The 56687-nt window shown below is 65.6% G+C and carries 51 protein-coding genes and 1 riboswitch (1 of these 52 cut by a window edge); of the genes, 28 read left to right on the top strand and 23 right to left on the bottom strand.

Annotated features, from left to right (window positions below):
• Positions 1 to 119: 119 nt before the first annotated feature.
• From L1965_RS10315 to L1965_RS10295, 5 genes are all read right to left on the bottom strand, one after another.
• Positions 120 to 1649 carry a Ppx/GppA family phosphatase gene (locus L1965_RS10315; RefSeq protein ID WP_439332074.1) on the bottom strand — a complete coding sequence of 510 codons (1530 nt, stop codon included), beginning with the start codon at positions 1647 to 1649 and terminating at the stop codon, positions 120 to 122.
• Between the two features lie 55 nt (positions 1650 to 1704).
• Complete coding sequence (locus L1965_RS10310) at positions 1705 to 3870, bottom strand: RNA degradosome polyphosphate kinase (RefSeq protein ID WP_235756345.1); 2166 nt, start codon at positions 3868 to 3870, stop codon at positions 1705 to 1707.
• A gap of 31 nt (positions 3871 to 3901) precedes the next feature.
• Positions 3902 to 4591, bottom strand: coding sequence for a P-loop NTPase family protein (locus L1965_RS10305; protein ID WP_235756344.1), 690 nt, complete (start codon positions 4589 to 4591; stop codon positions 3902 to 3904).
• A gap of 6 nt (positions 4592 to 4597) precedes the next feature.
• Positions 4598 to 5803 carry an AI-2E family transporter gene (locus tag L1965_RS10300; protein ID WP_235756343.1) on the bottom strand — a complete coding sequence of 402 codons (1206 nt, stop codon included), beginning with the start codon at positions 5801 to 5803 and terminating at the stop codon, positions 4598 to 4600.
• 66 nt (positions 5804 to 5869) lie between these two features.
• Positions 5870 to 7378, bottom strand: a complete 1509-nt coding sequence (locus L1965_RS10295; RefSeq protein WP_235756342.1) for a pentapeptide repeat-containing protein — start codon at positions 7376 to 7378, stop codon at positions 5870 to 5872.
• 124 nt (positions 7379 to 7502) lie between these two features.
• Between L1965_RS10295 and proS the strand changes: the two genes are divergently transcribed.
• The 7 genes from proS (at position 7503) to L1965_RS10260 (ending at position 14681) form a co-directional block, all read left to right on the top strand.
• On the top strand, positions 7503 to 8864 hold the full coding sequence (proS, locus tag L1965_RS10290; protein ID WP_235756341.1) for a proline--tRNA ligase: 1362 nt from the start codon (positions 7503 to 7505) through the stop codon (positions 8862 to 8864).
• Positions 8861 to 9352, top strand: coding sequence for a DUF2937 family protein (locus tag L1965_RS10285; RefSeq protein WP_235756340.1), 492 nt, complete (start codon positions 8861 to 8863; stop codon positions 9350 to 9352). Before proS ends, L1965_RS10285 begins: the two co-directional genes overlap by 4 nt.
• 126 nt (positions 9353 to 9478) lie before the next feature.
• Positions 9479 to 10663, top strand: a complete 1185-nt coding sequence (locus L1965_RS10280; protein ID WP_235756339.1) for an ABC transporter substrate-binding protein — start codon at positions 9479 to 9481, stop codon at positions 10661 to 10663.
• Positions 10664 to 10774: 111 nt separating this feature from the next.
• The gene (locus L1965_RS10275) at positions 10775 to 11572 is read left to right on the top strand and encodes an ABC transporter ATP-binding protein (protein WP_235756338.1); all 798 of its coding nucleotides are present in this window, start codon (positions 10775 to 10777) and stop codon (positions 11570 to 11572) included.
• Positions 11573 to 11640: 68 nt separating this feature from the next.
• Positions 11641 to 12321 carry an ABC transporter ATP-binding protein gene (locus L1965_RS10270; RefSeq protein WP_235756442.1) on the top strand — a complete coding sequence of 227 codons (681 nt, stop codon included), beginning with the start codon at positions 11641 to 11643 and terminating at the stop codon, positions 12319 to 12321.
• A 3-nt stretch (positions 12322 to 12324) separates the two neighbouring features.
• Positions 12325 to 13332, top strand: coding sequence for a branched-chain amino acid ABC transporter permease (locus L1965_RS10265; protein WP_235756337.1), 1008 nt, complete (start codon positions 12325 to 12327; stop codon positions 13330 to 13332).
• A gap of 11 nt (positions 13333 to 13343) precedes the next feature.
• Positions 13344 to 14681, top strand: a complete 1338-nt coding sequence (locus L1965_RS10260) for a branched-chain amino acid ABC transporter permease (protein WP_235756336.1) — start codon at positions 13344 to 13346, stop codon at positions 14679 to 14681.
• Between the two features lie 46 nt (positions 14682 to 14727).
• Here the strand turns inward: L1965_RS10260 and L1965_RS10255 are convergent, their stop codons facing one another.
• Positions 14728 to 15264, bottom strand: coding sequence for a CAP domain-containing protein (locus L1965_RS10255; RefSeq protein WP_235756335.1), 537 nt, complete (start codon positions 15262 to 15264; stop codon positions 14728 to 14730).
• Between the two features lie 130 nt (positions 15265 to 15394).
• On the opposite strand from L1965_RS10255, the gene guaA reads away from it, so the two are divergent.
• The 6 genes from guaA (at position 15395) to rbsD (ending at position 23230) form a co-directional block, all read left to right on the top strand.
• On the top strand, positions 15395 to 16954 hold the full coding sequence (gene guaA / locus L1965_RS10250) for a glutamine-hydrolyzing GMP synthase (protein ID WP_235756334.1): 1560 nt from the start codon (positions 15395 to 15397) through the stop codon (positions 16952 to 16954).
• 57 nt (positions 16955 to 17011) lie between these two features.
• Positions 17012 to 18535, top strand: a complete 1524-nt coding sequence (locus L1965_RS10245; protein WP_235756333.1) for a cryptochrome/photolyase family protein — start codon at positions 17012 to 17014, stop codon at positions 18533 to 18535.
• Positions 18536 to 18710: 175 nt separating this feature from the next.
• The gene (locus L1965_RS10240) at positions 18711 to 19520 is read left to right on the top strand and encodes a GNAT family N-acetyltransferase (RefSeq protein WP_235756332.1); all 810 of its coding nucleotides are present in this window, start codon (positions 18711 to 18713) and stop codon (positions 19518 to 19520) included.
• 111 nt (positions 19521 to 19631) lie between these two features.
• Complete coding sequence (locus tag L1965_RS10235) at positions 19632 to 21449, top strand: M3 family oligoendopeptidase (protein ID WP_235756331.1); 1818 nt, start codon at positions 19632 to 19634, stop codon at positions 21447 to 21449.
• A 207-nt stretch (positions 21450 to 21656) separates the two neighbouring features.
• Positions 21657 to 22850 (top strand): dipeptidase, encoded by a 1194-nt coding sequence (locus tag L1965_RS10230; RefSeq protein WP_439332073.1) that lies wholly within the window; start codon positions 21657 to 21659, stop codon positions 22848 to 22850.
• Positions 22847 to 23230: a D-ribose pyranase gene (gene rbsD / locus L1965_RS10225; RefSeq protein ID WP_235756329.1), complete on the top strand. Its 384-nt coding sequence runs from the start codon at positions 22847 to 22849 to the stop codon at positions 23228 to 23230. Before L1965_RS10230 ends, rbsD begins: the two co-directional genes overlap by 4 nt.
• A gap of 9 nt (positions 23231 to 23239) precedes the next feature.
• On the opposite strand, the gene L1965_RS10220 is transcribed toward rbsD, so the two are convergent.
• A complete protein-coding gene (locus L1965_RS10220; RefSeq protein WP_235756328.1) occupies positions 23240 to 23428 on the bottom strand; it encodes a hypothetical protein in 189 nt (62 codons plus the stop codon).
• 341 nt (positions 23429 to 23769) lie between these two features.
• Here L1965_RS10220 and L1965_RS10215 point away from each other — a divergent pair, with 341 nt between their 5' ends.
• Both L1965_RS10215 and L1965_RS10210 read left to right on the top strand, forming a co-directional pair.
• Positions 23770 to 23952: a hypothetical protein gene (locus tag L1965_RS10215; protein WP_235756327.1), complete on the top strand. Its 183-nt coding sequence runs from the start codon at positions 23770 to 23772 to the stop codon at positions 23950 to 23952.
• A 536-nt stretch (positions 23953 to 24488) separates the two neighbouring features.
• Complete coding sequence (locus L1965_RS10210; RefSeq protein WP_235756326.1) at positions 24489 to 25457, top strand: hypothetical protein; 969 nt, start codon at positions 24489 to 24491, stop codon at positions 25455 to 25457.
• A gap of 52 nt (positions 25458 to 25509) precedes the next feature.
• On the opposite strand, the gene lepA is transcribed toward L1965_RS10210, so the two are convergent.
• From lepA to L1965_RS10195, 3 genes are all read right to left on the bottom strand, one after another.
• On the bottom strand, positions 25510 to 27309 hold the full coding sequence (gene lepA, locus L1965_RS10205) for a translation elongation factor 4 (protein ID WP_235756325.1): 1800 nt from the start codon (positions 27307 to 27309) through the stop codon (positions 25510 to 25512).
• A 159-nt stretch (positions 27310 to 27468) separates the two neighbouring features.
• Entirely contained in the window at positions 27469 to 28377 is a 909-nt protein-coding gene (locus L1965_RS10200) for a DMT family transporter (protein ID WP_235756324.1), read from the bottom strand.
• Entirely contained in the window at positions 28374 to 29069 is a 696-nt protein-coding gene (locus L1965_RS10195) for an HAD family hydrolase (protein ID WP_235756323.1), read from the bottom strand. Before L1965_RS10195 ends, L1965_RS10200 begins: the two co-directional genes overlap by 4 nt.
• A gap of 87 nt (positions 29070 to 29156) precedes the next feature.
• Between L1965_RS10195 and L1965_RS10190 the strand changes: the two genes are divergently transcribed.
• From L1965_RS10190 to L1965_RS10155, 8 genes are all read left to right on the top strand, one after another.
• The gene (locus L1965_RS10190) at positions 29157 to 29342 is read left to right on the top strand and encodes a heavy-metal-associated domain-containing protein (RefSeq protein WP_235756322.1); all 186 of its coding nucleotides are present in this window, start codon (positions 29157 to 29159) and stop codon (positions 29340 to 29342) included.
• 180 nt (positions 29343 to 29522) lie between these two features.
• Positions 29523 to 29825 carry a hypothetical protein gene (locus L1965_RS10185; protein WP_235756321.1) on the top strand — a complete coding sequence of 101 codons (303 nt, stop codon included), beginning with the start codon at positions 29523 to 29525 and terminating at the stop codon, positions 29823 to 29825.
• A gap of 4 nt (positions 29826 to 29829) precedes the next feature.
• Complete coding sequence (locus L1965_RS10180; RefSeq protein WP_235756320.1) at positions 29830 to 30510, top strand: NAD-dependent deacylase; 681 nt, start codon at positions 29830 to 29832, stop codon at positions 30508 to 30510.
• A gap of 77 nt (positions 30511 to 30587) precedes the next feature.
• Complete coding sequence (locus L1965_RS10175) at positions 30588 to 31694, top strand: endonuclease/exonuclease/phosphatase family protein (RefSeq protein ID WP_235756319.1); 1107 nt, start codon at positions 30588 to 30590, stop codon at positions 31692 to 31694.
• A 36-nt stretch (positions 31695 to 31730) separates the two neighbouring features.
• A riboswitch (cobalamin riboswitch) is annotated at positions 31731 to 31921 on the top strand.
• Positions 31922 to 32056: 135 nt separating this feature from the next.
• Positions 32057 to 33877: a TonB-dependent receptor plug domain-containing protein gene (locus tag L1965_RS10170; RefSeq protein ID WP_235756318.1), complete on the top strand. Its 1821-nt coding sequence runs from the start codon at positions 32057 to 32059 to the stop codon at positions 33875 to 33877.
• Positions 33852 to 34667: an ABC transporter substrate-binding protein gene (locus L1965_RS10165; protein ID WP_235756317.1), complete on the top strand. Its 816-nt coding sequence runs from the start codon at positions 33852 to 33854 to the stop codon at positions 34665 to 34667. The genes L1965_RS10170 and L1965_RS10165 overlap by 26 nt, the downstream gene beginning before the upstream one ends.
• Positions 34664 to 35650 carry a FecCD family ABC transporter permease gene (locus tag L1965_RS10160; RefSeq protein ID WP_235756316.1) on the top strand — a complete coding sequence of 329 codons (987 nt, stop codon included), beginning with the start codon at positions 34664 to 34666 and terminating at the stop codon, positions 35648 to 35650. The genes L1965_RS10165 and L1965_RS10160 overlap by 4 nt, the downstream gene beginning before the upstream one ends.
• Positions 35650 to 36384: an ABC transporter ATP-binding protein gene (locus L1965_RS10155; protein ID WP_235756315.1), complete on the top strand. Its 735-nt coding sequence runs from the start codon at positions 35650 to 35652 to the stop codon at positions 36382 to 36384. Before L1965_RS10160 ends, L1965_RS10155 begins: the two co-directional genes overlap by 1 nt.
• Here the strand turns inward: L1965_RS10155 and L1965_RS10150 are convergent.
• The 3 genes from L1965_RS10150 to L1965_RS10140 all read right to left on the bottom strand — a co-directional run bounded on the left by L1965_RS10150 (position 36381) and on the right by L1965_RS10140 (position 38170).
• A complete protein-coding gene (locus tag L1965_RS10150; protein ID WP_235756314.1) occupies positions 36381 to 37049 on the bottom strand; it encodes a rhodanese-like domain-containing protein in 669 nt (222 codons plus the stop codon). The two genes, L1965_RS10155 and L1965_RS10150, sit on opposite strands and share 4 nt — an antisense overlap.
• Before the next feature lie 82 nt (positions 37050 to 37131).
• The gene (parA, locus tag L1965_RS10145; protein WP_235756313.1) at positions 37132 to 37767 is read right to left on the bottom strand and encodes a ParA family partition ATPase; all 636 of its coding nucleotides are present in this window, start codon (positions 37765 to 37767) and stop codon (positions 37132 to 37134) included.
• Between the two features lie 79 nt (positions 37768 to 37846).
• The gene (locus tag L1965_RS10140; protein WP_235756312.1) at positions 37847 to 38170 is read right to left on the bottom strand and encodes an antibiotic biosynthesis monooxygenase family protein; all 324 of its coding nucleotides are present in this window, start codon (positions 38168 to 38170) and stop codon (positions 37847 to 37849) included.
• Positions 38171 to 38304: 134 nt separating this feature from the next.
• Between L1965_RS10140 and L1965_RS10135 the strand changes: the two genes are divergently transcribed.
• The gene (locus L1965_RS10135) at positions 38305 to 39354 is read left to right on the top strand and encodes a dipeptidase (RefSeq protein ID WP_235756311.1); all 1050 of its coding nucleotides are present in this window, start codon (positions 38305 to 38307) and stop codon (positions 39352 to 39354) included.
• Between the two features lie 67 nt (positions 39355 to 39421).
• Here the strand turns inward: L1965_RS10135 and L1965_RS10130 are convergent, their stop codons facing one another.
• Together L1965_RS10130 and hemA are read right to left on the bottom strand one after the other, a co-directional pair.
• The gene (locus L1965_RS10130; protein WP_235756310.1) at positions 39422 to 40702 is read right to left on the bottom strand and encodes a helix-turn-helix domain-containing protein; all 1281 of its coding nucleotides are present in this window, start codon (positions 40700 to 40702) and stop codon (positions 39422 to 39424) included.
• Positions 40703 to 40812: 110 nt separating this feature from the next.
• Positions 40813 to 42042: a 5-aminolevulinate synthase gene (gene hemA / locus L1965_RS10125; RefSeq protein WP_235756309.1), complete on the bottom strand. Its 1230-nt coding sequence runs from the start codon at positions 42040 to 42042 to the stop codon at positions 40813 to 40815.
• 164 nt (positions 42043 to 42206) lie between these two features.
• On the opposite strand from hemA, the gene L1965_RS10120 reads away from it, so the two are divergent.
• On the top strand, positions 42207 to 43592 hold the full coding sequence (locus L1965_RS10120) for a dipeptidase (protein ID WP_235756308.1): 1386 nt from the start codon (positions 42207 to 42209) through the stop codon (positions 43590 to 43592).
• Between the two features lie 242 nt (positions 43593 to 43834).
• Here L1965_RS10120 and L1965_RS10115 read toward each other — a convergent pair whose 3' ends face one another.
• Positions 43835 to 44458, bottom strand: a complete 624-nt coding sequence (locus L1965_RS10115) for a transglycosylase SLT domain-containing protein (protein ID WP_235756307.1) — start codon at positions 44456 to 44458, stop codon at positions 43835 to 43837.
• Between the two features lie 313 nt (positions 44459 to 44771).
• Here L1965_RS10115 and gatB point away from each other — a divergent pair, with 313 nt between their 5' ends.
• Together gatB and L1965_RS10105 are read left to right on the top strand one after the other, a co-directional pair.
• Positions 44772 to 46286, top strand: a complete 1515-nt coding sequence (gatB, locus tag L1965_RS10110) for an Asp-tRNA(Asn)/Glu-tRNA(Gln) amidotransferase subunit GatB (protein ID WP_235756306.1) — start codon at positions 44772 to 44774, stop codon at positions 46284 to 46286.
• 90 nt (positions 46287 to 46376) lie between these two features.
• Positions 46377 to 46796 carry a DUF4177 domain-containing protein gene (locus tag L1965_RS10105; RefSeq protein ID WP_235756305.1) on the top strand — a complete coding sequence of 140 codons (420 nt, stop codon included), beginning with the start codon at positions 46377 to 46379 and terminating at the stop codon, positions 46794 to 46796.
• A gap of 3 nt (positions 46797 to 46799) precedes the next feature.
• On the opposite strand, the gene L1965_RS10100 is transcribed toward L1965_RS10105, so the two are convergent.
• The 4 genes from L1965_RS10100 to recA form a co-directional block, all read right to left on the bottom strand.
• A complete protein-coding gene (locus L1965_RS10100; protein WP_235756304.1) occupies positions 46800 to 47594 on the bottom strand; it encodes a class II glutamine amidotransferase in 795 nt (264 codons plus the stop codon).
• Positions 47595 to 47654: 60 nt separating this feature from the next.
• Positions 47655 to 47954: a DUF1330 domain-containing protein gene (locus tag L1965_RS10095; protein ID WP_235756303.1), complete on the bottom strand. Its 300-nt coding sequence runs from the start codon at positions 47952 to 47954 to the stop codon at positions 47655 to 47657.
• Positions 47951 to 50608 carry an alanine--tRNA ligase gene (gene alaS, locus L1965_RS10090; RefSeq protein WP_235756302.1) on the bottom strand — a complete coding sequence of 886 codons (2658 nt, stop codon included), beginning with the start codon at positions 50606 to 50608 and terminating at the stop codon, positions 47951 to 47953. The genes L1965_RS10095 and alaS overlap by 4 nt, the downstream gene beginning before the upstream one ends.
• A gap of 214 nt (positions 50609 to 50822) precedes the next feature.
• Positions 50823 to 51893 carry a recombinase RecA gene (recA, locus tag L1965_RS10085; protein WP_235756301.1) on the bottom strand — a complete coding sequence of 357 codons (1071 nt, stop codon included), beginning with the start codon at positions 51891 to 51893 and terminating at the stop codon, positions 50823 to 50825.
• 246 nt (positions 51894 to 52139) lie between these two features.
• Here recA and L1965_RS10080 point away from each other — a divergent pair, with 246 nt between their 5' ends.
• The gene (locus L1965_RS10080) at positions 52140 to 52724 is read left to right on the top strand and encodes a sulfotransferase family protein (protein ID WP_235756300.1); all 585 of its coding nucleotides are present in this window, start codon (positions 52140 to 52142) and stop codon (positions 52722 to 52724) included.
• 41 nt (positions 52725 to 52765) lie between these two features.
• Here the strand turns inward: L1965_RS10080 and L1965_RS10075 are convergent, their stop codons facing one another.
• From L1965_RS10075 to L1965_RS10065, 3 genes are all read right to left on the bottom strand, one after another.
• A complete protein-coding gene (locus L1965_RS10075) occupies positions 52766 to 54883 on the bottom strand; it encodes an ATP-binding protein (RefSeq protein WP_235756299.1) in 2118 nt (705 codons plus the stop codon).
• A gap of 116 nt (positions 54884 to 54999) precedes the next feature.
• Positions 55000 to 56148: an RsmB/NOP family class I SAM-dependent RNA methyltransferase gene (locus tag L1965_RS10070; RefSeq protein ID WP_235756298.1), complete on the bottom strand. Its 1149-nt coding sequence runs from the start codon at positions 56146 to 56148 to the stop codon at positions 55000 to 55002.
• 145 nt (positions 56149 to 56293) lie between these two features.
• Positions 56294 to 56687 carry the 3' portion of a GntR family transcriptional regulator gene (locus tag L1965_RS10065; protein WP_235756297.1) on the bottom strand. The gene runs 251 nt beyond the window's last position, so 394 of the gene's 645 nt are visible here — the last part of the coding sequence; its start codon lies beyond the right edge, outside the window; the stop codon is at positions 56294 to 56296.

The raw sequence follows: 56687 nt of genomic DNA, 5'->3' as shown, positions 1-56687 counted from the left end.
TGGAAAGGGCGCCCCTGGGGGCGCCCTTTTCGTGTCCGGGACACAGGAAAACGCGCCAGGACCGCAGGCATTGGCAGACCCGCGACGACCGGCCGGCATGAAGGCCTTGATGTGGGCGATCAGTCGCGGACCAGCGGTTCGACCTGCATCGAACCGCACAGCGACCGGAACCGCGCATGGGCGACCTCGCCCATCAGGCTGCGGCCCATCTTGGTCAGCCGCAGCTCGAGCTTGCCGTTTCGAAGCCGCAGCGCACCCGCGTCCGAGGGGTCGTCGATGGCGAACATCGCGCCGAACCGCATGGCCTTGCCCAGGATCTCGGCTGACTGAATCTCATCGGCGCCCAGCAGCTCGAACACAGGGGCCATCGGTGAATTCGAACGGTTGTTCTTGTAGCGGTGCAGCAGGGCCAGCCCGAGATACACCCGTTCGGAATGGCTGAGCGCTGCCATGTTCGCCCGCGTCACATTGTCGAAACAGGCCTCGGCGCGGTAATCGGGATGGGTTCGCCAGGTCGTGTCGTGCAACAGGCAGGCCGCATGAATCAGCCGGTCGCGTTCGGGCCGGGCGCCGTCGAAGATCGGCAAGATGAACTGGTACAGCTTCTTGCCGAACCCCGGAATCCGCGCCAGCTGACGCTCGGAAAAGCGCGCGGCCTCGATCAGCGGATCGCGACGGCGCAGGCTTTCGGACATGTGCTCGTAGAGCAGCCCCTCGCGGATACCATAGCTGGACACGGCCAGTTCGGCCGGCTTGAAGGTCGAGACCAGTTCCGACAGCACTTGCGACGCCAGCGGGACCAGTTCCATGCGCGAGGCCGAGATGCCGACCCGGCCACGCAACTCGCCCAGATCGTTGCCCGAAATGTAGTCGACGGTCTTGGCGACCGCCTCAGGCGTCATGCGGTATTCGTGCAGGACCGTCATCGGATAGGCACGGCGTTCCATGTCAAGCCGGGCGATGGCGCGCCACGAGCCGCCCACCAGATAGATGCGTTCGTGATCGGTGCCCATCCTGCCGGCAAGATCGGACATGATCTTGCGGATATGCTTTTTCAGCCCGTCCTTGCCGCCATTCACCTGCTGCAGGCGGAACGGTCCCAGAGGCGACGACGCGCGGCGTCCGACCTTGCCGCCGGCGATCTCTGCCAGTTCCATCGAGTTGCCGCCGATATCGCAGACCATGCCCTTGGCTTCGGGCCAGCCCAGCAGCACGCCCTGCGCCGAAAGCCGCGCCTCTTCCTCGCCGTCGATGACCCACATCTTGATGCCGGTTTCACGCTCGACCCGGCTCTGGAAGGCCGGACCATCCTCGGCCTCCCGGACGGCCGCGGTCGCCACGCAGGTCAGCGGTTCGATACCCATGCCCTTTGCCAGGGCGGCAAAGCGCCGCAACGCATCGAATCCGCGTTCGATACCGGCCGGGTTCAGCCGCCCGGTGGTGGCCATCTCGGCGCCCAGCCCGGCCATCACCTTCTCGTTGTAGAAATAGGCAGGGGAACGCGCCGCGCCGTCAAACACCACGAGCCGGATCGAGTTCGACCCGACATCGACAACGCCGACTCGCGACAGGGCCCGCTTGGGAAGTTTCGCGAACATCTTTCCCAGAGGCTCGATCGTCTTGCCGGTCGCTGTCACCACGCCGTTCATTGCAAAGCCTCTTGCTTGCGCGTCGACACGTTAATGACCCGTCTGGCCGCGAGGGTCAATCGGGCGAATGGGTCAGCGCCGGAACATCCCGCGCGCCGGCCGTTCCCCGGCCGGAAAGAGACGGATTTTCCATGAAGAAACGGTGACAGTTGAACAGGTCGTCGCGCCCATCGGGCAGGTATCGCACGAATCGTCCGTCCGGGTGCAGCAGCCAGCTTTGCGCCTCGTCGGCCATGTTGGCGGCCATGATCTGGCTGACGATCTGCGCCTTCACCGTGTCGTTCAGGCATTCGACCAATGTCTCGACCCGCCGCATCAGGTTGCGCCCCATCCAGTCTGCCGAGGAAAAGAACACCCGCGCCTTCTTGGATGGCAGTCCATGTCCGTTCCCGAAACACACGATCCGGGAATGCTCAAGGTAGCGGCCAATGATCGACTTGACGCGAATATTCTCGGACAAGCCCTTGATACCTGGACGTATTCCGCAAATGCCGCGAATCACGAGGCTGATCTTGACCCCGGCCGCGCCGGCGGCATAAAGCGCGTCGATCACGTCTTTCTCGATCAGGGAATTCATCTTGGCCCAGATCGCCGCCGGACGGCCCTGCCGGGCGAATTCCGCCTCGCGCGCGATCAGCGACAGCAACCGCTCCTTCATGTCGATGGGCGAGATTGACAGGTTCTCGAGGCCGTCGGGCTGAACATATCCCGACAGGTAGTTGAACACCTTCGTCGCGTCGCGCCCCAGCGCCGGGTCGCAGGTGAACAGCGACAGGTCGGTATAGATGCGGGCGGTGATCGGATGGTAGTTGCCGGTCCCGTAATGGGTATAGGTCACCAGGTTCTCGCCCTCGCGCCGCACGACGGTGCTGATCTTGGCGTGGGTCTTGTAGTTCACGAAGCCATAGACGACATGCGCGCCCGCCCGTTCCAGCCGACGCGACTGGCGGATATTGGCGGCTTCGTCGAATCGCGCCTTCAGTTCGACCAGCGCGGTCACCGACTTGCCGGCCTCGGCGGCCTCGCACAGCGCCTCGACGATCGGGCTTTCGCGGCTGGTGCGGTACAATGTCTGCTTGATCGCCAGAACGTCAGGGTCGCGGGCCGCCTGCGCCAGAAAGCGCACCACCATGTCGAAGGTCTCGTAGGGATGATGCAGCAGCATGTCCTTTTGCCGGATGGCCGAGAACATGTCACCGCCATGGTCCTGCACGCGTTCGGGGACCCGCGGCGTGAAGCCTGGCCAAAGCAGGTCGCGGCGGTTTTCCAGAACCAGTTCGCGCAGATCGGCAACGCCCAGCAGACCCTCGACCTCGATCACCTCGTCTGCGCTGACCTCCAGTTCCTCCATGATCAGGCGGCGCATCCGGTCGGGGGCGCCGGCGGTGATCTTCAGCCGGATCACGCTGCCGCGGCGGCGACGCTTCAAGGCCGTCTCGAATTCGCGGACCAGATCCTCGGCCTCTTCCTCGACCTCCAGATCGCTGTCGCGCAGCACCCGGAAGGCGCAGTGACCGATGTCGCGATAGCCTGGAAAAAGACTGGACAGATGCATCAGCAGCAGGTCTTCAAGCCGCAGGAACCGCTCGCCACCGGGCAGCCTGACGAAACGCGGAAGCTGTGCGGGAATCGGCAGCAGCGCCTGCATCCGCCTTCCCTTGCCTTCCGGCGCCAGTTCAAGAGCCAGCGAGAACCCGGCATTCGGGATGAACGGAAACGGATGCGCCGGGTCGATCGCAAGGGGTGACAGCACCGGCAACACGCTGTTCTCGAAATAGCGGTGCAGGAAATCCTCTTCGGCCCGCGACAGGCGCGACCGTGACAGGATGACGATCCCGGCCTCCTCCATCTCGCGGCGCAGATTGTTCCAGACGCCCTGCTGCGCGCCCATCAGGCGGCGGGCGTCGGCATTGATCAGGCTGAGCTGCTCGGATGCCGTCAGCCCGTCATCCGAAATGCTGGAATTCCCCTCGCGGACCAGTTCGCGCAGGCCGGCGACACGGACGGTATAGAATTCGTCCAGATTGGCCGCACTGATCGACACGAAACGCAGCCGTTCCAGCAATGGCACGCGGGAATTGCGCGCCTCGTCCAGAACCCGCCAGTTGAAGGACAGCCAGCTGAGTTCGCGGTTGAAGAAGCGGGCGGGTCCCTCGGGAATGCCGCCGGGCAATTCGCGCGGTTCGGGAAACGGGGTGCGAAGGAAATCGGCCTGGGTCATGATCCGTCAGAGGGCTGCAAGGGCGGCGCGATCATGCGTCAGCCCGCGGCAGGTTGTCCAGCAGATCAGCGGCGATCCGGCGGGTCACCGGGCCCTTCTGAGCCATCGCGGCGCGGTCGATGGCGGCCACCAGCCGGCGGGCCTGCCCCAGATCGCGCTCCATGCGGACAACCAGCCAGTCGATCAGCCCGACCGGGACCGCCAGCTGGCGATCCGCGAACAGCTTGACCAGCACCGCCGCCAGCAACCCGTCATCCGGCGGGCCAAGCCTGACCTGCGGCATCGCGTCCATCCGCGACCGCAGATCCGGCAGGACCAGCCCCCAGTCGCGCGGCGCGGTGCGGGCGGTCAGCAGAAGCAGGCAGTCCCGCGGCCCGCACAGATTCCACAGATGGAACAGCGCCTGCTCGGCGCCTGCCGCCCGGCCGGCGCGATCGGCATCCTCGACCACCAGCGCGCCGCCCTCGGCCGCGAGGGCATCGGCGGCCTCGGGGCGCAGCGCCGCGGCCCTGACCCGACGGGCGCCGTTCTCGGCCGCCCAGAAGGCGGCCATATGCGACTTGCCCGCCCCCTCGGGACCGACCAGCAACATCCGCCCCTGCGGCCAGTCCTGCGGGTTGTCCAGCGCGGCCAGGGCGGCGGCGTTGGCGGGCGCGGGCAGGAAATCGGCCCGCGAATGCGCCGGCGGTGTGCTGAGATCAAGGGTCAGCTGGCGGGACACGCGGCGTCAGTCCTTGTGACGCTGCAGGTCGTCCTGCATGGCCTCGACGTCGGCGGCGGCCTTGCGGCGGTCGGCGGCGTGCGCGAGCTTCCGCAGCTCGGCCTCGACGGTGCCGCGCGGCGCGATCTCGACCAGCATGGGGGGCACATGCGCCGCCGGGTCGCCCTGCCCGGTGTAAAGCGCGCTGACACGGTAACGCTCGATGCCGAATCGAGCCAGCACGCCCAGTGCCGCAGCCAGCGGCACCGCCATGACCAGCCCGACAAAGCCGAACAGCGCGCCAAACACCGACAGCGCCAGCAGCAGCCAGACCGGGTGCAGCCCGACATGGCCGCCGACGATCTTGGGTTGCAGGTAATTGCCCTCGACCACCTGCCCGATCGCAAAGATCGCGATGACCGCGCCGATCCACAGCGGATCGCCCCAGAAGCTGAACAGCGCCACCCCGATCGCCGTCAGCCCGCCGATCAGCACGCCGACATAGGGGATGAAGGACAGGATCGCGGCCATGATGCCGATGAAGAACCCGAACGGCAACCCGACCAGCATCAGCGCGATGGAATACCAGGTGCCGAGGATCAGGATCACCAACCCCTGCCCGCGCACGAAGCCCGACAGCGCCGCGTCGATGTCGCCTGCCAGCCGGCGCAGCGTCGGCGCATGTTCGCGCGGCAGCAGCCGGTCGATCTCGGCCACCAGATGGTCCCAGTCCAGCAGCAGGTAGAAGGCCACGACCGGCACGATCACCAGCAGCGCGACGATGCTGATCATCCCGCCAAGCGACCTCATCAGGGTCTGGGCGACATTGCTCCACTGATCGCCCATCGCCTTGCCCAGATCGCTCAGGGCGGTGCCGATGGTGCCGCCTTCGGGCAGGATCTCGGGGAAACGGGCGCTGACAAAGCCGCGCGCCTGTTCGATCATCTGCGGCGCGGTCTCGATCAGGGCGGCGGCCTGACGCACCATGACCGGCACGATCAGCAGGATCACGGCGGCAAAGATCAGCACCGCGCCGATCGAGATGACGACCACGGCCATGGTCCGCGACAGCCCGGCCCGTTCCAGCCGGTCGGCGACCGGGTCCAGCAGATAGGCGACGCCGGCGCCCAGGATGAAGGGCAGCACCGCCTGCCCCAAGAGCCACATCACCACCAGCAGCCCGACCAGCGAGATGCCCCACCAGACGACCTGTTTCTGTCCCGGAACACGCATCGCGAAAGGCCCCTGAAGCTGTTTCCAGACTATGTGGCCGGTCGGGATCGGGGTTGCAAGGTGCGGTCAGCCTGTCTGGTCCGGTGCCGGGCGCGGCGGCGGGCGGTAATTCGCGCGATCGGCCTGCCAGAGGCGCCATTGATCGTCGAACTCCTGAATTCCAAGATTCCAGTCAGGCCAGTGACCGGGCGGCGGGCGCAGATGGTCCGGCAGGATCACGCTGGCATCGCCGAAGGATGATTGGACCTGCTCCCGGGTGACCTCGCTCGCCGAAGACAGATCCACCTCTTTCAGGGCCGCACCATCCCATGCAGAGGCGCCCAAAGAGGTGCAAACGAGCCGCACCATACGAAGGTTCGCCCCTTGCAGCCGCGCCCGCCAAAGCTCCGCCCCTTCCAGCCGTGCCTTCCAAAGGAACGCCCCGTCCAGCCGTGCCCACCAAAGCTCCGCCCCGTCCAGCCGCGCCATACGAAGGTCCGCCCCGTCCAGCCGCGCCCCCAAAAGGTTCGCCCCTTGCAGCCGCGCCCCAACAAGGGTCGCGCCTTCCAGCCGCGCCCCGTTCAGCCTTGACCCCGCCAGACGGAATCGCGACAGGTCGGCGCCTTGCAGGCAGGTGCGGCGCAGATCCGGCCGGTAGCCGCCATAGTCCCACAGTTTGTCGCGCCAGTTTCGCAGATCCCGCTTGAAAGCCTCGATGACATCGGCGCCATGCGCTTGCCCCTCGGGCCGGTCCGGCAGGCGCGTCCAGGGTTCGGCAAAGACCCAGGGGGCCTCGACCACATCATCGCGTCCATGCGCGGCCTCGATCCGCCGCTGCCTGTCGGACCGGCGTTCCAGAATGCTCAGCGCCAGCATGATATCCTCGCGCGGCTTCGGCAGCGACGCGGACCATTCGCGCAGGTTTCCGCCCGCGTACCGGCGCAGGTTTACATAGGCCAGATGGGTCTTGCGCTGGTCGGGCGTGGCGTCGTCGGGCAGCGGATCGAGATCGCGCAGGGGAAAGTCCCTGGCATCCTTCGCCGGGGCGTTGTTGCGGATATAGGCGCAGATGATCTCCATCACCCGGACATGGTCGCGGCCCTGGTCATAGGCGGTCGAATCCTGCGCGATGCGTTCCAGCGACAGCAACCCGCCGATGCGGACCTCCAGATTGGGTTCGGTGGTTTCCTCGACAACGACCTTCAGGTCCTTGTCCTTGATCGGCTGCCCCGCAGCGTCACGCACGATCTTCTTGACGGTCTTCTCGGCGCCCAGCTGCTCGACCGCCTTGGCCAGACGGTCGGTCAGGTGGCCTTCCTTCTGGAATTCCAGCGCGCGGTGGCGGATCACCGTGTTCCAGATCAGGAAGGGCGCCGACAGCAGCGCGACGATCAGCGCGCCGGTGCCAAGCGAACCCTCGCCGCCGCCGATGGTGCGGACCAGCAGAACCATCGCCGCGGCCAGCGCGACCGCGAACAGCAAGGCCAGCACGACCGTGACCAGCCCGCCCAGAGGTCGCGCCACCGACCATTCCGGGGCCTGTCGCAGCCCCAGCCAATCCAGCAGAGTCTTGGGCGGGGGCTTTGGTCGGGACATCGGGGCACTCGCGATCAACTTCGACCCAGTATGGCCGCCGATCCACGCCTGCGGCAAGCGGCGCGTCTTGCCCCCTGCCCGCCGGTGCCCTACACGGGGCGGAAACGCTTTGATGAGGCCGCCCATGCGTCTGTCGCGCTATTTCCTGCCCGTGCTGAAGGAAGACCCCAAGGAGGCGCAGATCGTCAGCCACCGGCTGATGCTGCGTGCCGGCATGATCAAGCAGCAGACGGCGGGGATCTATTCCTGGCTGCCGATGGGCTTCAAGGTGCTGCGTCGCATCGAGCAGATCGTCCACGAGGAACAGGTCCGCGCCGGCCATATCCCGATGCTGATGCCCACGCTGCAACCCGCCGATCTGTGGCGCGAAAGCGGCCGTTATGACGATTACGGCGAGGAAATGCTGCGGGTGAAGGATCGCCACCAGCGCGACCTTCTGTACGGGCCGACCAACGAGGAGATGATCACCGACATCTTCCGCAGCCATGTGAACAGCTACAAGGACCTGCCGCTGACGCTGTACCACATCCAGTGGAAGTTCCGCGACGAGATCCGCCCGCGCTTCGGCGTCATGCGGGGCCGCGAATTCCTGATGAAGGACGGCTACAATTTCGACCTGACCAAGGAGGCGGCTCTGCACGCCTACAACCGGCATCTGGTCAGCTATCTGCGCAGCTATGAGCGGATGGGGCTGCAGGCGATCCCGATGCGCGCCGATGGCGGCCCGATCGGCGGCGATTACACGCATGAATTCCTGGTGCTGGCCGAGACCGGCGAATCCGAGGTCTTTTATGACAGCGCGATCACCGATCTGAGCTTTGGCGACCGGCAGATCGATTATGATGATGTCGCGCAATGCCAATCCGTGCTGGAGGAATTCACCAGCCGCTATGCCCGCACCGACGAAACCCATGACGAGGCGGCCTTCCACCGGATCCCCGAGGAACGCCGCCGCAGCGCGCGCGGCATCGAGGTCGGCCAGATCTTCTATTTCGGCACCAAGTATTCCGAACCGATGGGCGCGACCGTGGTCGGTCCCGACGGCAGCCGGGTGCCCGTTCACATGGGCAGCCACGGGATCGGCGTCTCGCGGTTGCTGGGCGCGATCATCGAGGCCAGCCATGACGATAAGGGCATCATCTGGCCCGAAGGCGTTACGCCCTTCCATGTCGGGATCGTCAACCTCAAGCAGGGCGACGGCTCGACCGACGGCGCCTGCGAGGCAATCTATGCCGAGCTGAAGTCGCGCGGACTGGATCCGCTTTACGATGATCGCGAGGAACGCGCCGGGGCCAAGTTCGCCACCGCCGACCTGATCGGCCTGCCATGGCGGATCACGGTCGGGCCGCGCGGCCTGGCCAGCAACAAGGTCGAGGTGACCAGCCGGCGCAGCGGCGATAGCGTCGAGATGTCGCCCCGCGATGCGGTCGGACGGATATGCGACATCTACCGGCCGATCCTTGGCCTGCCGGCTCCGGGCAGTTGAGCGTCCTGCTGCGACTGGCGTCGGCGGCGCTTCTTGCCACGCTGCTGTCGCAGTTTCCGGCGTTTTCGGACCAGTATGTGCAACGCCTGGGCGGTCAGGTCGATGCGCTGGAAAGGATCGCGGCGGATTTCGACACAAGTGCCGAAAAGGCCGGCCTGTCGCGCGACGAGGCCCTGCGCGACCTGGCCGGCAGCCGGTTTCGCGACGCGCATCAGGCCGATCTGCGCCGCGCCTTCAGGCGGTTGCAGCGCGCGCAGCAGGATTTGACCATGCTGCGACGTGCTGGCCCGGTGGAACGGATGCTTCTGCCCCATCGCCTGCGCGACCCCCAGACCCTGGCGGCCACATGGGGTGATTTTCGGCCCGCGATCCCGGTCACGGTCGCGGGCCTTGCAGGCGCAGCGGTCGGGTTCGGCCTGGGCTGGCTGGTTGCGGCGCTGCCGGGTCTTTTTTTCCGCCGGCGCTCAGAACCCCGAGCCTGGCGCTGATCCGGCCTCGCGATCCCACGAACCTGCCTCAATGGTCAGACATAACGTGGCGTAATGATGCTTTTCTTTTCGGAACCGCGCTTCTAACCTCGCCATCAGGACTCTGTTCCAACTGGGAGACAAACAATGAAAAAGCTACTTCTTGCGACCGCCGCCGGGGCCCTTATCGCGGGCTCGGCCGGCGCCGAAGAAATAAAGATGGGAATTTCGCTCGGGTTCACGGGCCCGCTTGAATCGATGGCGCCTGCCATGCGCGACGGGGCCAAGCTGGCCATGAAGGAGGCCAGCGATTCCGGCCTGCTGCTGGACGGTTCGACCGTGACCGCGGTCGAAGGCGATTCCACCTGCGCAGACGCTGCCGCCGCCACGGCGACCGTCGAGCGCCTGATCACGGCCGAGGGCGTCAAGGGGATCGTCGGCGGCATGTGTTCGGGCGAAACGATCGCCTCGCTGGAAAATGTCGCCAAGCCGAATGGCATCGTCATGATTTCGCCGTCGGCCACGTCGCCGGCGCTGTCGGTGATCGAGGATAACGGGCTGTTCTTCCGCACCTCGCCGTCGGATGCGCGCCAGGGCGAGGTGATGGCCGACATCCTGATGGAGCGTGGGATCGAGTCGGTGGCGGTGACCTACACCAACAACGACTATGGCAAGGGCCTGGCCGACAGTTTCCAGGCCGCATACGAGGCCAAGGGCGGCAATGTGACCGTCAACAGCGCCCATGACGACGGCAAGGCAGACTACTCGGCCGAGGTCGCCGCGCTGGCGGCAGCGGGCGGTGACGCGCTGGTCGTGGCGGGCTATGTGGACCAGGGCGGGTCGGGCGTGGTGCGCGCCTCGCTTGACACCGGTGCCTTCGACACATTCGTGTTCCCCGACGGCATGATCGGCACCGCGCTGCTCGAGAATTTCGGCTCCGAGATCGACGGCAGCTTCGGCCAGAACCCCGCCGCCGAAGGCGAGGGCCGCGAAACCTATCTGAAGATGGCCGAGGAAGCCGGCTTCGACGGAGCGGGCGCGTTCTCGGCCGAGGCCTATGATGCCGCCGCGCTGATGCTGCTGGCGATGGCCGCTTCCGGCAGCAGCGATCCGGGCATCTACAAGGACAAGATCATGGACGTCGCCAACGAGCCCGGCGAAAAGATCATGCCGGGCGACCTGGCCAAGGCGCTTGAGATCATCAACGGCGGCGGTGATGTCGATTACGTCGGCGCGACCTCGGTCGAACTGGTCGGCGCGGGGGAATCCGCTGGCGTGTATCGCGAAGTCGCCTTCAGCAACGGCGAGATGGAAATCGTCGGCTACCGGTGAGCCGAAAGGGTTGCGGGGCCCGGCGCATCGATGCGCCGGGCCTTTTTCCAATGACAAGAGCCGCATTGGCGGCCACACTTCACCCAGATCGTGAAGACGGGGAAAACCAGAATGATAAGGGTCGAGGACCTTCATCGCCATTTCGGCGGGTTTCGGGCTGTCGATGGCGCCAGCCTGAGCATCCGCGACGGCTCCATCACCGGGCTGATCGGACCGAACGGGGCGGGAAAATCCACATTGTTCAACGTCATCGCGGGCGTTCTGCCGCCCACATCAGGGCGTGTCTACATGGACGGCGAGGACATCACCGGACTGCCTCCGCACACGCTGTTCCATCGTGGCCTGCTGCGCACCTTCCAGCTGGCGCATGAGTTCGCCTCGATGACGGTGCGCGAGAATCTGATGATGGTGCCGGGCGGACAGACCGGCGAGACGATCTGGAGCACCTGGTTCAAGCGCGGGCAGATCCAGCGCGAAGAGGCCGAACTGCGCCGATGCGCGGACGAGGTTCTTGAATTCCTCACCATCAGGCATCTGGCCGACGAAAAGGCCGGCAATCTTTCGGGTGGCCAGAAGAAGCTGCTGGAGCTGGGCCGCACGATGATGGTCGATGCGAAGGTGGTGTTTCTGGACGAGGTTGGTGCCGGCGTGAACCGCACGCTTCTTGGAACGATCGGAGACGCCATCATGCGGCTGAACAAGGAGCGCGGCTATACCTTCTGCGTGATCGAGCACGACATGGATTTCATCGCCCGCCTCTGCGACCCGGTGATCGTCATGGCCGAGGGCAAGGTTCTGGCCGAGGGCGCCTCGGACGAGATCATGCAGAACGAGGACGTGATCGAGGCCTATCTGGGCACCGGGCTGAAGAACCGGGTCAAGGCCGGGCAAGCCGAGGTCATCGCATGAGCGAGGCACAGGCAGACACCGCGCCGGCACGCAATGAACCCGCCAGCCACTATCTGGCCGCGACCGACATGCGCGGCGGCTATGGCAAGGTCGATATCCTGCATGACTGCACGCTGACGGTGGACAAGGGCCAGATCGCGGTGATCGTCGGTCCCAACGGCGCCGGCAAATCCACCGCCATGAAGGCCGTGTTCGGAATGCTGAACCTGCGCCAGGGGCGCGTCACGCTGGACGGCGAGGACATCACCGCGCTGTCTCCGCAGGAACGCGTCCGCAAGGGCATGGGCTTCGTGCCCCAGGTCAACAACGTCTTTCCCTCGATGACGGTCCGGGAAAACCTTGAGATGGGGGCGTTCATTCGTGACGAGGACGTCGACGAGACCATGGACCAGGTGTTCGACCTGTTTCCGGTCCTCAAGGACAAGCGCCGCCAGGCGGCGGGCGAATTGTCGGGCGGGCAGCGCCAGCAGGTCGCCGTGGGCCGCGCCTTGATGACGAAGCCGCAGCTTCTGATGCTGGACGAACCGACCGCGGGCGTCAGCCCGATCGTCATGGACGAACTGTTCGACCGCATCATCGAGATCGCGCGCACCGGCATCTCGATCCTGATGGTCGAACAGAACGCCCGCCAGGCGCTGGAAATCGCGGATATCGGCTATGTCCTGGTTCAGGGCGAGAACCGTTACACGGATACCGGGCAGGCCCTGCTGGCCGATCCGGACGTCCGTCGCACCTTCCTGGGGGGCTGAGCCATGGATATCCTGAACGCCGTTGTCGCCATCCTGAACTTCGTGGTGATCCCTGCGGCCGCCTACGGCGCCCAGCTTGCGCTGGGGGCGCTGGGGGTCACGCTGATCTACGGCATCCTGCGGTTTTCGAACTTCGCCCATGGCGACACCATGGCGTTCGGCACGGCGGTCACCATTCTGGCGACCTGGGGCCTGCAGGGGCTGGGCATCTCGATGGGGCCGCTGCCGACCGCGCTGCTGGCGCTGCCGGTCGGCATCGCCGCCACCGCCGCGCTGGCGCTGGTGACCGACCGGGCGGTCTATCGTTTCTACCGGGTGCAGCGGGTCGCGCCGATCATCCTCGTGATGGCTTCGGTCGGGGTAATGTTCCTGATGAACGGCCTGACCCGGCTGCTGATCGGGGTCGATGAACAGCGTTTCGCCGACGGCGCGCGCTTCGTGATCGACGTGCGGACCTTCCGTGAAATGACCGGGCTGACCGAAGGTCTGGCGTTCAAGACCACGCAGGCGCTGACGCTGGTCATCGCCGTGCTGGTCGTCTGGGCGCTGTTCTGGTTTCTCAACCGCACCAAGTCGGGCAAGGCCATGCGCGCCTATTCCGACAACGAGGACCTGGCGTTGCTGTCGGGCATCGACCCGGACAAGGTCGTGCGGATGACCTGGATCATCGCAGCGGGCCTCGCCACCATTGCGGGCGTCCTCTATGGTCTGGACAAGGCTTTCAAGCCGTTCAACTATTTCCAGATCCTGCTGCCGATCTTCGCCGCCGCCATCGTCGGCGGGCTGGGCAATCCGATCGGTGCGATCGCCGGCGGATTCGTCGTGGCCTTTTCCGAGGTCGCGATCACCTATCCGTGGCTCAAGATCGCGGGCTACCTGTTCCCGGCCTGGCAGCCGGAAGGCCTGCTTCAGTTGCTGGGCACCGAATACAAGTTTGCCGTCAGCTTCGTCATTCTGATCGTCGTGCTTCTGTTCAGGCCCACCGGCCTGTTCCGCGGCAAGTCGGTGTAAGGGGGTCTGTCATGTCAACGAACCGTCAGGCCGATCGTGCAAGCCCGTGGCGCGCGCCGATCCTGTTCGCGTTGCTCGCCGTGCTGTTCGTCATGGAAGGCACGATGCGCAACGCGATGTTCTCGGGCAGCTGGAACACCGCGCTCGGCATCCTGAACATGGGCCTGATCTCGGCGATCACGGCCCTGGGCGTCAACATGCAATGGGGCTATGCGGGCCTGTTCAACGTCGGCGTGGTGGGTTTTCTGGCCCTTGGCGGGGTCGCGCCCGTTCTGATCGCCACCCAGCCCGTCCCCGGGGCATGGAGCACTGGCGGGGTCCGCCTGCTGATCGCGCTGGCGGTCGGCCTTGGCACGCTGGCGCTGGCCGCGCAGGCGTGGAAACTCCTGCGCGCCGGACGCGGGCTTGTCGTGCTGATGATCCTGATCACGGGATTCGTCGTCTATCGCTGGCTGTTCGATCCGGCGGTCTTGGCCATCGAGGGCAACAACCCGTCCCGGCACGGCAATATCGGCGGCCTTGGTCTGCCGGTCCTGCTGTCCTGGCTGGTGGGCGGCGCCTTCGCGGCGGCCGCCGCCTGGGCGGTCGGCAAGGTCGCGTTGGGATTGCGGTCGGATTACCTGGCGATCGCGACGCTGGGGATCGGCGAGATCATCGTGGCCGTGCTGAAGAACGAGGACTGGCTGGCGCGGGGCGTCAAGAACGTCACCTCGATCCCGCGCCCGGTCCCCTACGAGATCGACCTCCAGAACAACCCGGAATTCGTGGCCTTCGCCCACAGCTGGGGCTTCAGCGCCGCCGAGGCCTCGGGGATCTGGGTCAAGATCTGCTACATGCTGCTGTTCCTGGTCGTTCTGCTGGCCATCATCCTTCTGGCCGAGCTGGCGCTGAAATCGCCCTGGGGCCGGATGATGCGCGCGATCCGCGACAACGAGACGGCGGCCGAGGCGATGGGCAAGGACGTGACCGCGCGGCATCTGCAGATTTTCGTGCTGGGCTCTGCGGTCATCGGCATCGCCGGGGCGATGATGATCACACAGGACGGGCTGATGGCACCGGTCGGCTACAACCCGCTGCGCTATACCTTCCTGATCTGGGTGATGGTGATCGTCGGCGGGTCCGGCAACAACTGGGGCGCGGTGCTGGGCGCGGTGCTGATCTGGTTCCTGTGGATCAAGGCCGAAGTCTGGGGACCGGCCCTGATCGCGTTCTTGACCGCGCCGCTGCCGGATGGCGGGCTCAAGGCGCATCTGCTGGAGAGCGCGGCCCATATGCGGTTCATCGCCATGGGTCTGGTTCTGCTGCTGGTGCTGCGCTTTGCCCCACGCGGTCTGGTTCCCGAGCAGTAGTCCGGGCACGCGCGCGGCGGCTATGGTTCGGTGACGGCTGCGGCGATCATGCGCAGTCGTCGCCCAGCACCACGCTCCACCACATGCGGCCATCGGCGCCCCGCGCGGCGCCGACGCCAAGATCATCGCTATGCTGACCCAGCAACTCGACCCGCTGCGGCGTCGAGGTCAGCCACGAGGAAACGATCCCGGCCGGCGCCCCGCCCACGGACACCAGTTGCACCAGACCGCAGGCCGGATAGCCGACGGCGCGGGCCCGATCCACCACATTCGAGCCGTTCGAGCCGGCGACCGTCGCCCGCCCCGTCGCCGCCATGTCGCAGGCATGCGATTGCGCGATCCGGTTCAAGCTGGCATCGACGCCCAGAACGGCCTTGCCCTCGGCCACGCGCGCGGCATTCACGGCATCAGCCATCTGCTGCTGCATGGACGCGTCGCCGGTGCAGATGGCCGCCAGCGACTCTTCGGCTGGCGGCACAGGCCCGACCTCGCCAACGGACAGGCTGTCATTCACGGTGGACGGTTCGCAGGCCGCCAGCGCGGCGATGGACAGAAGCATGGCGGCGATCGGTTTGGCAGACATGGCGACCTCTGGCTGAGCGGCTTGAGAAAATTGACAAAATACAACGCGCGCAGGGTGCCGCGAGTTCCAGGCGCGCGCGGCTGTCCGCTTGGCTCTTGCACGCCCGCCCGACCGACCTTAAAGCGCAACCATGACACAGCACCAGCGCCTTCTGATCATCGATTTCGGCTCACAGGTGACGCAGTTGATCGCGCGCCGCCTGCGCGAACTGAACATCTATTGCGAAATCCGCCCGTTCAACGCCGTCACGGACCAGCAGCTGCGTGCCGATCCGCCGCAAGCCATCATCCTGTCCGGAGGCCCCGCCAGCGTCACGGAAGAAGGCAGCCCGCGTGCCCCGCAGGCGGTCTTCGAGATGGGCGTGCCGATCTTCGGCATCTGCTACGGCCAGCAGGTGATGATGCAGCAGCTGGGCGGCCATGTCGAAGCAGGCCACCATGCCGAATATGGTCGCGCCTTCATCGCCCCTGCCCCCGGCCACAAGCAGGACGGCATTTTCGCGGGTCTGTTCGGGACCGGACGCGAGGAAGTCTGGATGAGCCATGGCGACCGCGTGACCCGGATGGCGCCGGGCTTCGAGGTGATCGGCACATCGCCCAACGCACCCATGGCGATGATTGCTGACGAGACACGGCATTTCTACGCGGTGCAGTTCCACCCGGAAGTGCATCACACCCCCAGCGGTCGGCGGATGCTGCAGAATTTCGTCAAGCTTGCCGGCTTTACCGGCGACTGGACGATGGCCAGCTACAAGGACGAGGCGATCCGCAAGATCCGGGAACAGGTCGGCGATCGCCGCGTGATCTGCGGGCTGTCGGGCGGTGTCGACAGCAGTGTGGCCGCCGTGCTGATCCACGAGGCGATCGGCGATCAGCTGACCTGCGTCTTCGTCGATCATGGCCTGCTGCGGCTGAACGAGGCCGAGGAAGTCGTGACGATGTTCCGCGACAACTACAACATTCCGCTGATCCATGCCGACGAATCCGACCTGTTCCTGTCGGCGCTGGACGGGGTCAGCGACCCCGAGGTCAAGCGCAAGACCATCGGCAAGCTGTTCATCGATGTCTTCCAGCGCGAGGCCGCCAGGATCGATGGCGCCGAATTCCTGGCCCAGGGCACACTTTATCCCGACGTCATCGAGAGCGTCAGCTTTTCCGGCGGTCCGTCTGTCACCATCAAGTCGCATCACAATGTCGGCGGATTGCCCGAGAAGATGGGCCTGAAGCTGGTCGAGCCACTGCGCGAGCTGTTCAAGGACGAGGTTCGGGCGCTGGGGCGCGAACTGGGCCTGCCCGAGACATTCATCGGACGCCACCCCTTCCCCGGTCCGGGCCTGGCGATCCGCTGCCCCGGCCAGATCACCCGCGACAAGCTGGAGATCCTGCGCAAGGCCGATGCGGTCTTCATCGACCAGATCCGCCGGCACGGCCTCTATGACGAGATCTGGCAGGCCTTCGTGGCGATCCTGCCGGTCCGCACCGTTGGCGTGATGGGCGACGGCCGCACCTATGACTATGCCTGCGCGCTGCGCGCGGTCACCTCGGTCGATGGCATGACGGCGGATTACTATCCCTTCAGCCACGATTTCCTTGGCGAGACCGCGACGCGGATCATCAACGAGGTCAAGGGCATCAACCGCTGCACCTACGATATCACCTCGAAACCGCCGGGCACGATCGAATGGGAATGACCATCTGAGGGGCACGCGCGAGGCCGCCTTCGCACCCCGTCGTTGCAGGAAGCCGCGATGACCCGACTGATCCTCGTGCTGGGCGACCAGCTGTCGCGCGATGTCGCCTGCTTGCGTGCGGCCCAAGACGGCGATGTGGTGGTGATGGCCGAGGTCATGGACGAGGCCGGCTATGTTCGTCACCATCCCAAGAAGATCGCCTTCCTGTTCGCCGCCATGCGCAAATTCGCCGCAGAGCTGCAAGACGCGGGCTTTCGTGTCGCCTACACGCGGCTGGACGACGCCGGGAACAGCCAGAAGATCGGCGGCGAATTGCTGCGCCGTGCCGCCCAGTTCGAGGCCGACGAGGTCATTGCGACCGAGCCTGGCGAATGGCGGCTGATCGACATGCTGACCTATCTGCCGATCAAGGTCCGCCAGTTGCCCGACGATCGCTTCCTGGCCAGCCATGCCGACTTCGAGGCATGGGCGAAGGACCGCAAGGAACTGCGGATGGAATGGTTCTATCGAGAGATGCGCCGCAAGACCGGGCTGCTGATGGATGGCGACCAGCCCGCGGGTGGCCAATGGAACTACGACCACGACAACCGCAAGCCCGCACAGGCCGACATGCTGCGCCAGCAACCGCCGAGTTTCGACCCCGACGCGGTGACGCAGGAGGTCCTCGACCTGGTCGAGGCGCGGTTCGGGGACAATTTCGGCGATCTGCGCCCCTTCGGCTATGCGACCGACCGCGATGGCGCGCTGAAGGCGCTGCACCATTTCATCCGCCATTCCCTGGACATGTTCGGACCCTATCAGGACGCCATGCTTCAGGACGATCCGCTGCTGCATCACTCGGTGCTGTCGCCCTATCTCAACGCCGGGCTGCTGTTGCCGCGCGAGGTCTGCGAGGCGGCTGCCAGCGCCTATGCCGATGGCAAGGTGCGTCTCAATTCCGCCGAGGGTTTCATCCGCCAGATCATTGGCTGGCGCGAATACATGCGCGGGATCTATTTCCTCGAAGGCCCCGACTACACCAGCCGCAACGCGCTGAACCATCAACGCAAGCTGCCGTGGCTCTATTGGGGCGGAGCGACGAAGATGGCCTGCATGGCGGCCGCCATAGGCCAGACGCGGCGCCTTGCCTATGCCCACCATATCCAGCGGCTGATGGTCACCGGCAATTTCGCGCTGCTGGCCGGAATTGACCCCGCAGAGGTCCACGAGTGGTACCTGTCGGTCTATATCGATGCCTATGAATGGGTCGAGGCGCCGAACACGATCGGGATGAGCCAGTTCGCCGATGGCGGGATCGTCGGCAGCAAGCCCTATGTCAGCTCGGGCAACTATATCAACAAGATGTCCGATTACTGCCGCGGCTGCGACTATTCGGTCAGCGCCAGGACCGGCGAGAAGGCCTGCCCGTTCAACCTGCTCTACTGGGATTTCATGATCCGCCACCGCGACAGGCTCGAGGCCAATCCGAGGATCAGCCGGATCTATGGCAACTGGGACCGGATGGACGAGGACAAGCGAAGGACGATCCGCGCCGAAGCGGCCGATTTCCTGCGACGCATGTCGGAGGGCGAACGGGTCTGACCTTGACGTGTGGCCCGGGACCGCCTGATAGAAGAGACCTGACAAGGAGAGGCGCAGATGATCCGCATCGGCATCGCCGCCCAGACCGCGACCTCTGGCTTCGCCTCATCCCGGGCGACAAAGCCCGTGACACTGCCGCCGCAATTGCGCGGATCGCCCGAGTGAAGGACACCAGATGAGCTGCGCCTGCGGACACCACCATCCCCGTCTTCCCGACAGCCGTGATCCGTCCGGCACGCCGATCGAACTGGCCCGCCCGATGGTCGCGCTGTCTGGCCGGCTGATCTGCGCCGACGCCCGGCAGATGATGGCGGCGCTTTCGCTGCTGCCCGATCACGTCGAGCTGAGCCGCGCCGAGCCGGGCAATCTGCGCTTTGACCTGTGGCAGGACGAGGATCCGCTGATCTGGCATCTGGCCGAACTGTTTCGCGACGCCGAGGCCTTCGCCGCCCACCAGCACCGCACGGCCGACAGCGCCTGGGGGCGTGATGGCGGCGATCTGGGGCGCGACCTGGAACAACGCGAGGTCATGCCGGCGATCCGGGCCGAGCAGCGCGGCGACCGCGACGCCATCGATCGCCTGCTGCGCGAGACCTTCGACGGCAAGGACGAGGCGCGCCTTGTCCGTGGCTTGCGCGATCAGGGCGACCTGACGCTGTCGCTGGTGGCCGAGGCGGCGGGGACCATCCTGGGCCAGGTGGCGCTGTCACCGCTGACGGGCGAGCGTCCCGCCCTGGCACTGGCCCCGCTTGCGGTCGCCGCCGGGGCACGGGGGCTTGGCATCGGCACGGCACTGGTCCGCGAGGCGATCGCACGGGCCGAGGGCACCCCTGTCGTGGTGCTTGGCGATCCCGGCTATTACGCACGGTTCGGTTTCGAACCGGCAGAGCTGGCCTCACCCTATGCCGGCCCGCATCTGCTTGTCCTTGGCCAGCTTCCGCGTGGCGCCGCCATCGGACATGCCCCTGCCTTCGCCGCACTCTGATCGTCGTCCGCGACGGCCTTCGATACGGCACAGGCACGATCCACCGCCCGAGGGTTGCGAACCGGTCGGCAGCGGTCCACATCTAGTCCAAATCAGCAAAGGACCACGAACATGGCAGGACACCCGACCTTCGACGCCGCCGAGCGGGTCAAGAGCAGCCCCTTTGGCGATCTTCCGGAATGGGATCTGAGCGATCTCTATGCGTCGCCCGATGCGCCCGAACTGGTCTCGGACATCGAACGGCTGGACGTCATGGTGAAGGACTTCGCCGCACGCTACCAGGGCAAACTGGCCGATCTGGACCCGGCCGGGATGCTGGCCTGCATCGAAACCTATCAGCAGATCGACATCATCGCCGGGCGGATCATGTCCTATGCGGGCTTGCGCTATTACCAGAACACCGTCGATCCGGCCCGCGCCAAGATGCTGGGCGACCTGCAGGGGCGGATCACCGACATCACCACGCCGCTGGTGTTCTTCAGCCTCGAATTCAACCGCATCCCCGACGCCAGCTACGAGTCTGTCTTCGGCGCGGATGGCGGACCGGCGCGCTACAAGCCGGTCTTCGACCGGATGCGCGCGATGCGGCCGCATCAGCTCTCGGACGAGCTGGAACAGTTCCTGCACGACAATTCGGTCGTCGGGGCCGCGGCCTGGAACCGCCTCTTCGACGAGACCAGCGCCGCGCTGAGCTTCGATGTCGATGGTCAGGCGATGGGGCTGGAGGAAACACTGAACCTGCTGACCGATCACGACCGGACCCGGCGCGAGACGGCCGCCCATGCGCTGGCACGCGTCTTCGGCCAGAACGTCAAGCTGTTTGCGCGCATCCACAACACGCTGGCCAAGGAAAAGGCGATCGAGGACAAGTGGCGCAAGATGCCCACGCCGCAATACGGCCGCCACCTGTCCAACCATGTCGAGCCCGAGGTGGTCGAGGCGCTGCGAAACGCCGTCACGGCCGCCTATCCGCGCCTGTCGCATCGCTATTACGCGCTGAAGGCGCGCTGGCTGGGTCTGGACAAATTGCAGGTCTGGGACCGCAATGCGCCGCTGCCAACCGATGCGCCCAGAACCATCGGCTGGGGCGAAGCCCGCGCCACGGTGCTGGATGCCTATGCCGGATTTTCTCCCAGGCTGGCCGAGCTTGCCGAGCCGTTCTTCGATCGCGGCTGGATCGACGCGGCCGTGACGCCCGGCAAGGCGCCCGGCGCCTTCGCCCACCCCACCGTCACCACCGTGCATCCCTATGTCCTGCTGAACTACCTGGGCAAGCCGCGTGACGTGATGACGCTGGCGCACGAGCTGGGCCACGGCGTCCATCAGCGGCTGGCCGCCGACCAGGGCGAATTGCTGGCGGCCACGCCGCTGACCCTGGCCGAGACCGCTTCGGTCTTCGGAGAGATGCTGACCTTCCGCGCTCTGCTGGCAAAGACCGGCGATCCCGCGCAGAAAAAGGCCCTGCTCGCCGGCAAGGTCGAGGACATGATCAACACGGTCGTCCGTCAGATCGCCTTCTACGATTTCGAATGCAAGCTGCATGCGGCACGCGCCGAGGGCGAACTGACCCCCGACGACATCAACGCGTTGTGGATGAGCGTGCAGGCCGAAAGCCTTGGACCGGTGTTCGAATTCATGCCCGGCTACGAGACGTTCTGGACCTATGTTCCGCATTTCGTACACTCGCCATTCTACGTCTATGCCTATGCTTTCGGCGACGGGCTGGTGAACGCGCTCTATGCGGCCTACGAGGACGGGCTGCCGGACTTCCAGTCGAAATATTTCGAGATGCTGGCGGCGGGCGGCGCGAAGCACCACAAGGATCTGCTGGCGCCCTTCGGCCTCGATGCGTCGGACCCTGCCTTCTGGGACAAGGGACTGTCGATGATCGAAGGCTTCATCGACGAGCTGGAAGCGCTGGAGCCATGACCGGACCGGGCCGGCAGAGCATCACGAGGTCGTTGCGCACGGGCATGCCGCCGGGCCATTCCATGATGGACCGGGCCGGTCATCGCGCCGGGCTGACGAACGCCCTGGCGATGTCCGGCGGTCCGGGGCATGGATCTTTCCGCAGGAAAGATGGCATGTTTGTCATCAGGCTGTCGCGTGGCGGGTCCATGCCCGAGAACAACGGAGATGCGGATGCTGAGACGGTTCCTTGTGTCGGCTGTGGTCCTTATCGTCGTCGCAACGACGGCGTTCCTCGTGCTTGCGCCGGGCTATGTCGAGCGCAGCCTGAACCCGCTGCGAATGCCCGATGAAGGCTGGCCGGTCAGCGCCGAGGCAGAGGCATTGCACAGCAACCTGGTGATCGGCGATCTGCATGCCGATCCCTTGCTGTGGGATCGTGACCTGCTCAAGCGTGCTGACCGGGGCCATACGGATGTCCCGCGCCTGCTGGAAGGCAATGTCGCGGTGCAGGTCTTCACCACCGTCACCAAAAGCCCGCGCGGCCAGAATTATGACGGCAACAGCGCCGAGGCTGCCGACAACATCACCCCGCTGTTCGTCGGGCAACTGCGGCCGGTGCGGTCGTGGTTTTCGCTGAAGGAGCGCGCGCTGGTGCAGGGCGAGGCGCTGCGCGACATGGCTGCGCGCGCGCCCGACCGACTGCGGCTGATCCGCACGCGCGCGGATCTGGCCGCGCTGCTGGCCGACCGCGCATCGGGTCAGCAGGTGCTGGGCGCCATCCTGGGCAGCGAGGGCGGCCACCCGCTGGAAGGCGATCTGGCCAATCTGGACGTTCTTTACGATGCCGGTTTCCGGTTGATGGGGCTGACGCATTTCTTCGACAACGAACTGGGCGGCAGCCTGCATGGCGAGGGCGGATCCGGGGCCGGACTGTCCGATTTCGGCCGACAGGTGGTGCAGGGGATGATCGCGCGGGGCATGGTGATCGATCTGGCCCATGCCTCGCCGCAAATGGTGCGCGACGTGCTGGCGATCGAGGGCGCGCGGCCAATCCTGTCGCATACCGGGATCCACGGCCATTGCGACAGCCAACGCAATCTGGACGACGTGCTGATGGCGCAGATCGCGGCAAAGGGCGGCCTGATCGGCATCGGTTACTGGTCGGACGTGGTCTGCGGTGCCACGCCGTCCGACATCGCCGGTTCGATCCGCGCGGCGGTCGCGCTGGCGGGAGAGGATCACGTGTCGCTGGGGTCGGATTATGACGGATCGGTGGATGCGCCGTTCGACGCGGCGCATCTGGCGGCGCTGACGCAGGCCTTGATGGATGCAGGGCTGGACGACGCGCAGATCGCCAAGATCATGGGCGGCAACATGATGCGCTATCTGGCCAAGACCTTGCCGGAGGGACGGGAATGAAGCGCGGCAAGCTGCTGCATGCCGAATTGTCGGGGCTGGTCGCCGCGCTGGGTCATGGCGACCTGCTGGTGATCGGCGATGCCGGGCTGCCGGTTCCGGCTGGCGTGCGCTGCATCGACCTGGCGGTGACGGGCGGCGTGCCGGGGATGTTCGATGTGCTCGACGCGGTGCTGGCCGAGATGGTGGTGGAGCGCGCGGCCTTTGCCCGCGAGGCTTCAGCCGATCTGGCGCATCAGCTGCGACAGCGCGACATCGGGCGGACCGAAACCATATCGCACAATGATTTCAAAGCGATGACACGCGACGCGCGGGCGGTGGTGCGGACCGGCGAGTTCACCCCCTATGCCAATATCGGCCTGTGGTCCGGGGTGGCGTTCTGATCCGTCAGCCTAGCTTTCCCGGTTCGTGATGCGGCGCGCGACCAGCCAGGACACGGGGAAGGCCGCGATGGCGCCGATGCCCGCGCCGGTCAGGATCGGCCACATGCCGACATGGCCCAGAACCAGCACGACGATCACGCCCATTCCGGCCAAGGTGGCTATCGAGATCGACAGAAGAAGCATGAAAAGTCGCGGCATGTGACGCCTCCTTGCGTTCGGATGGGGCGATTATATGCGGCGGGACGGCCCTGTATTTGATCCGTGTCAAACCGCGCAACGGCCGCGCGCGTTGCTGGGCGGCACCGCGCAACGGGTCCAGCGGGCAATGCGCCGAAAACCCAGCAATTGCAGGATTTTGTGGCGCACCGGGCGGACACGGGACAGGCACCGGATGTGCACAGGCTGTACACCGCTTGCGGGCGTTGCGCGGCGCGGTCCGCCTTCGCGGCGCGCAAACCGACATCCATGCCCTGTGCGGAACAATCGGCCCGCGCCCGCATTGAGTCCCCAGAAGCGATTTTCGCAACCCGGAGAACGACATGAAGAACCCGATGATGAGCGCGTGGCTGTCGGCCGCAAACAGCGTGGTCGGCGTGGCGCGGGGCCAGATGATGGCCGAGTTCAGCAGGACCCAGACCCAGATGATGCAGGAATGGCAACGCGCCTGGATGGCGGCATGGGTCGGCATGTGGCTGCCCGGCGGCGCCTCGAAACACCACTGACACCCGGATGATGCGGGTCCCTGCGCTGCTTGGCCTGATGCTGCTGCCGCTGCCGGCGGCGGCCTTAACGGCCCAGAACGGCATGACGGTCCGCCTGGCCGGCGCATCACTGATCGCGGTCGACCACCAGCACCGTCGCGCCGACACGGACTACTGGTACGCAGCAGCCGATTTCGCCCAGCGTGCGCTGGACCTGCCGGGCCAGACCCGGCTGTGGCGGGCCAGCCCCACGCCGCGCGGGTCCGGCGAGGGCATCCTGTTCACGCTGGACGAGGCGCAAAAGGCCGAGGGCGCGGGCCTGTCGCAATTCGGCGCGGGGCCGAGGGTGGCTCCATCCCGGTCGGCATGGTGGTGGGCAATCATTGCCAACCCAGAAACTACTTTGGGCGGATGGAAACCAGACTGCGACCACGAACTTAGTGTGGAAAAGACGGCGTGCACGCGTCTGCCCGACGCCGACACCAAAAACCTCTATTTGTATCTTGCTTTACGTTTTACTGGTCGGTATCCGGGTCGGATTAGCTATGGGAAGACCGATGCAGGACATAGTAAACGCAGGTGGATCACCGCAGAATGGGGTCCTATCAATCGACGATTTGCCGCGCAATACGCTGCAATCGATAATTCAACGACTCAACCAGAAGAGTCAAAGAACTACTAAGATCTTCAGCGCGGACTACGATTTAAACATCAACAGTTTAAAGCAGGTCAGCGATAAAATCCATCAGGAGTTTAATGGTCGCGATATTTTGTTTTTATCGGCCACCGTCAGTTTATCGTTAAGCAACGGGGCCCGACATGACTTCGCCAGTTGGGAAGAATTTGATAGCTTCGATACCAGTCAGGCCGCCCGTACAAAAGCAATCGCAATCGAAGTCACGGCAGACATCCTCGATTCTGACCGTACTCCACAGCGATTCAAGACTCAAATTAGCATCCAAAACACACCCCGCGCTTTTGGTCTAACTTTTGGTCCAATAAGCTTTCAGCGAATTGAAGATTTCGGGATTCCTCCCGTCCCGATTCATGCTACCGTGGAGTACAGCGACTTTATTGTCGGGAAAAATTTGATTGGTACAATTGATGGATGGGAGGATGCGCTAAAAAAGCGTGATCCCACATTCTTTCAGAAACTTAGCAGGCAATCTGAAAGGATCCGGAATTCCCTAACCTTCATCACCACCCTATCGGCGATTTACCTATGTGCGACCCTTCCTGACATCTTCAGTGCGAGCTTATATACGTCTTTAATCGCGTCTGCAGGAATCATATACGTCGGACACAACCTTGGATTATTTTTTGCCAAAAAAGTGGAGGAAAATATAGATAGATCTTCGACCTTTTCGAATATTACACTGACCGATGGCGACAGGAACCATAATGAAAAAGTAGAGAAAAGGAATAGATCAGCATTTAGGAAAGCCCTCGGTTTCCTCTCTTTCTGCGTCTTGCAAGTCGCACTTAGCGTAGTAGCTAACCCTGTTTGGGAGTACTTAAGTAGCTAACCCTGTTTGGGAGTACTTAAAATGAGTGGTGCAGGGTAATGGACAACCATCCTCACCCATCCATCTTCAAAGCCTGAATGAACGCCGTCTGCGGGATCTCGACCTTGCCGAACTGGCGCATCTTCTTCTTGCCGGCCTTCTGCTTTTCCAGCAGCTTCTTCTTGCGCGTGGCATCGCCGCCATAGCATTTGGCGGTCACGTCCTTGCGCATCGCCGACAGGGTTTCGCGCGCGATCACGCGCGAACCGATGGCGGCCTGGATCGGGATCTTGAACATGTGGCGCGGGATCAGTTCCTTCAGCTTTTCGACCATCAGCCGGCCGCGGGCCTCGGCGCGGTCGCGATGGACCATCATCGACAGCGCGTCGACGGGCTCGTCATTCACCAGGATCGACATCTTGACCAGGAAATCCTCGCGGTATTCGCTGATCTGGTAGTCGAAGCTGGCATAGCCCTTGGTCACCGATTTCAGCCGGTCGTAGAAGTCGAAGACCACCTCGGCCAGCGGCAGGTCATAGACCGCCATCGCCCGCGCGCCGGCATAGGTCAGGTCCAGCTGGATGCCGCGCCGGTCCTGGCACAGTTTCAGCACGTCGCCCAGATATTCGTCGGGGACCATGATCGTGGCCCTGATGCGCGGCTCTTCGATGTGATCGACCAGGGTCAGGTCGGGCATGTCGGCGGGGTTGTGCAGTTCGCGCATCTCGCCGTCGCGCATATGCAGGCGAAACACCACGCTGGGGGCGGTGGTGATCAGGTCCAGGTCGTATTCGCGTTCCAGCCGGTCGCGGACCACCTCGAGATGCAGAAGCCCCAGGAAGCCGCAGCGGAAGCCGAAGCCGAGGGCGGCCGAGGTCTCCATCTCGTAGCTGAAGGAGGCGTCGTTCAGGGCCAGCTTCTCGATCGCGTCGCGCAGGGCGTCGAAGTCGTTGGCGTCGACCGGGAACAATCCGCAGAAGACGACGGGCTGCGCGGGCTTGAAGCCGGGCAGCGCCTTGGGGGCCGGCCTCTTCTCATGCGTGATCGTGTCGCCGACGCGGGTGTCGCGGACCTGCTTGATCGAGGCGGTGAAGACGCCGATCTCGCCCGGCCCCAGCTCGGCGATGTCCTTCATGGCGGGGGTCAGGACGGCCAGCTTGTCGAGGCGGTAGGTGGCGCCGGTCTGCATCATCTTGACCTGGTCGCCCGGCCGGATCACGCCGTCCATGACACGCACCATCACGACGACGCCCAGATAGGCGTCATACCAGCTGTCCACCAGCATCGCCTTGAGCGGCGCCTCGGCGTCGCCGGTGGGTGCGGGCAGCCGCGTCACGATCGCCTCGAGCACGTCGGGAATGCCCAGGCCGGTCTTGGCGCTGATCGGTATGGCCTGGCTGGCATCGATGCCGATCACGTCCTCGATCTGCGCCTTGACGCGGTCGGGCTCGGCGGCGGGCAGGTCGATCTTGTTGAGGACCGGCACGATCTCGTGGTCTGCGTCGATGGCCTGATAGACATTGGCCAGGGTCTGGGCCTCGACGCCCTGGGTCGCATCCACGACCAGCAGCGAGCCCTCGACCGCGCGCATCGAGCGGCTGACCTCGTAGGCGAAATCGACATGGCCGGGCGTGTCGATGAGGTTCAGCACATAGGTCTGGCCGTCCTTCGCCGGATAGCTGATCCGGACGGTGTTGGCCTTGATCGTGATGCCCCGCTCGCGCTCGATATCCATGCTGTCCAGCATCTGGGCCTTCATGTCGCGCTCGGCGACAGTGCCCGTCAGCTGGATCAGCCGGTCGGCAAGGGTGGATTTTCCGTGGTCGATATGGGCCACGATCGAGAAATTGCGGATGAGGGACAGCTGGGTCATGGCGCGGCTATACAAGGCCGCACAGCGCCCGAAAAGAGGGTATCGCGCGTCGGTTCGCGGTCGCGCGCCGCGGGGCGCGAAGCCCCGCTGCGTCGCGGGCCCCTCGACGGGGTCCGCGACGCAGGCCGCCGGTGCGGGGGCAGGATCTGGCGCAGGCCTTCACCCCGGCCGGGTCAGGCTGCTGGCCGGGTCGCGCTGCGGCCGGCGTCCCAGTCGCGCCTCGCGCCACATCGTGTATCCGCCCGCCGCCGCGATCACCGCCGCCCCCGCCAGAGTCCAGCCGTCGGGACGCTCGGCGAAGACCAGCACCCCCAGGATGATCGCGAAGATCAGACGGGAATAGCGGAAGGGCGCAATCGCGCTGATCTCGCCAAGCCGGGTGGCGATGACCATGGTCATGTAGCCCAGAAGCCCGAACCCCAGCGACGCGGCCATCATGCCCGCATCACCCGCGCCGGGTACGGTCAGAGTCTGCCCCCCGACCAGCAGCAGCACCGCGCCCGCAAGCGACATCGCCCCGAAGGCCGAGGCGGTCAGCAACCCCGATCCGATCCGCGCCGGCAGTTGCCTCGTGACCAGATCGCGCACCGCCAGCGCCAGAACCGCGACCAGCGCCAGCACCGATCCCGGCTGAAAGGCCTCTGTCCCAGGCCGCACGATCATGATCACGCCCGCGAAGCCGATCACGATCGAGGTCCAGCGCCGCCAGCCGACCGGCTCGCCCAGCACCAGCGCCGCCCCCAGCGTCATCAGCAACGGCAGCGCCTGCAGGATGGCCGATGCGATGCTGAGATCGCCGACGGACAGCGCGGTCAGGAAGCATACCCCGCACACTGCCTCGGAGAGGTTGCGCAGGATCACGCCGCGATGCAGCAGGTCGCGCCGGCGCAGCCCTTCGGGCCCCAGCGCCACCCAGGCCCCGAAGACCAGCATCCCGGCAAAGCCGATCACCAGCAGCAGTTGCCCGATCGAGATGCGCTGCGACAGCAGCTTCAGCAACGCGTCCTCGCAGGCAAACGCGGCCATTCCCAGGGTCATCAGGACCGCGGCGCGGCCATTCCCGGTCATGTCCCGGCCTCCAGACAGGCCAGCAGCTTCGGCAAGTCCGCGATCGTGGCCAGTTGATGCAGCCGTGTGTGGTCGGGCGCATCGGCATGTTCCGCGACCCAGGTCAGGTCATGGGGGATGAAGGCCGCGAAGCCGCCAAGCTCCAGCACCGGCAGCACATCGCTCTTCATCGAGTTTCCCGCCATCAGGAAACGGTCGGGCCGGATTGCGTGCCGGTCCAGCACGCGGGCGTAGGATTCGGGGGTCTTGTCGGCCAGGATCTCGACCGACTCGAAACGCTCGGCCAGCCCCGAGGCCGCGATCTTGCGTTCCTGGTCGATCAGGTCGCCCTTGGTGATCAGGATCAGCCGTCGCCCCGACATGGCGTCCAGCGCCTGCGGCACGCCCGCGATCAGATCGACCGGATGGGCCAGCATTTCCTGTCCCAGATCGAGGATGCGACCGATCGTCCGCCCGTCCACGCGGCCATCGGTCAGCTCGATCGCGGTCTGGACCATCGACAGCATGAAACCCTTGATGCCAAAGCCATAGCGCGCCAGGTTGCGCCGCTCGACCTCGTAGAGCCTGCCGGTGACCGCCTCGGAATCGCAATGATCCGACAGCATCGCCACGAATTCGGATTCGGTCACGCGGAAGAAGGTCTCGTTTTCCCATAACGTGTCGTCGGCATCCAGCCCGATCGCCTCGATCATCGCACCCTCCTGCGGCCACATGTCGCGGCTTGCCCCGGCCAGGGACCGAGACCATGATGAGGTGGCGTTGTCAAACCCGAGAGAGCCATGATCTTCACCGTGCCCGACATGAGCTGCGGCCATTGCACGTCCGCCATCGAAACCGCCATCCGGCAGGCCGGCGGCCATGCGGTTGTTGATCTTTCCGCCAGGACGGTCACCGTCGAAGGGCTGGATCGCGACCGCGCCGCGACCGCGATCCGGGATGCGGGGTTCCAGCCGAAAGCGCCGTGACCGGCACGCGTCGGTCGGCGGCATCGCGACGCGACAAGGCTTCGCTTCGGTCGCGCCGCCCTCGCGACGGGGTGATTGAGCGTGGTTAAGGAATTTGCTATGACTTGATGCTAGGAAGGGCTTCGAGACCGGGAAAACCGGCGCCCCTTCATCTGAGGATAGGACCCGAGGAGACAGTCCATGCTGAATCGTTTCGTGATCGCGGCCGCCGCCGTGATGATCACCGCCCCGCTGGCCATGGCCGGCCCGATCGACAGCGCCTGCGTCAGTTCAGATCGCGCGCGGGGCAATTCGCCCCTGTGCAGCTGCATCCAGCGGGTTGCCGACCAGACCCTGTCGCGGTCGGACCAGCGCCGCGCGGCCGCGTTCTTCCGCGACCCGCATCAGGCTCAGGTCGTGCGCATGTCGAAAAGCGATGCCGACAACAGCTTCTGGGCGCGCTACAAGCGTTTCGCTGGCGCGGCCGAGGCCTATTGCCGCTAAGCGCTTGCGCATCGCGGTTCTGACCGGCGCAGGGATCTCGGCCGAAAGCGGCCTTGCGACCTTTCGCGCCGGCGATGGTCTGTGGGAACGGCATCGGGTCGAGGATGTCGCCACGCCCGAAGCCTTCGCCCGCGATCCGGCGCTGGTCCACCGCTTCTACAACGCCCGCCGCGCGAAGGCCGCCGACGCCCGTCCCAACGCGGCGCACCGGGCCCTCGCGGCGCTGGCCAGTCGCCACGACCTGGTGCTGATCACGCAGAATGTCGATGACCTGCACGAACGCGCCGGCAGTCGCTCCGTCATCCACATCCATGGCAGCCTGACGCGGGCCTTGTGCGCCGCCTGCGCGCATCGGTGGGACGCCCCGGCGGTGATGTCCGCCGGCGACCCCTGCCCGGCCTGCGCCGCGCGGGCCATACGCCCCGACATCGTCTGGTTCGGCGAGATGCCCCATCACATGGAGATCGTGTGGGAGGCCCTGGCCGCGGCGGATCTGTTCGTGGCCATCGGCACCTCGGGCAATGTCTACCCGGCGGCGGGTTTCGCCCAGCACGCCGGCCGCTGCGGTGCCGAATGCATCGAGATGAACATCGACGACTCGGCCAATGCCCGCGACTTCGACCGTCGTATCCTGGGCCCGGCCTCGCAGACCGTGCCCGACTGGGTGGCCTCGCTCGGCGCATGAACGCGGGACATGCGGGTTTCACGCCGCTTTCATGCTAGGATCGGATGATCCTCACGCAACGAACCGAGGGTCCTGCGATGAAGCTTGCCGTCTGGAATCTGGAATGGCTCAACGACATGGTGACCACCGATGGCGATGGCCGGCCGGTGCTGAAGCCGGGCGACGCGCGGGTGCGCGGCCCCAAGCCGCCCTGGCAGAGCGAGAACCCGACCGTCGCCCAGCGCAGCGCCCTGATCGCCGGGGGGCTGGCGGACCTGGACGCCGACCTGATCGTGGTGGTCGAGGGTCCGAACCTGACCGGCGAATTGCAGGCGATCTTCGATGCGCTGGCGCCCGGGGACTGGGTCTGCCATGTCCAGCGATCGCGCTATCAGTCCAGGCCCGGCCCGGACGGCCGCAGGCTGGGATCGGCGCAATGCGTCGGTCTGGCGCTGCGAATCGACCGTGGCGTCTTTGCCGATCCGCCCGTGACCCTGTGGGACAGCGAGGACCCTGCGGCCGGCCGCGTTCATGACGCCTCCGAGCCGTTCTTCCTGGATGTCGAGGAGAACGGCATCTTCGAATGGTTCCGCTATGAGCGCCGCCCGCTCTACGCGGAAATTCACCCTGCATCGGGGCCGCGCTTCCGCCTGATGGGCCTGCATCTGAAATCGAAGGGCATCTTCCAGGCCTACGAATGGTCGAAATGGTGGCAGCTTGCGGATGCCAATCGTCGCCGCCTGCTGGCGCAATGCCGCCATATCCGCACCCATTTCCTTGACCCCTACCTCACCGACCCCGCCACCGCGGGCATCCCGCTTGTCGTCTGTGGCGACATCAATGACGGCCCCGGCTTCGATACGTCCGAGATGCGGTTGCTGGCCTCGGGCGTCGAGACGCTGATGGGCTCGGTCTGGAAGCCGAAGCTGACCCTGGGAAACGCGCTTTACGACAGCCTGCCGCAGAAGGATCAGGACGCGATGGATTTTTCCGATCTCGGCACCACGCGCTTTCCCGATCCGATCTTCAACGACACCCATCACCGCGTCTGGATCGACCATATCCTGTATTCGCGCAACGCCCCGGCCGGCTGGGTCGACGAGGCCATGATCCCGCGCCACACCGCCGACGGCACGGAGTACTGGAAGATCAGCGACCATTTCCCCGTGACGGCCCGTATCGCATTGTCCCCGGCGATCACATGAAGTCCCGATAATCCTTGCGCGAATCCGGCGGCTGCGCTAACCCCGCCCTGCCTCGGTTCCGGATTCGTCCGGTGAAAAGGGAATGCGGTGAGATTCCGCAGCTGCCCCCGCAACTGTCAGCGGCGAGCGAGGCCGGAGAATGCCACTGTCCGCCCCATGCGGATGGGAAGGTCCGGCCGAGCGACGACCCGCAAAGTCAGGAGACCTGCCGAAGGCGATCACCCTGAGGGCATGCGAGGGGCATGCGCGAAACGGATCTTCCGTCGTGGTGGTGCTCGCCGTCCGGCAGGATTTTCCTTCCGGACCCATCCCATCTGCCCCGGGGCCATCTGGTGCACCGGGCGTCCGGAAGGACAGACATCGTGAAACTTCTTGCCATTCTCGCCGCGACAAGCGCGGTCACCGCCCTGCCCGCCATGGCCCAGGACAGCCTCGTGCTGCCTGAAATCACGCTGAGCGCCTATCAGACCGAGGCCGAGCTGGGCCGGACCGGCGCCACCGTCGAGGTCGTCACCCGCGCCGATCTGGACGCCGCCGGAACCACCCGGGTCATCGATTATCTGACGACGCTGCCGGGGATCTCGGCCTCGTCCAATGGCGGGTTCGGCACCCAGACCACCCTGCGGGTCCGGGGCCTGAGCGGTCAGTATGTCAAGGTGCTGGTCGACGGCATCGACGTGAACGATCCCTCCGGCACCCAGATCACCTTTGATCCCGGCGGCCTGATGACCGCCGATGTCGAACGCATCGAGGTGCTGAAAGGTCCGCAATCCGCGCTTTACGGCTCCGAGGCGATCGGCGGCGTGATCTCGATCACCAGCCTGCGACCGGACAGGGATGGCACGGTGCAGTCGGCGGCGCTGGAATATGGCAGCCATGATACCGCCAGCGCCCGCTATGCCATCGCGAACCGCGGCGCGGACCACGATCTTGCGGCGACCGTCTCGCATCTGCGGACCGATGGCTTCTCGGCCGCGGACGAAAATGACGACAACAGCGAAGCGGACGGGGCCGAGGCGACGCGCGTCTCGGTGTCGGGCAGCTATCGGCTGACACCCGACCTGACCATCGGCGGGGCGGCCTTCTGGCAAAAGACCCGCGCCGACTTCGACGAGAGCTTTCCGGTTCTGGGTGACGGAGCTGCGCCGCAGGTCGAGGTCAGCCGCAGCAAGGCCCGCGGTGCGCGCGTCTATGCCGAATACACAGCCGGGACGATCCGGCACAAGCTTTCGGCGCAACGCTATGTCATCGACCGCCGGTTGACCGATGATTTCGGCCTCTACGAGACGCGCGGCGAACGGACCGAGTTCGACTACAAGGGCGATACCAGCGTCAGCGACCGCGTGACGCTGGCCTGGGGCGGCACACACTCGGCCGAGCGTCTGGACCAGACCGGATCAGACGCCGACTTCATCGTCAACAGCGCCTTCGCCGAAGTCAGGGTCGCGGCGACCCGCGATCTGGATATCGCCGTCTCGGCCAGGCACGACCATCATTCCGCCTTTGGAACCGAGAACACCGGACGGATCGCGCTGGCCTATCGGCCGACCGAGGACTGGGTCCTGCGCGGCCAGTTCGGGACGGGCTTTCGTGCCCCCTCGCCGTTCGAACTCTATGCTCCGTTCTTCGGCAATCCCGACCTGCAACCGGAAACCTCGCGCGGGGTCGAGATCGGGGCCGAGCGCAGTTTCGGAAACGGTGCGTTCGCGCGCGTCACGCTGTTCCGGTCCAGGATCACCGATCTGATCGACTATGACTTCACGACAGCGACCTATGCGCAGGTTCCCGGCAGCAGCCGCACCCGCGGGGTCGAGATCGCGGCCGCCGCGCCGCTGACCGACCGGTGGCGGCTGAGCGGAAACCTGACCTATTCCGACAGCGAGGGGCCGGACGGGCAGCCTCTGAACCGGGTCCCCCGCCGTGCGCTGAACCTGCGGCTGGAGGGAGATGCGGGTCCGAAGACGCGTTTCGGCATCGGGTTGGGCCATGTCTCCGGCCTGTCCGACCGCAGCGGCGAGATGCCCAGCTATACGGTCGTGAACGCCAATCTGGAATACGACCTGACCGACCGCGCCATAGGCTATCTGCGGATCGAGAACCTTCTGGACGAGGAATACCAGGTCGTTCGCGGCTATGGCACCTCGGACAGGGCGGTCTATGCGGGGATCCGTGCCGGTTTCTGACCAGATACGAGGCGGGCTGGCGGCGATCCTGCTGGCCAGCCTTGCCGCACCTGCGGGCGCGGGGCCGCAGCGGGTGGTGTCGATGAATCTGTGCACCGACCAGATCGCGATGCTGCTGGCCGCGCCGGGACAGCTGATCTCGGTCAGCGACCTGGCGCGCGATCCGCGCATGTCGCCGATGGCCGAGCAGGCGGCGGCCTATCCGGTCAATCACGGCCGGGCCGAAGAGATCTATCTGATGAGGCCCGATCTGGTGATCGCAGGGCAATATGCCCCCGGGCCGACGGTGGCGATGTTGCGGCGGCTGGGGCTGCGGGTCGAAGTGCTGCCACCCGCCGAAAGCATCGACGCGATCCGCGGCGAGATCGCGCATATGGGAAGGCTGCTGGGGCGGCAGCGGGCGGCAGAGGCGCTGCTGGCACGGTTCGACCAGGGACTTGGCGCCGCGCGCCATGATCGCGACCGGGGGCGCGCGGCGCTGTATTACGCCAACGGCTTCACGTCGGGCCGCGACACGCTTGCGGGCGCGATCATCGAGGCGGCGGGATATGACAATATCGCGGCGGATTACGGCATCACCGACACCACCGCGCTGCCACTGGAACTGCTGGTCATGTCACGACCGGACCGGCTGATCACTGGCGCCAGATGGCCGGGCCGTTCGCGCAGCGAGGCGATCCTGGATCACCCGGCGCTGGCCAGCGTCGCACCGCGCACCGCCGGGGTCACCGACCGCGACTGGATCTGCGGCACGCCCTTCATCCTGCGGGCGATCGAGGCGCTGGAATGAGGCCGGTCCTCATCGTTCTGACGGTGCTGGCGGCGGCGCTGTTCGCAGCGTCGCTGCTGACGGGTCCGGCGGGAATCGGGACGGTGGACGGACTGCGCGCGCTGATCCTGGGCGGCGAGGGTCCGATGCCGATCGTCATGCGCGAGATCCGGCTGCCGCGCGCCATACTGGGGCTCGCCGTGGGCGCGGGGCTGGGGCTGACCGGGGCGGCGATGCAGGGCTATCTGCGCAATCCGCTGGCGGAACCGGGACTGATCGGCGTGTCGGGCATGGCCGCGCTGGGGGCGGTGATCGCGATCCAGACCGGGCTGTCGGCAACGGCCGCGCTTGCACTGCCGGCCGCCGCGCTGCTCGGCGCCGCGATCGGCGTCGGTCTGCTGGTCATGCTGGCCGGACCCCGCGGCGGGTCGATCACACTGATTCTCGCCGGAATTGCGATCTCGGCGCTGGCCGGGGCCGGCACGGCGCTGGTCCTGAACCTGTCGCCCAACCCCTACGCCGCCAATGAGATCGTGTTCTGGCTGATGGGCTCGCTTGCGGATCGCTCGATGCTGCATCTGTGGCTGGCGCTGCCGCCGATGGCTGTCGGGGCGGCGCTGATCTGGACGACCGGCCGGGCGCTGGATGCGCTGACCCTGGGCGAGGCGGCCGCCTCGGCGATGGGTGTGTCGCCGTCGGGCCTGCGCTGGCGGCTGATCCTCGGGGTCGCCCTGGTCGTGGGCCCGGCGACGGCGGTAGCGGGCGCCATCGGCTTTGTCGGGCTGGTCGTGCCGCACATGCTGCGGCCCTGGGTGCGGGCGCGTCCCGGGGCCCTGCTGCCGGCCTCGGCGCTGGGGGGCGCTGCGCTGCTGCTTGCGGCCGACATCGCCGTGCGGCTGATCCTGCCGGAACGCGACCTGAAACTGGGGGTGCTGACCGCGCTGGTCGGCGCGCCGCTGTTCCTGCACCTGATCTGGAAGACCCGCAGCGGAGGACGGATGTGATGCTGACCCTGCGCGGCCTGTCCGTCACCCGCCGCAACCGGCCGGTGCTGCATGGCGTCAACCTGTCGGTGCGGGCCGGCGAGCTGGTCGGGCTGATCGGACCGAACGGCGCGGGAAAATCGACCTTGATGGAGGCCGCGCTGGGGCTCGTCCCGTGCACCGGCCGTTCCAACCTGGCCGCGATGCCGGCCACGGACCGCGCCCGCGCCGCCGCCTATCTGCCGCAATCGCGCGAGATCGCATGGCCGGTCAGCGTCGAGGATCTGATCGCGCTTGGTCGCATTCCGTGGCCCGGCGGCGGACGAAGCCAGGCCGACCGCGTGGCCATCGATGCGGCCATCGCCCGGATGGGGCTGGAGCCTTTTCGCAAGCGCACCGCGCTGCGCCTGTCGGGCGGAGAACAGAACCGTGCTCTGATCGCCCGGGCGCTGGCGCAGGAAACCCCGTTGCTGATCGCCGACGAGCCGATCGCGGGCCTGGACCCGGCCCAGCAACTTGCCTGTCTGCGTCTGTTCCGGTCATTGGCCGCGGAAGGTCACGGGCTGATCGTTTCGATCCACGATCTGGGACTGGCCGCGCGGTTTTGCACGCGGCTTGTCCTGCTGGCGGACGGCAAGGTGCTGGCGGATGGCGATGCAAGCGTGGTGCTGGCCGACGAGATGCTGCGCCGCGCCTTCGGTATCACCGCCCGGCGCTTCGATACGCCGGACGGTCCGGTCTTCCTGCCGGTCTAGTCGGCCTCGACCGGTGCGGTGTCTGACGCTGCGGCCTCTTCGGTCGTCGCCTCGACCACCGGATTGCCACCCCCCGCGACCGTCAGCCCCAGCAGACGCCAGACCTGCATGCCGCCGCGATAATAGCTGATCCTGTCGGCCGGAAAGCCTGCCGCGATCATCGCGCGGATTGCGGTCGGCGACTGGCCACACCACAAGCCGTTGCAGAACAGGATCACCGGCTCGGCGGCGCTGCAATCGAACTTGCCATCGAAATCGGGCTCGCAGCCAAGCTGCGCAAGTTGCTCGACCGCCTGGGTGTAGGGAATGTTGATCGCGCCCGGGATCGTGCCGGTTGCAAACCAGTCCGGCGTGCGCGAATCGACAACTGTCGCGCTGCCGTTGCCGAGGGCCTCAAGCACCTCCAGCTCGCCAATCGTGGTCACACCCTCGACAGGCGTGTTCGGCTGGATGCAGAACGGTGGGCAATCGCGGCCCGTCAGCGCCCAATCGTCGTCAAGCGTCGCACCCTCGGTCTGGTCGCGCATGATCTGCACGGGACCATCCCGGGTTTCGACGGTCACACTGGGAATCTCGGCGGTGATGCCGACGCGCGGCGCATCCTGCGCCAAGGCAAGATGCGGAACGGCCAGAAATCCGGCCAGAATTGCGGCAGAACGGAACATGCGTGTCTCTCCTCCTCGTGAACTGGCATCGAGCCTAGCACAATCGGGCCCGTCGCCCGAGTTGATATTGCATTTCTCGAATTCAATTCATCGCGGATAGCACCTCGTCGGTCAAGGCCGCCAGTTCATCGCTTGCCGGGCCACTGCGGGCCCGCTCGGCCGCGCCAAATCCCTGACCCAGCGTCTCGGCATAGACGACGCGGTTCGAAATCTGCGTGTCGGCCACGGTCGCACCAAGCTCGACCGCCTTTTCGGCCACCTCGACCGACAACCGGGTATGGGGGCGCACCCTGTTCAGGACCACCAGCACCTGCGCCTTCTCGCGCCGCGCCAGATCCAGCACACCCTCGGTCGCCCACAGGTCGACATGGCTTGTGGCCACGGGCACAAGCACCAGATCCGCGACCCGCAACGCGGGGCGCAGATCGCTGTCGATCTTGGGCGGTGTATCGACGATCACGAAATCGAAGCGTTTCTTCAGCTTTTCGGATTCGTAGCTGGCCCCCCAGGCCGACGAGGTCGAGAAATCCAAAGTCTCATCCTCGCCGCGGGCCTGAATGCGTTCGATGAACCACCGGCCCATACTGCCCTGGGGATCGGTATCGACCAACGCGACGGTATGCCCGCGCCGGTTCAGCATCACGGCCAGATTGACCGCCAGCGTGGTCTTGCCGGAACCGCCCTTCTGCTGGGCCACCGTGATGATCCTGCCCGCCATGCCGCTCTCCCTTACCGTGAATTCAGGGCAGGCTAGCGCCCCGTTCCGGTGAATGCACGGAGTATTTGCGGGCGCAGCATCAGGCGCGGAAAACCGATTGCAGTTCGTACATCACCGGTTCGAAACTCTTGCACATCGCGTGGATCTCGCGGTTGCGGCGGCGCATCTCGTCGGTTCGCAACATGGCCTGATAGTCCTTGCGGTCGCGCCATTGCGAGTAGGTGGCGATCCGGGTCTGCGCGTCGTTCAGATGGATCGCGACCGAGATGAATCCGGCCTGGCGGCGGATCACCTTGTCCCAGGCATCGGTCAGCAGGTCCAGCACGTCATGGGCGCTGCCGGGCGTGACCTCAAAGGTGCAGATGACGGTCTGGCCGTCGAAATCGGAACGGATATCGGGCATGGATGGCCTCTTTCTGGCGATGCTGCGTTCCCAGACTAGGCGCAAATCGCGATCACGCAAAGCCACAAGCCGCAGCCATTGCCGCCACCCGCGTCAGCGTGCATGGTCAGGCGCGGACAAGAACGGAGCCTGCCATGATCCCGGTTTTCGATGGCCATAACGATTTCCTTCAGCGCGTCGTGGCTGCCGGAGCGGGCGGAACCCGGATATGGCTCGAGGGCGATGGAACCGGGCATCTGGACCTGCCGCGCGCCAGGGCGGGGGGGCTGATCGGCGGTTTCTTCGCGATCTGGATCCCCTCGCCGGCAGGGCCGAACGATGCCGAGGCCGTGACGCTGATGCAGAACCCGCCCTTCGCGCTGCCGCTGCCCGACGCGATCGGCCCCGAGACCGCGCTGCCTCATGCATTCCGGCAGGCCGCGGCGCTGAAGGCGCTGGAACGCACCGGCACGCTTGATGTCGTGACCAGCGCAGCCGGTCTGCGCGACAGCGTGGCGGCCGGCCGAATCGCCGCGATCATGCATATGGAAGGGGCCGAGGCGATCCGCGACGTGGATGCGCTTCATCTGTGGCATGCGGCCGGCTTGCGGTCGCTGGGGCCGGTCTGGTCGCGGCCTACGGCCTATGCCGAGGGTGTACCCTTCGCGTTTCCCGCCGGCCCCGATATCGGCGGCGGGCTGACCGACGCCGGACGCGACCTGATCCGCCTATGCAACCGGCTGCGGATCATGCTGGACCTGTCACATCTGAACGAGGCCGGGTTCGACGACGTCGCGCGGCTGTCGGACGCACCGCTGGTCGCCAGCCACAGCTGCGTTCACGCGATCTGCCCCAGTTCGCGCAACCTGACCGACCGCCAGTTGCAGGCCATCGCCGACAGCGGCGGGCTGGTCGGTCTGAACTTTGCCTCCAGCTTTCTTCGTCCCGATGGCAGGCGGCTGCCGCTGGAGGGTTTCGATACGATGCTGCGTCATCTGGATCATCTGCTGGCGATCCTCGGCGAGGATGGCGTCGCGTTGGGATCGGATTTCGACGGCGCGCTGATGCCGCGCGACCTGCCCGACGCCGCAGCCCTGCCAGATCTGCTGAACGCCATGAAGATCCACGGCTACGGCGATGATCTGACCCGGAAAATTGCAAGCGAGAACTGGATCGTCCTGCTGCAGCGGGTCTGGGGCGGCTGATGCGGGGAATGCCCAGGCCCGACGCAGGCTTGCGGCGCCCGCGCATCAAAAGCCGAAGAGGTGCCGTCTAGTTGCCTGCCGGCTGGTCCGGGGCGACCGAAGCGGGACCAGCCTGCGCCATCGCGACCATCTGTGCCAGCTCCGGGTCGGCGCTCAGATCCGCAAGCGCAAAGCGTTCGGTCAGGCTGCCGGGCGACAATTCGATGTTCTTCACGACCTGTGGACCGGGCGCGGCCGGACCATAGGTCTGACCGTTGACCGCGAAATAGACCGCGCCGGAATTGCCGGTCCGCAGTTTGGGCGGCTCTTCCAGCTTGGGCAGGGTGAAACGCTCGCCTGCATCCATGATCTTTTCCAGAAGCACCGTACCGTCGATCGATGTCACGCGGACCCATGCGGGCCGCGCGGCCAACAACTCCATCTGCGGCGCATCCTCGGCCAGGGTCCGCACCGCTGCCGGAGCTTCCGCGCCTTCGGGCAGCTGAGGTCCATAATGCGTTGCGGTCGGATCCGACGCGGCAACCGAAGCCGTCTCGACAGCAGCGGTCATGTCATCGACCGTCGCAGTCGGACTCTGGGCCGGCATGGACAGGCCGGGATCAATCGCGGCGATCGGCCCGTCTCGCGCGGTCAGAACCGGCGCCTCGAGGATCTGCGGGCGGTAAAGCCGGTCCAGCGCCTCGGGCTGGGGCAGGTTCTTCGCCAGGTCGGCGGTATCGGTCATGTCCAGCGCAGGCTCGGACATCCCTGCCCCCTCGACCGGATCGAGCGCCGTCACGACACCCGGCACATCCTCGCCCGGGGCCAGGGTGACGCGCTGCACCTCTTGCAGGACCGACCAGCCGCCATAGGCCAGCCCGGAGACAACGGCGACGAGAACCAGAATCGAGCCGATCGCCCTTGGTTCGAAATCCGCCCAGAAGCTTTCCTGCTGGGGAATGAACAATGCGCGCGGATTGGCCAGCGCCTCGGCCGGATCAGAGGGTCGGCGAACCGGCTTGGGGCCCGAAGCCGCTGCGGCCATGCCATGCGTCGGCTGGAAACCGGATTCCACGCAGAAGCGACGGAACGTCCAGTCCGGGTCCATGCCCAGATAACGGGCATACGACCGCACATACCCGGCGATGAAGCTGGGTGTATCGAAGGCGGTGATGTCGCAATTCTCGATGGCGGCAACATAGGAGGCCCGGATCCGCAATTCGCGTTGGACGTCCAGAAGGGATTTACCCAACGTAGCCCGCTCACCCCGCATGATGTCGCCGAGGCGCGTGTCGTCGTCGAGGAAATGTTGCACTTCCTCCACCTGCACATTCTCCTCTGCCGGGTAATCAGCCCGCAGCCTGCTCATTCCGTTCTGCCCCATCTGCCCGCTAGCGGCACCGCCCGAATCGGACGTTACTTTTATATGATTAACGTGAGCTTATCACGGCCACGAGAGCAGTTCACCCGCCGATTTTCTCAGGCACTCAATTCGGCACGATTAAGCGCGCAGTGCGACCAAAGCGCATCCATCGCCCGCACCAGATGATCGATCTGCTTGGGGTCATGGACCGGCGAAGGCGTGAAGCGCAGCCGTTCCGTGCCCCGCGGCACGGTCGGGAAATTGATCGGCTGGACATAGATGCCATAGTCGCGCAGCAGCATGTCGGACAGTTCCTTGCAATGCACGGGATGGCCGACATGGACCGGTACGATATGGCTTCCGTGATCGATGATCGGCATCCCCAGCGATTTCAGCCGCATCTTCAGGATTCGCGCATGCAGTTGCTGGCAATCGCGCAGACGCTGACCGCCCTCGCCCTTCAGGAAGCTGATCGAGGCCGCCGCGCCGGCTGCCACGGCGGGCGGCAGCGAGGTCGTGAAGATGAACCCGGGCGCATAAGACCGGATGGCATCGCACATCCTGGCGGTCGCAGCGATATAGCCGCCAAACACCCCGAACGCCTTGCCAAGCGTGCCGTTGACGATGTCGATCCGATCCATCAGGCCGTCCCGCTCGGCGACGCCGCCGCCGCGCGGCCCGTACATGCCAACCGCGTGAACCTCGTCGAGATAGGTCAGGGCGCCGAATTCCTCGGCCAGATCGCAGATCGGCCCGATCGGCCCGAAATCGCCATCCATCGAATAGATCGATTCGAAAGCGATCAGCTTGGGCGCGGCCGGGTCATCGGCAGCCAGCAATTCGCGCAGATGGGCCAGATCATTGTGGCGAAAGATCCGCTTGGCGCCGCCGTTGCGCTTGATTCCCTCGATCATCGAGGCGTGGTTCAGCGCATCCGAATAGATGATGAGCCCGGGAAACAGCTTGGGCAGCGTCGAAAGCGTGGCGTCGTTCGCGATATAGGCACTGGAAAACACCAGCGCCGCGTCCTTGCCGTGCAGATCGGCCAGTTCGGCCTCGAGCCGCTTGTGATGGACGGTGGTGCCGGAAATGTTGCGCGTTCCGCCCGAACCGGCACCGGCAGCGTCCAGCGCGTCGTGCATGGCGGCCAGCACCGCCGGATGCTGTCCCATGCCAAGATAGTCGTTTCCGCACCAGACGGTGATTTCCTGTTTCTCGCCATCGGGACGCGTCCACAGCGCCTGCGGAAACCGACCCTTGGCACGCTCTATGTCGATGAAGGTGCGATAGCGACCTTCCACGTGAAGACGTCCAATGGCCTGATCCAGTGCGGCATCATAGTTCATTGCGGGCGTTCCCTTGCGTAGCTGGCTGGGTGCGATCATTGTCCGATCACGCGCGGCGGGTCCTTGATACAAGTCAAATCCTGAAAATGACAGATCAAAAATGTCGCAGCGGCGCCAGGGTCGTTACATGAATTCAACGCAATCAGCCAGGAAGGACGCAGGAAATGACAGCTTTGGCAGGCTTGCCGCACGTGCTGGAACAGCTGGACAATGACCGCGAGGCGGCGCTTGCAAGGCTGCTGGACTTCTTGCGGATCCCGTCGATCTCGACCGATCCGGCGCATCGCGGCGATGTTCGTGCGGCAGCAGCATGGCTGTCGAACGCGCTGCAAGAGCTTGGTTTCGAAAGTCGGGTCCACGACACGCCGGGTCATCCGATGGTGGTCGCCCGCTCGCAGCCGGGCGGCACACGGACGCTGCTGTTCTACGGCCATTACGACGTCCAGCCGGTGGACCCGCTGGAGTTGTGGCACCGCCCGCCCTTCGACCCGGTCATCGAGCAGACCGCAGACGGAGCGGTGATCCGCGGCCGCGGCGCGTCCGACGACAAGGGCCAGCTGATGACCTTCATCGAGGCGTTCCGGGCCTGGAAGGCGGTTCATGGCACGTTGCCGCCGGACCTGATCCTGCTGTTCGAGGGCGAGGAGGAATCCGGCTCGCCGTCGTTGCGGCCGTTCCTGACGGCGCATGCTGACGCGTTGCGCGCATCGCTGGCATTGATCTGCGACACCGGCATGTATTCCGACGGCCGGCCGGCCATCACCACCCAGCTTCGCGGACTTGTCGGCGAAGAGGTGGTGGTGCGCGGCGCGGATCGCGACCTGCATTCGGGCAGCTTTGGCGGCCTGGCCGCCAACCCGGTCATGGTCCTGGCGCAGGCCCTTGGCGCGCTGAAGGACGCGCGGGGCCAGGTCACCTTGCCGGGATTTTACGACGGCGTCGAGGAACTGGATCCGGCGCTGCGCCGCGACTGGGACGCGCTTGGCTTCGACGCAGCGAGGTTCCTGGGGCGCGTCGGCCTTGAGACGCCGATCGGTGAAACGGGCCGGACCCCGCTGGAAATGGTCTGGGCCAGGCCGACCGCCGAGATCAACGGTATCGCGGGGGGCTATGCGGGGCAGGGCTTCAAGACGGTCCTGCCGGCCGAGGCACGCGCCAAGGTCAGCTTTCGGTTGACCGGGCAGCAGGATCCGCAGGCGATCCGCGCCGCCTTCCGCGACCATGTGCGGCGCTTCGTGCCGGCGGATTGCCGGGTGGACTTCCAGGAACATGGCGCCAGCCCGGCCAGCGTCATGGATATCTCGGACCCGGCCTTTGCGGCCGCGAGGCAGGCATTGACCGAGGAATGGGGGCGCGACGCGGCTTTCATCGGGGCCGGCGGCTCGATCCCGGTCGCCGGCGACTTCCAGCAGTTGCTGGGCATGGATTCTATGCTGATCGGCTTCGGACGTGACGACGACCGCATTCATTCGCCAAACGAGAAATACGATGTCCAAAGCTTCGAGAAGGGTGCGCGGTCCTGGGCACGCATCCTGGCCGCGCTGCGCTAGACCGGGGCGGCCGGGCAGATCGACAAAAAAAGCCGCCGCGCAGCGGAAAAAACCGGCGGCGTTTACGCGATGTTAAGACACGCCTGCGATGTTCAGGGACTGGTCACGGCACGATGCGCCGATGACCGGAAAAGCGGGACGCTTCGATTCCCTGTGTGGTCCCCCCACGCCGGAATCGGAGCGTCCTTTGCCATTATGCTGCGTCGACGCGCCGACCGCCGCGCATCGCGCGGCGTTCCCGGTCAGCTGCTGACGGTGCAATAGCTCTGGCTGCTGGTCCAGGCGGCAATATCGGCCCGCTTCGACGAGCTGCGCATCGGCGCCCAGTCACGCGCGACACCCCGCCAGCTGCCGCTGCCATTCCCAACGACGGCATTGTCCCGCGCGACCTGGCGCGACATGATTCGCACCGCGCAGGACATGTTGTCCGAACCGTCGGTGATGTTGCCGTTGCAATCGTAGCTGCGCCACGTTGCCGGCGCGATCTGCATCAGTCCCAGCCATTTTCCGCCGCCGCCGCTGGCCTGCGGATTGTAGGTGCTTTCGTGCTTGGCCAGCGCCGACAGCAGCCCGGCCCAGAACGCCTTGCGCCCGGTATTGGTCAGTTCGGCATAATTCGGGCAGAAGCTGTGGATGTCGTGCGGCACATTCGAAAGCACCGTGACGCCTTCGCGATCCAGCGCCGCCAGCGTTGCCTTGGTCCAGGCCTCGGACCCGCTGCGGTCGTCCCAGCGCATCGGCGGCGACGCGGCCAGTTGCATCTGCTCGGCCTGCGCAGCGTCCTTCGTCTCGGATTGCGGATCAAGGGTGGATTGGCATCCGGCCAGTGCGGCCAGGGCGACAAAGGATAGCAGCGCGGTGCGCATCGCAGCCTCATCAAAAGTTTCTCTAACGCTCGCTTAGCGGGGCACCAGAAACGCGCAAGCATTGCGTTCAGGCGTCGGCAGGATCGCGCCAGCGGGTGCCGAGGATGCTCGGAAACCTGCCGATCGGACCTTTGATGACGACAATTCGAGACATTATCCCGTCAATGTCAGCGATGCGGATGGTTCCGTGACCGGACCCCTGCGACCGCGACGCGCGCCGGATCGCGCATGTCGGCCCGCACGGCCCCGTGACAACCGCAGCCGGCTGGCCTAGAACCACCGCCAGACCGCCACCCGCAAGCGAGGCACCGCGATGCTTGACCATCTCTCGTTCACCGCCCCAGAACCCAGAATCATTGCCGGCGCCAAGGGCGATTGGGAGCTGGTGATCGGACTCGAGGTTCACGCCCAGGTCGCATCAAAGGCAAAGCTGTTTTCGGGGGCCTCGACGACGTTCGGGGCCGAGCCGAACAGCAACGTGGCCTTCGTGGACGCGGCCATGCCGGGCATGCTGCCGGTCATCAACGAATTCTGCGTGGCGCAGGCCGTGCGGACCGGGCTGGGCCTGAAGGCGGCGATCAACCTGGTCAGCGCCTTCGACCGCAAGAATTATTTTTATCCAGACCTGCCGCAGGGTTACCAGATCAGCCAACTCTACCACCCGATCGTGGGCGAGGGCGAGGTGATCGTGGACATGGCTCCCGGCGTCGCTCGCCGCGTCCGGATCGAACGCATCCACATCGAACAGGACGCCGGCAAGTCGATCCACGACATGGACCCCAACATGTCGTTCGTCGACCTGAACCGCACCGGCGTGGCCCTGATGGAGATCGTCAGCCGCCCGGATCTCCGCGGCCCCGAGGAAGCCGCCGCCTATGTCGCCAAGTTGCGCCAGATCATGCGCTATCTGGGCACCTGCGACGGCAACATGCAGAACGGAAACCTGCGCGCCGACGTCAATGTCTCGGTTTGCCCGCCCGGCGCCTATGAGCGCTATCAGGAGACGCAGGATTTCGGCCATCTGGGCACGCGTTGCGAGATCAAGAACATGAACTCGCTGCGATTCATCCAGCAGGCGATCGAATACGAGGCCCGTCGCCAGATCGGGATTCTGGAAGACGGCGGCGCGATCGTCCAGGAAACCCGCCTCTACGACCCCGACAAGGGAGAGACGCGGTCGATGCGCTCAAAGGAAGAGGCCCATGACTATCGCTACTTCCCCGATCCCGACCTGCCTCCATTGGAGATCGACCAGCCCTGGGTCGATGCGATCGCCAACGACATGCCCGAACTGCCGGACGAAAAGAAGGCCCGCTTCGTGCGCGACCTGGGTCTGTCGGAATATGATGCCGGCGTGCTGACCGCCGATGTCGAGAACGCAAATTATTTCGAGACCGTTGCCCAGGGCCGCGACGGAAAGCAGGCCGCGAACTGGGTCATCAACGAATTGTTCGGACGCCTGAACAAGCAGGGCCTGACGGTCGAGGCCTCGCCCATATCCGCGGCACAGCTTGGCGGCGTGATAGACCTGATCGCAGCGGGCGACATCTCGGGCAAGATCGCCAAGGACCTGTTCGAGATCCTGTGGACCGAAGGCGGCGATCCGGCCGAGATCGTCGAGACGCGCGGCATGAGGCAGGTCACCGACATGGGCGCGATCGAACGGGCGGTCGACGAGATCATCGCCGCCAACCCGGGTCAGGTTGAAAAGGCCCGACGGAACCCCAAGCTTGCAGGCTGGTTCGTCGGACAGGTTCTGAAGGCCACCGGCGGCAAGGCCAATCCCGCCGCCGTCAACCAGCTTGTCGCGCAAAAGCTGGGCAGCTGAGCGCGACGCTTTCCCGCAAGAGGCGTTGCGTGCCACGATCATCCGTCGGGCGATCCGGCCGACCACATTGCCAACATCCAGGATACGCCCATGGCCTATGAGTATTCCGTCATTCCGGCACCCAACCGCGGCCACAAGGCCAGGGATGCGAAGACGCCGACCGATCGCTATGCGCTTGCGATCACGGCGGAACTGAATCGCATGGCCGCCGATGGCTGGGAATATCTGCGCGCAGACGTTCTTCCAAGCGAGGAGCGCAGCGGCCTGACCGGGCGCGCCACCGTCTACCATAACCTGCTGGTCTTCCGCCGTCCGACCCGTGCCGCCAATCAGCAGGCCGCCAAGCCTGCCAGCCAGGCGCAGCCGGAAGACCCCGTCGCCGCCGCGCCCGGACGGCCCGACCATGCCGATCCGCCAAACGCCACGCAGCCCGAGATACCGCCCCAAAGCGGCGAACCGGTCGCCGACGCAGTGCCGCCCGCCGCGCGAACCACCCAGGCCGAAAAATAGGGCTCAGGCCGCGCGGGCGGCATTGACGGGTGTGAAGTCGCTGATCGCGACCTCGCCGGCCGAAAAGCTGCAGAAACTGCCCTGCGGAACCTCTTGCCAGTCTCCCTCGTCAGTTTCCAGCGGTTCGGACACGACCGCCCGCCCCTGTCGGCTGTCCGACCAGCGATGAAACAGCGTCGGGGCCTGGTCGTCGCTGGCATAGCGCAGCGCATAAAGCGTGCGGCCGTCGGAGAAGGCACAGGTCGCACGCACATGGGGCGTGCTGCCGCGCCGCAGCGCCAGTTCGGCCATCCGGCCGACCGCTCGCGTCATCGCGCCCTTCGGGTCGTCGGCCAGGCCCTCGCCCAGGGCGATCAGGAACAGCGCCTCGCTGTCCGTGGCCCCCATGCGATGAGAATAGAAGGCGTCGGGGATCAGCAACTCGGCATCCCGGCGGAACCCGTCATAGCCGCCGAACTGGCCGTTATGCATGAAAGACCAGCTTCCCACCACGAAGGGATGGCAGTTGTTGCGGCTGGTCGCGGTCCCGGTCGAGGCGCGCACATGGGCCATGAAAAGCCCCGACCTGACCTGACAGACAAGACTGCGAAGATTGGGATCGGACCACGCGGGCATGACGTCGCGATAGAGCCCCGGCTCAGGGCGCTCGCCATACCAGGCAAGTCCGAAGCCGTCCGCATTCACCGGCGTCTGACAGCGCGTCGCGCCCTGACTTTGGCGGATCAGCGAATGCGCCGGCCGGCTGACGATCTCTTCGAGAAAGATCGGCTTGCCCATATAGGCGGCCCAACGACACATCCCCTGCCCCTCATCGATTTCGATTTTCTGGAATTAGCATGAAAACGTAAAGAATTCACTCTATTCCACAGCAGGCGGGGCTTCCTCGACGATCACGAGATCGCGTTCGGATGCGCCCTTGGCATGCGCCAGCGCCGCCTGGTATTCACGGCTTTCGTAGCACGCAACGGCGGCGTCGAGGCTTGGAAAGCGCGCAACGACATTGCGCGACCGGTCATTTCCCTCCAATTGCCGATAGCGCCCGCCCCGCGCAAGGAACACACCGCCATGTGCGGCAATGACAGGCCCCGCCATGCTGGCGTAGCGGCCATAGGCCTCGGCGTCCGTTACACGGACATGGGCGATCCACAGCGCGCTCAAAGGGAATCTCCGATCAGTTTCTCGACCTCGGCGAAGGCGGCTTCGGCCGCCTCCAGGCTGGGCGCCCCGCCCTGGGCACGGTCGGGACGGCCGCCACCGCCCTTGCCGCCAAGCGCCGCGGTTGCCGCCTGAACCAGCGACACCGCGCTGATCTGGCCGGTCAGGTCCGCCGTCACGCCCGCGGCGACGGTCGCCTTGCCGTCCGCTTCCGCCAGAACCAGCACGGCCCCGCTGCCCAGCTGCGCCTTCATCTCGTCCACCAGCGGACCAAGCTCCTTGCCGCCCACGCCCTCGACCTTGCGGCCGATGAACCTGACGCCGCCAATGTCCTTCGCCTCGGTCGCGCCGCCGCCGCCCATCGCCAGCTGCCGCTTGAGTTGCGCCACCTCGTTGGCCAGCGCCTTGCGTTCATCCGCGAGCGCCCGGACCCGGTTCACCACGTCACCGGCCTGGGCCTTCAGCACGCCCGCGATCTCGCCCAGTTGCCGGTCCGCGTCACGCAGATGCGCCAACGCTGCCTGTCCGGTCAGCGCCTCGATGCGGCGCACCCCCGCACTGGAGGCGCTGTCCCCCAGCAAGGCGAACGCGCCAATATCCCCGGTCCGCGCGACATGGGTGCCACCGCATAGTTCCAGAGAGTAGGTCTGGCCGTCGGTGCCCTTGCCGGAATTGCCCTGGTGGCCCATGGACACCACGCGCACCTCGTCGCCGTATTTCTCGCCGAACAGCGCCTGCGCGCCAAGCCCGCGCGCGTCGTCGGGCGTCATGATCCGCGTTTCGACGCGCGAGTTCTGGCGAATGAACTCATTCACCTCGGCCTCGATCCGGGCGGCCTCTTCGGCCGTGACCGCGTGATTGTGACTGAAGTCGAAACGCAGCCGATCAGGAGCGTTCAGGCTGCCCCGCTGCGCGACATGCTCGCCCAGGGTGCGCCGCAACGCCTCGTGCAGCAGATGGGTCGCCGAATGGTTTGCCCGGATCATGTCGCGCCGGTCCCGGTCCACGGACAATTGTGCGCCCTGCCCGCGCGCGATGGTCCCCGTCGTGACTTCGGCCACATGCACGAAAACGCCTGCAATCTTCCTGGTATCCGTCACGCGCGCCGCGCCGCTTTCCGTCCGGATCAGCCCTGTATCGCCGACCTGCCCGCCAGCCTCGGCATAGAACGGCGTCTGGTTCACCACGATCTGCACCGTGTCGCCTTTCTTCGCCTCGTCCGCCTCGGCGCCATCGGTCACCAGAGCGACGATCTGCCCCTCGGCCTCGACGGAATCGTAGCCGAGAAACTCGGTCGCACCGTGCTTTTCCGCCAGATCATACCAGATCGCGGCGTCCTTGGTCTCGCCGCTTCCGGCCCAGGCCGCGCGGGCCTTGGCCTTCTGCTCTGCCATCGCCGCATCGAAACCGGCGGTATCGACCGTCCGGCCCTGCTCGCGCAGCGCGTCCTGCGTGAGGTCCAGCGGAAAGCCGTAGGTGTCGTAAAGCTTGAAGGCCGCCTCGCCCGGCAAATTAGCACCTTCGGGCAGCCTGGCCAGTTCCTCGTCCAGAAGGCGCAGACCGCGGTCCAGGGTCTGGCGGAAGCGCGTCTCTTCGCTGCGCAGGGTTTCCTCGATCAAGGGCTGCGCGCGGTTCAGTTCAGGATAGGCCGCGCCCATCTGCTGGACCAGCGACGGCACCAGCCGGTGCATCACCGGATCGTGCGCGCCCAGCATGTGCGCGTGCCGCATCGCGCGGCGCATGATCCGCCGCAGCACATAGCCACGCCCCTCGTTCGAGGGCATCACGCCGTCCGAGATCAGGAAACTGGTGGAACGCAGGTGGTCGGCAATTACCCGGTGATGGACCTTGCCCGGCCCATCCGGATCGCTGCTGGTGGCATGCGCGCTGGCCTCGATGAGGCTGCGCATCAGGTCGGTGTCGTAATTGTCGTGCTTGCCCTGCAACAGCGCGCCGATCCGTTCCAGTCCCATGCCGGTATCGATCGACTGCATGTCCAGGGCGCGCATGCTGCCGTCCTCGAACTGCTCATTCTGCATGAAGACGAGGTTCCAGATCTCGATGAAGCGGTCGCCGTCCTCTTCGGCCGAGCCCGGAGGTCCGCCCCAGATCTGATCTCCATGGTCAAAGAAAATCTCGGTGCAGGGGCCACAGGGACCCGTCGGGCCCATCTGCCAGAAATTGTCGCTTGTCGGGATCCGGATGATCTTGTGGTCGGGCAGGCCCGCGACCTTCTTCCATATCTCGGCGGCCTCGTCATCGGTATGGTATATGGTGACCAGCAGCCTGTCCCGGGGAATGCCGAAATCCCGCGTCAGCAATTCCCAGGCAAAGCCGATCGCGTCGGACTTGAAGTAATCACCGAAGCTGAAATTCCCCAGCATCTCGAAGAAGGTATGGTGACGCGCCGTATAGCCGACATTGTCCAGGTCGTTGTGCTTTCCGCCCGCCCGGACGCATTTCTGCGCTGTCGTCGCGCGGTTGTAGTCGCGCGTCTCGATGCCCGTGAACAGGTTCTTGAACTGAACCATGCCGGAATTGGTGAACATCAGCGTCGGGTCGTTGCGCGGCACCAGCGGGCTGCTGTCGACCACGCGGTGACCGTTCCTCTCGAAATAGCCGAGAAAGGTGGATCGGATGTCGTTCAGACTGGGCATGAGAGATGGCCTTCATCGCAAAGCGGTCGCGTCTACTCCGGCCGTCGACCGGGCTGGATTCCCGTCTAGCCCCCGCCGCTTCTGCTGTCCAGCGATCCGGATCGCCCGCCAGACGGCGCTGATCGCCGCATGCCGGCCGCGAAATGCCTGTCCCGGAATGCAGCGCGCAGGGGTGGAGACCCCCGCGCGTCGCCGGACTGGCCTGGTCTGCGGATCAGTCCTCGGTCAGTGCATCCTCTTCCCCGCCCGCGACACCGAAATCCAGCCCGTGGCTGGCCCGGATCCTGTCCTCGATGGAGTAGGCCATCTCGGGATGATCGCGCAGATACTGCTTGGCGTTCTCGCGCCCCTGCCCGATCCGCTCGTCGCCATAGGAATACCAGGCACCCGATTTCTCGACCACGCCGGCCTTGACGCCCAGATCGACCAGTTCGCCCATCTTGCTGATGCCTTCGCCATACATGATGTCAAACTCGACCTGACGGAAGGGCGGTGCCACCTTGTTCTTCACGACCTTGACGCGGGTCGAGTTGCCCACGACCTCATCGCGATCCTTGATGGACCCGATCCGGCGGATGTCGAGACGCACCGACGCATAAAATTTCAGCGCGTTGCCGCCCGAAGTGGTTTCGGGGTTGCCGAACATCACGCCGATCTTCATGCGGATCTGGTTGATGAAGATCACCATGCAGTTGCTGCGCCCGATGCTGGCGGTCAGCTTTCGCATCGCCTGGCTCATCAACCGGGCCTGCGCGCCCACTTGGTGGTCGCCCATATCGCCCTCGATCTCGGCCTTCGGGGTCAACGCGGCGACCGAATCGATCACCACCATGCTGACCGCGCCCGACCGGACCAGCGTATCGACGATCTCCAACGCCTGTTCGCCGGTGTCCGGCTGAGAAATCAGCAACTCGTCAAGATTCACGCCCAGCTTGCGGGCGTATTGCGGGTCCAGCGCATGCTCGGCATCGACAAATGCGCAGACCCCGCCCTTCTTCTGCTCTTCGGCCACGGCATGCAGCGTCAGCGTGGTCTTCCCGCTGCTTTCGGGTCCATAGATCTCGATGATGCGGCCCTTGGGCAGGCCGCCGATCCCCAGCGCAATGTCCAGACCCAGCGACCCGGTCGAGGTTGCCTCGATCTCGGTGACCGGGTTGTCCTTGCCCAGCTTCATGATCGAGCCCTTGCCGAATTGCCGCTCGATCTGCGCCAGCGCGCTGTCCAGCGCCTTCTGCTTTTCCGCGCTTCGCTTGTCGTTCATGTCGAAAATGCTCGCCTGTGCCATGTCATCCTCACCGTTATTTCATAGCCTTCGGAGCGGGGCAATCAGTTGGGCCGAAGGGAATGTTCACTTCTTGTTCCCATCCATGAATGCGCGATCCGCAGCGGGTTTTCAAGCGGAAACCGCCTGAAGCCGAGAGCCTCGGCGCGGCATCATCAACGCAGATCCGTTAACAAAGCGTTTACAAGCCCCTCCGGTCCCGATATCGGGGCCCGCGGCGCGGCAGGAAAGCGACGGGACGGCCCCACCATGCTCATTTTCTGGGATCACAGACTGGTATTTCTGGCGACACCGAAGGCCGGATCGACCGCGATCGAGGTGGCGCTCGAGTCTCTGGCGTCGGCGGCGATCCAGCGGCCGGAAGGGCTGAAACACACCGATATCGCGACCTACAGACGCCATGTCGGACCATGGCTCAAGGCGCTGAATGGCGGCGATTTCCTGACCGTGGCTCTGATGCGCGAACCCGTCGACTGGCTGCGCAGCTGGTACCGCTTCAAGCAGCGCGACGACGATGACGATCCGCTTCACCGCATGGAAGGGCTGAGCTTCACCCGCTTCGCCCGCCAATATGCCGCCCCCGGCGGGCCGGAGGAGTTGATGATCGGCACACAGTCGGGCTTCCTTACCGATGGGCCGGCACGCGTCGATCGGATCTTTCGATACGAGGAGATCGGCGCCTTCGTCGAGTTCCTTGAAGATCACCTGAACTGTGCGATCGAGTTGCCGCGGATCAACGTGCCCCCTTCTGTCGATGTGGCGCTGGACGCCGAGGACGAGGCAAGTCTGCGCGAAGGAATGCGCGCCGACCTGGCGCTCTACGAAACGCTGTAACGACCTTGCACAGCGTGGGGCGCCCGTTTCCTTACCGGGTTTCAGTGCAGCGTCGGCCCGCCTCCTCCGCCCGACAGGTGACGCTCGACGCTCTGGGTCAGTTCGGCCAGGGTAAACGGCTTGGCAAGGAAAAGCGAGTTCGGCACCGGCGCGTGCCCCTCTCCGAAGATGTCCTCGGTATAGCCCGACATGAAGATCACACGGGTTCCGGGGCGGTCCTTAAGCGCGGTCCGCACCCAGCTGGGCCCGTCCATTCCCGGCATGACGACATCGGTCACGAACACGTCGATCTTCAGCCGGCTGTCGGAAAGCAGGTCCAGTGCCTGCTCTGCACTGTCGGCCTCGTGGACCTCATAGCCCTTGAGCCTTAGCGCACGCGCCGCGAATGCCCGGACCGGCGCCTCGTCCTCGACCAGCAGAACAGTGGCACGCCGGTCGCTCGGCGTGATGGTTTCGGCGACGATGGGTACCGGGGACACGACCGGCGCCGCATGGGCATGGGCCGGGAAATACAGCGAGAAGCAGGTTCCCTGCCCCGGAACGCTGTCGCAGAATATATAGCCCCCCGTCTGCTTGACGATCCCGTAGGCGGTCGAGAGTCCAAGTCCGGTACCCTCGCCGGTGCGCTTGGTGGTGAAGAACGGCTCGAATATCTTGGACTGATTCTCGGGTGAGATGCCGCAGCCCTCGTCGCTGACCCGGACCCGAACATAGTCGCCCGCCGGCAGCGCCACGCGGTCGCGGGCGAGCGGCTCCTGCAGGTGAATGTTTTCGGTCTCTATCCCGATTTCGCCGCCCTCTGGCATGGCGTCGCGTGCGTTCACGACCAGGTTCATGATCACTTGCTCCAGTTGGCGCTTGTCGGCCCTGATCGGCCGCAGCGCGGGATCGTGGTTGATCGTCAGTCCGACCCGCTCACCCACCAGCCGGTTCAGCAGATGGGTCAGGTCGGCCAGCGTGTCGCGCAGATCCAGCGTTTCCAGTTTCAGGGTCTGCTTGCGCGAAAAGGCGAGCAACTGGCCGACCAGTGCCGCGGCACGATTGGCGTTCTGGCTGATCTGGTCGAGATCGGCGTAATCGGGATGGCCCTTGTCGTGCCGCAGCATCAGCAGGTCGCAATGCCCGCTGATCGCTGTCAGGAGGTTGTTGAAATCATGTGCGACACCGCCGGCCAACTGACCGATCGCCTGCATCTTCTGGCTTTGCACGAACTTCGCCTCGAGCGTCTTGAGCGCGCTGGCGTCGTGAAGCACCGCGATCAGCCCGGTTTGCTGCGCGGGGTCGGCGGCCAGCGAGACCTGAAAATGCTTGTCGCGTGTCGCATCGGCGGCAAGACCCTCGCCAGCCCGAAGTCGCAGCATTTCGCCCCGTCCGTCCGAGCGGCGGGCGCACACATCCGCGATCCAGTCCCCTAGCGGACGCCCTGGCCCCTCCAGCAGGCTTCCCAAATGGACGGACGCTGCCTCGGGCGGAAGGCGTCCCGGCACCAGGCGTCTGGCAGCAGCGTTGGCCCGACGCACATGGCCGTCGGGCGCCAGTCGCAGCAGCGCCACCGGCATCACTTCGAAATCGTCGGGTTCCTCGTCATCGTCCAGCGCCATTGCGATGGCCATGTCGGCACTGTCAGCCTGCGCGCCGGGACGGTGATAGGACCAGACCTGAAGCGGAGCATCCGAGGCGCAGCTGAGCGCAAGCGCGTCACCGTCGGGCAACTCCAGCTCGGCACAGCCGGTCCGCATGGCATGGTCGGCCAGATCGGCAAGGTCGCGCTCGGCGTCGGCACGCAGCCGGACCAGAAGCGACAGGATGTTCTGGCCGGTGATGTTGTTGAAGTCAGTGATGGCCGCAGCATTCTGGAACAGCACCAACCCGTCCGCGTCGCAAATCCAGATCGGTTCCGGTGCGGCCATGACCTCAGAGCGTATCGCCGACAAGGCGCGTCTGCCGGCGATCTGGCGCATCCCGTGCGACAGCGAGATCGCGCCGCCCAGCAGATACCAGGCGACCGCGACGGTCGAAAAGACGACGGCGACGCGCCCTGCCCCGCTGCCAGGCAACAGCGTCAGCAGCAACGCACCCAGCACCATCGGAAGCAACAGCAGCGGCAATGCCGCTAGCGCGCTGCGCGGAATGCCAAGCTGATCATCCCAGTGGGTCATGCGAATCGCCTTTCTGCGACCTTCTCTGTCCCGCAATAGCGCCTCTTCGCTTAAGATTGCGTTAATCCTGCCATCAGGTTCGCGCCCTCCGATGATGCGCGGCCGCAAACGGCCTTTCAGGCCCGTCGGCACAGCAGCGCCATGAAGAAGCCGTCGCTGGCATTCAGCGGTGTCCACAACGACCGCGAGACCAGGCTGAACGCATCATGCCGCCCCAGGAAGGCATCGATCTGTCGCGCATTCTCGTCACCGAGGATCGAACAGGTCATGTAGGCCAGATGCCCCCCCGGCGCGACCAGCCCGGCAACCTCATCGAGGATCGCGGCCTGCGTCGTCAGCAAGGACGCCAGCCCGGCGGGGGTCAGCCGCCATTTCGCATCCGGGTTCCGGCGCCATGTGCCAGAGCCCGAACAGGGCACGTCCGCGACGACAAGATCAAAGCGCCCGAACGGCCTTTCGCAGCACTCGACGATCGCGCCCGCCCGTCTCGCGCGTGCGGGAAGGTCCCGCATCCGCGCCGTGTCGGCATCATGCGCCAGGATTCGCAGATGCGGCTGCAGCCCAGCCAGCGCAAGGGCCTTGCCGCCGCCGCCCGCACAATAGTCCAGCACATGATCGCCCGGGCGAAGCGGCAAGGCGGCGCAGGCGAGCTGCGGGGACAGGTCCTGCAACTCGACCAGACCGTCGCGATAGGCCGAGGATTGCGCGACGCGACGCTCTCCACCGGTCACCCTCAGTGCGGTGCGCAACCCCGCATGGGGTTCGACCTCGATCGCATCCCGGGCCAGGGCTTCGGCCGCCTGCAGCGCATCACCGCGTATCGGGTTCGCGCGCAGCCAGACCGGCGCGCGATCGCGCATGGCCTTCGCCACCGCGACGGCGTCACCCGCCAGCGATTCACGCCAGATCGGCCAGATCCAGTCGGGCAGATCCACGACATCGTCGTCCTCGCCTTGCCCTGCCTCGGCGGCCGTCAGCGGTTCGGGTGCATAGCCCAGCCCCGTGAAGAGGTCATTCGGGTCCTGCCCCGCGGCCCGCAGACAGCCGATCATCAACCCTCGGCCATGCGCTGCGCCGCCAAGCGCCGCAAGGCTGTTGCGGCGGCGCAGCGCGTCGAACACGAGGTCGCGCACCGCCGCCCGATCCCCCGATCCGGCAAAGCGGCTGGCCCGCGACCAGCGCAGCAGGGCCTGTTCGGCCGGCTGCCCGTCAAGGACATGGTCAAGGATGGCGATGGCTGCCGAAATGCGGGCCGAAGGAGTCATTGCGGGCGCTGTCTTGAGGGACTTGTGCCAAAGCACCGCTCGCGCGGCGAGGCACGCATGGATCGCGAACCGAACATGGCCATCCTTTTCACGATGTTGCAGCTTTCCGTCAACATGCCCGACATCCCCCGACCCCGGCCTCCGCTCAGGTGGAGGTCAGGTGCCGCAACCCATGCGTGACATCCGCCCGGACAGCAAGCCTGAGCGCAGGTTCATCCCCGGCGCGCAAGGCGGCGAGGATCATCCGATGGTGGCGCGGCGGTTCGTTGCGCCTGACCCGCCCGTACAGCGCCCGCATCGTGGGGCCAAGCTGCAGCCAGATCGTCTCCAGCATCGCCAGCATCGCAGGGGCCTGAGCCCGCAGATAGAGCATCCGGTGAAAATCGAGGTTGCACCGGATGTAGCCGACCGCGTCATGGCGATCGACGGCGTCGGCAATTCGACCATTCATCTGCGCCAGCCGGTCGATCAGCGCGAAATGCGCCCTTGGCAGCGCCCGCGCAGCCAGTTCGGGTTCGATCAGGGCGCGCAGCGCAGCC

Source organism: Paracoccus salsus (assembly GCF_021556615.1).
GTDB classification, from domain to species: Bacteria; Pseudomonadota; Alphaproteobacteria; order Rhodobacterales; family Rhodobacteraceae; genus Paracoccus; species Paracoccus salsus.
Note: the sequence above shows the minus strand (reverse complement) of the source record. Positions and strands in the feature narration are given on the sequence as shown.

What these genes read in the sequence shown, in the direction of transcription:
- L1965_RS10315 (WP_439332074.1), bottom strand. Translation starts at nt 1,649, where the DNA reads ATGAACGGCGTGGTGACAGCGACCGGCAAGACGATCGAGCCTCTGGGA.
- L1965_RS10310 (WP_235756345.1), bottom strand. Translation starts at nt 3,870, where the DNA reads ATGACCCAGGCCGATTTCCTTCGCACCCCGTTTCCCGAACCGCGCGAA.
- L1965_RS10300 (WP_235756343.1), bottom strand. Translation starts at nt 5,803, where the DNA reads ATGCGTGTTCCGGGACAGAAACAGGTCGTCTGGTGGGGCATCTCGCTG.
- L1965_RS10295 (WP_235756342.1), bottom strand. Translation starts at nt 7,378, where the DNA reads ATGTCCCGACCAAAGCCCCCGCCCAAGACTCTGCTGGATTGGCTGGGG.
- proS (WP_235756341.1), top strand. Translation starts at nt 7,503, where the DNA reads ATGCGTCTGTCGCGCTATTTCCTGCCCGTGCTGAAGGAAGACCCCAAG.
- L1965_RS10280 (WP_235756339.1), top strand. Translation starts at nt 9,479, where the DNA reads ATGAAAAAGCTACTTCTTGCGACCGCCGCCGGGGCCCTTATCGCGGGC.
- L1965_RS10275 (WP_235756338.1), top strand. Translation starts at nt 10,775, where the DNA reads ATGATAAGGGTCGAGGACCTTCATCGCCATTTCGGCGGGTTTCGGGCT.
- L1965_RS10270 (WP_235756442.1), top strand. Translation starts at nt 11,641, where the DNA reads ATGCGCGGCGGCTATGGCAAGGTCGATATCCTGCATGACTGCACGCTG.
- L1965_RS10265 (WP_235756337.1), top strand. Translation starts at nt 12,325, where the DNA reads ATGGATATCCTGAACGCCGTTGTCGCCATCCTGAACTTCGTGGTGATC.
- L1965_RS10260 (WP_235756336.1), top strand. Translation starts at nt 13,344, where the DNA reads ATGTCAACGAACCGTCAGGCCGATCGTGCAAGCCCGTGGCGCGCGCCG.
- L1965_RS10255 (WP_235756335.1), bottom strand. Translation starts at nt 15,264, where the DNA reads ATGTCTGCCAAACCGATCGCCGCCATGCTTCTGTCCATCGCCGCGCTG.
- guaA (WP_235756334.1), top strand. Translation starts at nt 15,395, where the DNA reads ATGACACAGCACCAGCGCCTTCTGATCATCGATTTCGGCTCACAGGTG.
- L1965_RS10245 (WP_235756333.1), top strand. Translation starts at nt 17,012, where the DNA reads ATGACCCGACTGATCCTCGTGCTGGGCGACCAGCTGTCGCGCGATGTC.
- L1965_RS10240 (WP_235756332.1), top strand. Translation starts at nt 18,711, where the DNA reads ATGAGCTGCGCCTGCGGACACCACCATCCCCGTCTTCCCGACAGCCGT.
- L1965_RS10235 (WP_235756331.1), top strand. Translation starts at nt 19,632, where the DNA reads ATGGCAGGACACCCGACCTTCGACGCCGCCGAGCGGGTCAAGAGCAGC.
- L1965_RS10230 (WP_439332073.1), top strand. Translation starts at nt 21,657, where the DNA reads ATGCGGATGCTGAGACGGTTCCTTGTGTCGGCTGTGGTCCTTATCGTC.
- rbsD (WP_235756329.1), top strand. Translation starts at nt 22,847, where the DNA reads ATGAAGCGCGGCAAGCTGCTGCATGCCGAATTGTCGGGGCTGGTCGCC.
- L1965_RS10220 (WP_235756328.1), bottom strand. Translation starts at nt 23,428, where the DNA reads ATGCCGCGACTTTTCATGCTTCTTCTGTCGATCTCGATAGCCACCTTG.
- L1965_RS10215 (WP_235756327.1), top strand. Translation starts at nt 23,770, where the DNA reads ATGAAGAACCCGATGATGAGCGCGTGGCTGTCGGCCGCAAACAGCGTG.
- L1965_RS10210 (WP_235756326.1), top strand. Translation starts at nt 24,489, where the DNA reads ATGCAGGACATAGTAAACGCAGGTGGATCACCGCAGAATGGGGTCCTA.
- lepA (WP_235756325.1), bottom strand. Translation starts at nt 27,309, where the DNA reads ATGACCCAGCTGTCCCTCATCCGCAATTTCTCGATCGTGGCCCATATC.
- L1965_RS10200 (WP_235756324.1), bottom strand. Translation starts at nt 28,377, where the DNA reads ATGACCGGGAATGGCCGCGCCGCGGTCCTGATGACCCTGGGAATGGCC.
- L1965_RS10195 (WP_235756323.1), bottom strand. Translation starts at nt 29,069, where the DNA reads ATGATCGAGGCGATCGGGCTGGATGCCGACGACACGTTATGGGAAAAC.
- L1965_RS10190 (WP_235756322.1), top strand. Translation starts at nt 29,157, where the DNA reads ATGATCTTCACCGTGCCCGACATGAGCTGCGGCCATTGCACGTCCGCC.
- L1965_RS10185 (WP_235756321.1), top strand. Translation starts at nt 29,523, where the DNA reads ATGCTGAATCGTTTCGTGATCGCGGCCGCCGCCGTGATGATCACCGCC.
- L1965_RS10175 (WP_235756319.1), top strand. Translation starts at nt 30,588, where the DNA reads ATGAAGCTTGCCGTCTGGAATCTGGAATGGCTCAACGACATGGTGACC.
- L1965_RS10165 (WP_235756317.1), top strand. Translation starts at nt 33,852, where the DNA reads ATGCGGGGATCCGTGCCGGTTTCTGACCAGATACGAGGCGGGCTGGCG.
- L1965_RS10160 (WP_235756316.1), top strand. Translation starts at nt 34,664, where the DNA reads ATGAGGCCGGTCCTCATCGTTCTGACGGTGCTGGCGGCGGCGCTGTTC.
- L1965_RS10155 (WP_235756315.1), top strand. Translation starts at nt 35,650, where the DNA reads ATGCTGACCCTGCGCGGCCTGTCCGTCACCCGCCGCAACCGGCCGGTG.
- L1965_RS10150 (WP_235756314.1), bottom strand. Translation starts at nt 37,049, where the DNA reads ATGTTCCGTTCTGCCGCAATTCTGGCCGGATTTCTGGCCGTTCCGCAT.
- parA (WP_235756313.1), bottom strand. Translation starts at nt 37,767, where the DNA reads ATGGCGGGCAGGATCATCACGGTGGCCCAGCAGAAGGGCGGTTCCGGC.
- L1965_RS10140 (WP_235756312.1), bottom strand. Translation starts at nt 38,170, where the DNA reads ATGCCCGATATCCGTTCCGATTTCGACGGCCAGACCGTCATCTGCACC.
- L1965_RS10135 (WP_235756311.1), top strand. Translation starts at nt 38,305, where the DNA reads ATGATCCCGGTTTTCGATGGCCATAACGATTTCCTTCAGCGCGTCGTG.
- L1965_RS10130 (WP_235756310.1), bottom strand. Translation starts at nt 40,702, where the DNA reads ATGAGCAGGCTGCGGGCTGATTACCCGGCAGAGGAGAATGTGCAGGTG.
- hemA (WP_235756309.1), bottom strand. Translation starts at nt 42,042, where the DNA reads ATGAACTATGATGCCGCACTGGATCAGGCCATTGGACGTCTTCACGTG.
- L1965_RS10120 (WP_235756308.1), top strand. Translation starts at nt 42,207, where the DNA reads ATGACAGCTTTGGCAGGCTTGCCGCACGTGCTGGAACAGCTGGACAAT.
- L1965_RS10115 (WP_235756307.1), bottom strand. Translation starts at nt 44,458, where the DNA reads ATGCGCACCGCGCTGCTATCCTTTGTCGCCCTGGCCGCACTGGCCGGA.
- gatB (WP_235756306.1), top strand. Translation starts at nt 44,772, where the DNA reads ATGCTTGACCATCTCTCGTTCACCGCCCCAGAACCCAGAATCATTGCC.
- L1965_RS10105 (WP_235756305.1), top strand. Translation starts at nt 46,377, where the DNA reads ATGGCCTATGAGTATTCCGTCATTCCGGCACCCAACCGCGGCCACAAG.
- L1965_RS10100 (WP_235756304.1), bottom strand. Translation starts at nt 47,594, where the DNA reads ATGTGTCGTTGGGCCGCCTATATGGGCAAGCCGATCTTTCTCGAAGAG.
- alaS (WP_235756302.1), bottom strand. Translation starts at nt 50,608, where the DNA reads ATGCCCAGTCTGAACGACATCCGATCCACCTTTCTCGGCTATTTCGAG.
- recA (WP_235756301.1), bottom strand. Translation starts at nt 51,893, where the DNA reads ATGGCACAGGCGAGCATTTTCGACATGAACGACAAGCGAAGCGCGGAA.
- L1965_RS10080 (WP_235756300.1), top strand. Translation starts at nt 52,140, where the DNA reads ATGCTCATTTTCTGGGATCACAGACTGGTATTTCTGGCGACACCGAAG.
- L1965_RS10075 (WP_235756299.1), bottom strand. Translation starts at nt 54,883, where the DNA reads ATGACCCACTGGGATGATCAGCTTGGCATTCCGCGCAGCGCGCTAGCG.
- L1965_RS10070 (WP_235756298.1), bottom strand. Translation starts at nt 56,148, where the DNA reads ATGACTCCTTCGGCCCGCATTTCGGCAGCCATCGCCATCCTTGACCAT.